49 protein-coding genes and 1 pseudogene (1 of these 50 cut by a window edge) are annotated in these 55,517 nt (G+C 67.8%); 23 read left to right on the top strand and 27 right to left on the bottom strand.

What is annotated here, in order from left to right; genetic code table 11:
- The first annotated feature begins 68 nt into the window (after positions 1–68).
- Positions 69–1,214, top strand: coding sequence for a cytochrome P450 (locus tag G6R31_RS12450; RefSeq protein WP_017871030.1), 1,146 nt, complete (start codon positions 69–71; stop codon positions 1,212–1,214).
- Here the strand turns inward: G6R31_RS12450 and G6R31_RS12445 are convergent.
- Complete coding sequence (locus tag G6R31_RS12445; RefSeq protein WP_017871029.1) at positions 1,211–2,332, bottom strand: hypothetical protein; 1,122 nt, start codon at positions 2,330–2,332, stop codon at positions 1,211–1,213. The genes G6R31_RS12450 and G6R31_RS12445 overlap by 4 nt on opposite strands.
- A 108-nt stretch (positions 2,333–2,440) precedes the next feature.
- On the opposite strand from G6R31_RS12445, the gene G6R31_RS12440 reads away from it, so the two are divergent.
- The 5 genes from G6R31_RS12440 (at position 2,441) to G6R31_RS12420 (ending at position 8,565) form a co-directional block, all read left to right on the top strand.
- Complete coding sequence (locus G6R31_RS12440) at positions 2,441–4,783, top strand: 3-hydroxyacyl-CoA dehydrogenase/enoyl-CoA hydratase family protein (protein ID WP_017871028.1); 2,343 nt, start codon at positions 2,441–2,443, stop codon at positions 4,781–4,783.
- A 40-nt stretch (positions 4,784–4,823) separates the two neighbouring features.
- Positions 4,824–5,198 carry a four helix bundle protein gene (locus tag G6R31_RS12435; protein WP_225983145.1) on the top strand — a complete coding sequence of 125 codons (375 nt, stop codon included), beginning with the start codon at positions 4,824–4,826 and terminating at the stop codon, positions 5,196–5,198.
- Entirely contained in the window at positions 5,195–6,379 is a 1,185-nt protein-coding gene (locus G6R31_RS12430; RefSeq protein WP_051056500.1) for an alpha/beta hydrolase family protein, read from the top strand. Before G6R31_RS12435 ends, G6R31_RS12430 begins: the two co-directional genes overlap by 4 nt.
- Positions 6,380–6,930: 551 nt before the next feature.
- The gene (locus G6R31_RS12425; RefSeq protein WP_025567255.1) at positions 6,931–8,130 is read left to right on the top strand and encodes a thiolase family protein; all 1,200 of its coding nucleotides are present in this window, start codon (positions 6,931–6,933) and stop codon (positions 8,128–8,130) included.
- A 90-nt stretch (positions 8,131–8,220) separates the two neighbouring features.
- A complete protein-coding gene (locus tag G6R31_RS12420) occupies positions 8,221–8,565 on the top strand; it encodes a hypothetical protein (RefSeq protein ID WP_017871024.1) in 345 nt (114 codons plus the stop codon).
- On the opposite strand, the gene G6R31_RS12415 is transcribed toward G6R31_RS12420, so the two are convergent.
- The gene (locus G6R31_RS12415; RefSeq protein ID WP_017871023.1) at positions 8,566–9,384 is read right to left on the bottom strand and encodes a WD40 repeat domain-containing protein; all 819 of its coding nucleotides are present in this window, start codon (positions 9,382–9,384) and stop codon (positions 8,566–8,568) included.
- Between the two features lie 122 nt (positions 9,385–9,506).
- Here G6R31_RS12415 and G6R31_RS12410 point away from each other — a divergent pair, with 122 nt between their 5' ends.
- From G6R31_RS12410 to G6R31_RS12390, 5 genes are all read left to right on the top strand, one after another.
- Complete coding sequence (locus G6R31_RS12410; RefSeq protein WP_025567257.1) at positions 9,507–10,268, top strand: hypothetical protein; 762 nt, start codon at positions 9,507–9,509, stop codon at positions 10,266–10,268.
- Positions 10,261–11,157, top strand: a complete 897-nt coding sequence (locus G6R31_RS12405) for a hypothetical protein (protein WP_017871021.1) — start codon at positions 10,261–10,263, stop codon at positions 11,155–11,157. Before G6R31_RS12410 ends, G6R31_RS12405 begins: the two co-directional genes overlap by 8 nt.
- Before the next feature lie 114 nt (positions 11,158–11,271).
- The gene (locus tag G6R31_RS12400; protein WP_025567259.1) at positions 11,272–11,943 is read left to right on the top strand and encodes a cytochrome c4; all 672 of its coding nucleotides are present in this window, start codon (positions 11,272–11,274) and stop codon (positions 11,941–11,943) included.
- A 67-nt stretch (positions 11,944–12,010) separates the two neighbouring features.
- A complete protein-coding gene (locus G6R31_RS12395; RefSeq protein ID WP_017871019.1) occupies positions 12,011–13,561 on the top strand; it encodes an ABC transporter permease in 1,551 nt (516 codons plus the stop codon).
- A gap of 71 nt (positions 13,562–13,632) precedes the next feature.
- Entirely contained in the window at positions 13,633–15,465 is a 1,833-nt protein-coding gene (locus G6R31_RS12390) for a hypothetical protein (RefSeq protein WP_017871018.1), read from the top strand.
- Positions 15,466–15,540: 75 nt separating this feature from the next.
- Here G6R31_RS12390 and G6R31_RS12385 read toward each other — a convergent pair whose 3' ends face one another.
- Entirely contained in the window at positions 15,541–16,263 is a 723-nt protein-coding gene (locus tag G6R31_RS12385; protein ID WP_017871017.1) for a M48 family metallopeptidase, read from the bottom strand.
- 123 nt (positions 16,264–16,386) lie between these two features.
- On the bottom strand, positions 16,387–16,716 hold the full coding sequence (locus G6R31_RS12380) for a hypothetical protein (protein ID WP_017871016.1): 330 nt from the start codon (positions 16,714–16,716) through the stop codon (positions 16,387–16,389).
- A gap of 93 nt (positions 16,717–16,809) precedes the next feature.
- Between G6R31_RS12380 and G6R31_RS12375 the strand changes: the two genes are divergently transcribed.
- The 3 genes from G6R31_RS12375 to G6R31_RS12365 all read left to right on the top strand — a co-directional run bounded on the left by G6R31_RS12375 (position 16,810) and on the right by G6R31_RS12365 (position 18,285).
- Positions 16,810–17,169, top strand: a complete 360-nt coding sequence (locus tag G6R31_RS12375; protein ID WP_017871015.1) for a hypothetical protein — start codon at positions 16,810–16,812, stop codon at positions 17,167–17,169.
- 167 nt (positions 17,170–17,336) lie between these two features.
- The gene (locus G6R31_RS12370; RefSeq protein ID WP_017871014.1) at positions 17,337–17,591 is read left to right on the top strand and encodes an EAL domain-containing protein; all 255 of its coding nucleotides are present in this window, start codon (positions 17,337–17,339) and stop codon (positions 17,589–17,591) included.
- 268 nt (positions 17,592–17,859) lie between these two features.
- On the top strand, positions 17,860–18,285 hold the full coding sequence (locus tag G6R31_RS12365) for an EAL domain-containing protein (RefSeq protein WP_017871013.1): 426 nt from the start codon (positions 17,860–17,862) through the stop codon (positions 18,283–18,285).
- A 24-nt stretch (positions 18,286–18,309) separates the two neighbouring features.
- Here G6R31_RS12365 and G6R31_RS12360 read toward each other — a convergent pair whose 3' ends face one another.
- The gene (locus tag G6R31_RS12360; protein ID WP_017871012.1) at positions 18,310–19,422 is read right to left on the bottom strand and encodes a M20 family metallopeptidase; all 1,113 of its coding nucleotides are present in this window, start codon (positions 19,420–19,422) and stop codon (positions 18,310–18,312) included.
- A 175-nt stretch (positions 19,423–19,597) separates the two neighbouring features.
- On the opposite strand from G6R31_RS12360, the gene rpoZ reads away from it, so the two are divergent.
- Positions 19,598–19,897: a DNA-directed RNA polymerase subunit omega gene (gene rpoZ, locus G6R31_RS12355; RefSeq protein WP_017871011.1), complete on the top strand. Its 300-nt coding sequence runs from the start codon at positions 19,598–19,600 to the stop codon at positions 19,895–19,897.
- Positions 19,898–19,964: 67 nt separating this feature from the next.
- On the opposite strand, the gene hisA is transcribed toward rpoZ, so the two are convergent.
- Complete coding sequence (gene hisA, locus G6R31_RS12350) at positions 19,965–20,681, bottom strand: 1-(5-phosphoribosyl)-5-[(5-phosphoribosylamino)methylideneamino]imidazole-4-carboxamide isomerase (RefSeq protein ID WP_026138761.1); 717 nt, start codon at positions 20,679–20,681, stop codon at positions 19,965–19,967.
- Positions 20,682–20,780: 99 nt separating this feature from the next.
- Here hisA and murD point away from each other — a divergent pair, with 99 nt between their 5' ends.
- On the top strand, positions 20,781–22,088 hold the full coding sequence (gene murD / locus G6R31_RS12345; RefSeq protein WP_017871009.1) for a UDP-N-acetylmuramoyl-L-alanine--D-glutamate ligase: 1,308 nt from the start codon (positions 20,781–20,783) through the stop codon (positions 22,086–22,088).
- Positions 22,085–23,200: an FtsW/RodA/SpoVE family cell cycle protein gene (locus G6R31_RS12340; protein ID WP_017871008.1), complete on the top strand. Its 1,116-nt coding sequence runs from the start codon at positions 22,085–22,087 to the stop codon at positions 23,198–23,200. The genes murD and G6R31_RS12340 overlap by 4 nt, the downstream gene beginning before the upstream one ends.
- Before the next feature lie 303 nt (positions 23,201–23,503).
- On the opposite strand, the gene G6R31_RS12335 is transcribed toward G6R31_RS12340, so the two are convergent.
- The gene (locus tag G6R31_RS12335) at positions 23,504–24,550 is read right to left on the bottom strand and encodes a GGDEF domain-containing protein (RefSeq protein ID WP_026138760.1); all 1,047 of its coding nucleotides are present in this window, start codon (positions 24,548–24,550) and stop codon (positions 23,504–23,506) included.
- Between the two features lie 110 nt (positions 24,551–24,660).
- A complete protein-coding gene (gene ndk, locus G6R31_RS12330; RefSeq protein WP_017871006.1) occupies positions 24,661–25,077 on the bottom strand; it encodes a nucleoside-diphosphate kinase in 417 nt (138 codons plus the stop codon).
- A gap of 120 nt (positions 25,078–25,197) precedes the next feature.
- On the opposite strand from ndk, the gene G6R31_RS12325 reads away from it, so the two are divergent.
- Entirely contained in the window at positions 25,198–25,776 is a 579-nt protein-coding gene (locus tag G6R31_RS12325; protein WP_017871005.1) for a hypothetical protein, read from the top strand.
- A gap of 21 nt (positions 25,777–25,797) precedes the next feature.
- Here G6R31_RS12325 and G6R31_RS12320 read toward each other — a convergent pair whose 3' ends face one another.
- Positions 25,798–26,925 carry a substrate-binding domain-containing protein gene (locus G6R31_RS12320; protein WP_017871004.1) on the bottom strand — a complete coding sequence of 376 codons (1,128 nt, stop codon included), beginning with the start codon at positions 26,923–26,925 and terminating at the stop codon, positions 25,798–25,800.
- 65 nt (positions 26,926–26,990) lie between these two features.
- On the opposite strand from G6R31_RS12320, the gene G6R31_RS12315 reads away from it, so the two are divergent.
- Entirely contained in the window at positions 26,991–28,181 is a 1,191-nt protein-coding gene (locus tag G6R31_RS12315) for an MFS transporter (protein WP_017871003.1), read from the top strand.
- Positions 28,182–28,500: 319 nt separating this feature from the next.
- Here G6R31_RS12315 and G6R31_RS12310 read toward each other — a convergent pair whose 3' ends face one another.
- Positions 28,501–29,697: a transposase gene (locus G6R31_RS12310; protein WP_164993984.1), complete on the bottom strand. Its 1,197-nt coding sequence runs from the start codon at positions 29,695–29,697 to the stop codon at positions 28,501–28,503.
- 128 nt (positions 29,698–29,825) lie between these two features.
- On the opposite strand from G6R31_RS12310, the gene G6R31_RS12305 reads away from it, so the two are divergent.
- The gene (locus G6R31_RS12305) at positions 29,826–31,916 is read left to right on the top strand and encodes a prolyl oligopeptidase family serine peptidase (protein WP_017870510.1); all 2,091 of its coding nucleotides are present in this window, start codon (positions 29,826–29,828) and stop codon (positions 31,914–31,916) included.
- On the opposite strand, the gene G6R31_RS12300 is transcribed toward G6R31_RS12305, so the two are convergent.
- From G6R31_RS12300 to ruvX, 6 genes and pseudogenes are all read right to left on the bottom strand, one after another.
- Complete coding sequence (locus G6R31_RS12300) at positions 31,891–32,703, bottom strand: hypothetical protein (protein ID WP_017870509.1); 813 nt, start codon at positions 32,701–32,703, stop codon at positions 31,891–31,893. The genes G6R31_RS12305 and G6R31_RS12300 overlap by 26 nt on opposite strands.
- A 38-nt stretch (positions 32,704–32,741) precedes the next feature.
- Positions 32,742–33,818 carry a peptidase C39 family protein gene (locus tag G6R31_RS12295; RefSeq protein ID WP_017870508.1) on the bottom strand — a complete coding sequence of 359 codons (1,077 nt, stop codon included), beginning with the start codon at positions 33,816–33,818 and terminating at the stop codon, positions 32,742–32,744.
- Between the two features lie 59 nt (positions 33,819–33,877).
- Positions 33,878–34,894 (bottom strand): alpha/beta hydrolase, encoded by a 1,017-nt coding sequence (locus G6R31_RS12290; RefSeq protein ID WP_017870507.1) that lies wholly within the window; start codon positions 34,892–34,894, stop codon positions 33,878–33,880.
- A gap of 102 nt (positions 34,895–34,996) precedes the next feature.
- Positions 34,997–36,676, bottom strand: coding sequence for a long-chain fatty acid--CoA ligase (locus G6R31_RS12285; protein WP_025567156.1), 1,680 nt, complete (start codon positions 36,674–36,676; stop codon positions 34,997–34,999).
- Between the two features lie 1,138 nt (positions 36,677–37,814).
- Positions 37,815–39,755, bottom strand: a pseudogene (locus tag G6R31_RS17105) (hypothetical protein); the annotation flags it as partial.
- A gap of 319 nt (positions 39,756–40,074) precedes the next feature.
- Complete coding sequence (gene ruvX, locus G6R31_RS12275; RefSeq protein WP_017870505.1) at positions 40,075–40,494, bottom strand: Holliday junction resolvase RuvX; 420 nt, start codon at positions 40,492–40,494, stop codon at positions 40,075–40,077.
- Between the two features lie 17 nt (positions 40,495–40,511).
- Here ruvX and G6R31_RS12270 point away from each other — a divergent pair, with 17 nt between their 5' ends.
- Positions 40,512–41,294: an enoyl-CoA hydratase-related protein gene (locus G6R31_RS12270; protein ID WP_017870504.1), complete on the top strand. Its 783-nt coding sequence runs from the start codon at positions 40,512–40,514 to the stop codon at positions 41,292–41,294.
- 133 nt (positions 41,295–41,427) lie between these two features.
- Here G6R31_RS12270 and G6R31_RS12265 read toward each other — a convergent pair whose 3' ends face one another.
- From G6R31_RS12265 to G6R31_RS12240, 6 genes are all read right to left on the bottom strand, one after another.
- Positions 41,428–42,231 (bottom strand): PSP1 domain-containing protein, encoded by an 804-nt coding sequence (locus tag G6R31_RS12265; protein WP_017870503.1) that lies wholly within the window; start codon positions 42,229–42,231, stop codon positions 41,428–41,430.
- A gap of 132 nt (positions 42,232–42,363) precedes the next feature.
- The gene (locus tag G6R31_RS12260; RefSeq protein ID WP_017870502.1) at positions 42,364–42,741 is read right to left on the bottom strand and encodes a RidA family protein; all 378 of its coding nucleotides are present in this window, start codon (positions 42,739–42,741) and stop codon (positions 42,364–42,366) included.
- Between the two features lie 42 nt (positions 42,742–42,783).
- Positions 42,784–43,851, bottom strand: a complete 1,068-nt coding sequence (locus G6R31_RS12255) for a PP2C family protein-serine/threonine phosphatase (protein ID WP_017870501.1) — start codon at positions 43,849–43,851, stop codon at positions 42,784–42,786.
- 299 nt (positions 43,852–44,150) lie between these two features.
- Positions 44,151–44,750 (bottom strand): lysophospholipid acyltransferase family protein, encoded by a 600-nt coding sequence (locus G6R31_RS12250; RefSeq protein WP_017870500.1) that lies wholly within the window; start codon positions 44,748–44,750, stop codon positions 44,151–44,153.
- A gap of 104 nt (positions 44,751–44,854) precedes the next feature.
- Complete coding sequence (locus tag G6R31_RS12245) at positions 44,855–46,081, bottom strand: M16 family metallopeptidase (protein WP_017870499.1); 1,227 nt, start codon at positions 46,079–46,081, stop codon at positions 44,855–44,857.
- Positions 46,078–47,355 carry a M16 family metallopeptidase gene (locus G6R31_RS12240; protein ID WP_017870498.1) on the bottom strand — a complete coding sequence of 426 codons (1,278 nt, stop codon included), beginning with the start codon at positions 47,353–47,355 and terminating at the stop codon, positions 46,078–46,080. Before G6R31_RS12240 ends, G6R31_RS12245 begins: the two co-directional genes overlap by 4 nt.
- Before the next feature lie 119 nt (positions 47,356–47,474).
- Between G6R31_RS12240 and rqkA the strand changes: the two genes are divergently transcribed.
- Positions 47,475–49,505, top strand: coding sequence for a DNA damage-responsive serine/threonine-protein kinase RqkA (gene rqkA, locus G6R31_RS12235; protein ID WP_017870497.1), 2,031 nt, complete (start codon positions 47,475–47,477; stop codon positions 49,503–49,505).
- Between the two features lie 313 nt (positions 49,506–49,818).
- On the opposite strand, the gene G6R31_RS12230 is transcribed toward rqkA, so the two are convergent.
- The 4 genes from G6R31_RS12230 to G6R31_RS12215 form a co-directional block, all read right to left on the bottom strand.
- Positions 49,819–51,381 (bottom strand): DUF512 domain-containing protein, encoded by a 1,563-nt coding sequence (locus tag G6R31_RS12230; protein WP_017870496.1) that lies wholly within the window; start codon positions 51,379–51,381, stop codon positions 49,819–49,821.
- Positions 51,382–51,504: 123 nt separating this feature from the next.
- Positions 51,505–52,413, bottom strand: a complete 909-nt coding sequence (locus tag G6R31_RS12225) for a metal ABC transporter solute-binding protein, Zn/Mn family (protein ID WP_017870495.1) — start codon at positions 52,411–52,413, stop codon at positions 51,505–51,507.
- Between the two features lie 81 nt (positions 52,414–52,494).
- Positions 52,495–52,740, bottom strand: a complete 246-nt coding sequence (rpmB, locus tag G6R31_RS12220) for a 50S ribosomal protein L28 (RefSeq protein ID WP_017870494.1) — start codon at positions 52,738–52,740, stop codon at positions 52,495–52,497.
- Between the two features lie 23 nt (positions 52,741–52,763).
- Complete coding sequence (locus tag G6R31_RS12215; protein WP_017870493.1) at positions 52,764–53,837, bottom strand: CobW family GTP-binding protein; 1,074 nt, start codon at positions 53,835–53,837, stop codon at positions 52,764–52,766.
- 31 nt (positions 53,838–53,868) lie between these two features.
- On the opposite strand from G6R31_RS12215, the gene G6R31_RS12210 reads away from it, so the two are divergent.
- A complete protein-coding gene (locus G6R31_RS12210) occupies positions 53,869–54,303 on the top strand; it encodes a hypothetical protein (RefSeq protein WP_025568122.1) in 435 nt (144 codons plus the stop codon).
- Positions 54,304–54,607: 304 nt separating this feature from the next.
- Here G6R31_RS12210 and G6R31_RS12205 read toward each other — a convergent pair whose 3' ends face one another.
- Positions 54,608–55,517, bottom strand: the 3' portion of a protein-coding gene (locus G6R31_RS12205; RefSeq protein WP_017870491.1) for a dicarboxylate/amino acid:cation symporter. The gene runs 443 nt beyond the window's last position; 910 of the gene's 1,353 nt are visible here — the last part of the coding sequence; the start codon falls outside the window, past its right edge — the gene reads right to left on this strand; its stop codon occupies positions 54,608–54,610.

The following is a 55,517-nucleotide window of genomic DNA, read 5'->3' as shown; positions in this document are numbered from 1 at the left end:
AGCACGACCACAACGGCTTTTTCCGGACTGCCCTCTACGCTGGGCAAAGTGCCTATGCTGGATAAACTTTGACTGCCTCTTTCAAAACCTTGCCGGAACCGCACACCAGACCGGGCAGCGGGCACCTTCAGGACTGGGCGCTGGGGCCTTTGCCGCTGATCGAGCAGGGGGCGCAGCGGGCGCGGCTGGGGGGCGGCGACCTGTTTCGCCTGCGTCTGGGGGGGCCTGCGGTGGTGGGGTTCAGCCCCGCATGGAACCGCCGGGTGCTGACGGACCTGACGACCTTTGTGAGTCGAGGGAGTTTCTCGGCGGTGGTGCCTTATCTGGCGGGCGGCGTGATTCTGACCGACGCGCCAGAACACGCGGCGAGGCGGCAGAGGCTCAATCCTGGATTTGGCCGGGTGAGTGTGGAGCGGCTGCGCGAGCGAATGCGCCAGGCCAGAACTCCGGTTCCGCGACAGCCCTTCGACGCGCTGCCCTGGGCCGACGAGACGGTCCGGCGACAACTGAACGCCGCGTACTTCAGCGGCGACTTCGACGACACGTTGCTGGCGGCTTTTCTGGCCCCGCTGCGGCGGCCCTTTCCGGTCCCGGCTTTGCCGCGTCCCCTGCTTTTTCGGCGGGTCGAGCAGGAAATCAGGCGGCTGGCCGAGCGGCGGCTGGTCGAAGGTGGGGACGACCTGCTCTCCAGCCTCGCCCCCTTACCGGGCGGGCTGACGGAGACGCGCATCAGCCTCGCGGCGGCCCACGACACCACCACGCACGCGCTGGCCTACGCGCTCTGGGCGCTGGCGAACAGGCCCGAGTTTCAGGCGGCTGACACCCACCCCGCCGTGCTCAAGGAAGTGCTGCGGCTTTATCCGCCGGGCTGGATGGGCAGCCGACGCCTGAGCCGAGCGGTGGAGTGGCGGGGCACCGAGTTGCCGCGCGGCACCCTGGCGCTGTATTCGCCCTACCTGACCGGACGTGACCCGGCGCTGTGGGCACGTCCCCTCGACTTTCGCCCGGAGCGCTGGGAGAAGCCGCCACCCGCCTGGGCCTACCTGCCCTTCGGGGGGGGCGAACGCACCTGCCTGGGCCTGCATCTGGCGCAGACCCTGATTCTGGACGTGCTGGCCGAGACGCCGCCGCTGCGTGCCCGCTGGGGAAACGACGAGCCGCATCCCGGCGTCACCCTGGGACCGCGCGGGCCGCTGGTGGTGGAGCGGCGTTAGGAGCGCGGGCGTGCGTGGAGGCGAACCTTGACGGCCAGAGTGCGGTAGAAGTCGTCGTGGGTGAGGTAGGCGAAGTGGTCGGAGCGCACGTCGCCCAGAAAAGGAAAAGCCGTGTCGTGGGCGCCCAGAATGACCCCTTCGCAGCGGAAGCTGAGCAGGTCGCTGTAGCTCCAGACGTTCCAGAAGTACCCAGCGTGGGGCGAGTCGCGCAGCGCGGGGGTGGGCAGCGGCCCCTGCTCGATGAACTGCCCCATTTCACGGAACAGCCCCACCTGCGAGCCGGTCGCGCACCACAGGTCCACCCGCAACCCTTCCGCTTCCGGGTCGGCGGGAAGATAAGAGGTCAGGGCGTCGTACAGCAGCTGACCGCCCATGCTGTGGGTCAGGACGACCAGCGGTTCTCCGGGCCGCGCCTGGGCCTGCGCCGCCTTGAGGCCCGCCAGCACCCGCGCCATGACCGGACCGGGACTTGCGGGGGTGCCCCGACCGCCGACATACGCCAGCACGTCACCGATAAACAGCGGCACGAAGTCTTCCAGCGGTCGGCGCACGGTGCTGAGGGTGCGGCTCAGTCCCCGGCGGCGCTGCACCACCAGCCGCCTGGGTGGGCGCGGCTCTTCCAGACGGGCCAGCAGCGGCACGGCGGGCAGTCTCGCCTCCACCGCCGCGAGCAAAAAGGGCCACTGCTGCCCGGCAGGAAGCATCAGGAGGATGCTGCGCAGGTTCTCGTCGCGGGCCACGCTCCAGACGGCTTCAAGAAGCGTCGGCCAGTCACGGGTCAGGCTGCGGCGCTCGAAGGCGTCTTCCAGCGCCTCGCCCAGTTCGTCCGGTGTGAGGTCGGCGGGCGCGGGGACAGTGGGACCAGGGCCAGCGGAAGTCGGCGACCACGACCCCAGTGAACGGCCTTCACCCGCGTAAAAGACCCCCAGGTCGCCCCAGTAGAGCTGGCGGATGTCCACCTCGTCCGGGGCGCCGGGCCGCACGGCAGGGGCCACGAACTCGCGCAGGCGCTGGCGGACTTTGGGCCACTGCACGCCACCTGTCACCTGATTGACCTGCTCCCAGCCGGGGTCGCCCTGCTGCCGGACCGCCACGCCGTGAATAAAGACGATGGGCATGGTCGCAGGGTAAAGCCTTCGCAGGCCGGGACAGCGCCCGCATGGACATCCATCCCCCCCCTGGGCTAAACTTGAACCGAGTACAAAACTATTTTCACCGGAGGTCACATGAAGATCAAGAAAGCCGCCGTCATCGGTGCGGGTGTGATGGGTGCCGCCATCGCCGCGCAACTCGCCAACGCGGGGATTCCCGTGCTGCTACTGGACATCGTTTTGCCCGATAAGCCCGACCGCAACTTCCTCGCCAAAGCAGGCGTAGAGCGTGCGCTCAAGGCCCGCCCCGCCGCCTTCATGGACGCCGAGCGCGCCAAGCTGATTGAAGTCGGCAACCTGGAAGACGACCTCAAGAAGCTGGGGGATTGCGACTGGATCCTGGAAGCCATCATCGAGAAGCTGGACGCCAAGCGCGACCTGTGGGCCAAAGTCGAGGGCGTCGCCAAGAAGACGGCCATCATCTCGTCGAACTCGTCGGGCATTCCCATGCACCTGCAAATCGAGGGCCGCTCCGAGGACTTCCAGCGCCGCTTCGTGGGCGCGCACTTCTTCAACCCGCCGCGTTACCTGCACCTGCTCGAAGTCATCCCGACCGACAAGACCGACCCCGAAGTGGTCAAGACCCTCAGCGAGTTCGCGGAAAACACCCTGGGTAAGGGCGTGGTCGTCGCCAACGACGTGCCCGGCTTCGTCGCCAACCGCATCGGCGTGTACGGGATTGTCCGCGCCATGCAGCACATGGAGAAGTTCGGTCTGACCCCCGCCGAGGTGGATCAACTGACCGGCCCGGCGCTGGGCCGCGCTTCCTCGGCCACCTTCCGCACCGCCGACCTGTCGGGCCTGGACATCATTTCCCACGTCGCCACCGATCTGGGGGCCGCCACCCCCGACGACGAGGACTTTACCCTCACCGAGAACTTCAAGAACATCGTGGCGAAGGGCATTCTGGGCGACAAGTCCGGCAGCGGCTTCTACAAGAAGACCAAGGACGAGAAGGGCAAGACCAAGATTCTCAACCTGAACCTGCAAACGGGCGAGTACGAAGACCAGGGCAAGGTCAAGGTCGCCGCCGTGGAAGCGGTCAAGGGCAAGCCCCTGGCCGAGCGCGTGAACGCCCTGTACACCGCCGAGGGTAAGGAAGGCGACTTCCTGCGCGCCTCCATGAACGACGGGTTCTGGTACGCCGCCAAGATGGCGGGCAACGTCTCCAACCGCCTGCAGGACATCGACAACGCGCTGAAATGGGGCTTCGGCTGGGAGCAAGGGCCGTTCGAAACGATGGACACCATCGGCGTGCAGCAGGTCATCAAGAACCTGGAAGCCGAAGGCCGCACCCTGCCCCCGCTGCTTGCCAAGATGAAGGAAACGGGCGCGGATAAGTTCTACAACGGCGACGAAACCTTCACCCCCGCAGGCGAAAAGACTAAGTACGAAGCGCCTTACTTCATCATTGCCGACCTGAAGAAAGACGCCAGCAAGGTTGTCAAGAAGCGCCCTGGCGCGAGCATCGTGGACCTGGGCGACGGCGTGCTGCTGGTCGAATGGCACGCCAAGATGAACGCGCTGGGCGAAGACCAACTGAAGGCCGTGCAAGACGCGCACAAGCTGGTGCAGGACATGGGCTACGCGGGTCTGGTCGTGGGCAACCAGGGCGAACACTTCAGCGCGGGGGCCAACCTGCCGCTGATTCTCTCGCAAGCCCAGGCCGAAGAATGGGACGAGCTGGACGACATGATCAAGCAGTTCCAGCAGGTCAGCACCTCCATGCGCTTTAGTCCCCACCCCACCGTCGCCGCACCGTTCGGTATGACGCTGGGCGGCGGCTGCGAGTTCAGCCTGCACGCCGACCGCATCGTGGCGAGCGCCGAAACCTACATGGGTCTGGTGGAAGTAGGCGTGGGCCTGATTCCTGGCGGCGGCGGCACCAAGGAAATGCTGCTGCGCTTTACCGACCAACTGCACCCCGGCCAGAAGCTCGGCGCGAGCCTGCTGCCCGCCGTGCAGCGTGCCTTTGAACTCATCGGTACCGCCAAGGTCAGCACCAGCGCCCTCGAAGCCCGCAAGCTGGGATTCCTGCAAGACCACGACACGGTCGTCATGAACAAGAACCACGTCATCCAGAAAGCCAAACGCGCCGTCCTGGCCCTGGCCCCCGATTACGTGCAACCCGTCATGCGCCAGGACATCCCCGTGATGGGCGACGCGGCCATCGGGGCCATCAAGTCGGCGCTCTACGGCATGCACGAGGGCGGCTACATCACCGATTACGACCTGGTGGTCAGCGGCGAACTCGCCCGCGTCCTCTCGGGCGGCACCGGCAACAACCGCACCGCCAAGGTCAGCGAGCAGCACCTTCTCGACCTCGAACGCGAGGCCTTCCTGACCCTGCTGGGCAAGAAAGGCACGCAGCAGCGCATCGAGCACATGCTGAAGACGGGCAAGCCGCTGCGGAACTGATGTTGATGGTCGATAGTTGATGGTTGATGGAGGTGAACGCATGACGCAGCAAAGGTTTTTCGGCTTTGAAAAGTTGGAGATTTATCACGAGTCAGTAGAACTGGCAGCGTTGGTTTATCGTCTGACGGCTGCGTTTCCTGCGGATGAGCGGTTTGGTTTGACCAATCAACTCAGACGCGCTGCAACCTCTGTCACGCTCAATATCGCCGAAGGAAGTGGACGCGGAACGAAAAGAGATTTCGCCCATTCTCTGATGCAAGCACGCGGTTCGGTGTATGAAGTCGTCGGTGCCGTGCAGCTGGCCGTGCGCCCCGAGTATCTGCGACCGGAACAGACCCACACCATCAACGAACAGGCGCAGTCCATCTCTGCCAAAATCACGGCTCTCGCCCGCAACCTGAAGGCTGAAGCATGAAGCGCCTTTTCCCATCAACCATCAACCATCGACCATTAACAAGGCTCCGCCGCAGGCACCTCGGGTACGCCGCTCTGGGCTACGTCTCGCTCGTCATCGCCGGAGCCTTCCTGGGTGCGGAAATCGTGCTGCGGTCCAAGACGCGCTGGGTCAAAGGCGACTTCGTTCCGGTGGGGCGGCGCGGGAACAAGCTGTACCTGCCCGCCTCGCCGGAAACACTCTCGAAGGGACCGCTGGGCATCGTGCCGCTGCTGCCCAACAAAGGCCATCTGGTGGTGGGACCGCACCGGATGGTGGGGACGGTGGTGGAGCGGCCCATCTTGCAGGAGCGCGGCGCCCTGCCGCACGGGGCGCTGGCGTGGGTGTCCACCTACCTCTACAACGGCACCCCCGCACAACTCGGCGCCGAGTACGAGGACGTGCTGGTGCCGACTGAGGTGGGCGAGATGCCCGCGTGGCATGTGCCGCCGCACCAGGCCGAACGTGACGCGCTCATCATCGTCGTGCACGGGCACGGGGGGCAGCGGGCGCAGGCGCTGCGGATGCTGCCCGCCATGATTCGGACCGGCTGCGGGTCGCTCTTCGTCACCTTCCGCAACGCGCACGGAGCGCCGAAGGTCGGCAAGGGCTACCTGACCCTGGGCGACACCGAGGCCGAGGACGTGAACGCCGCCGTACTCTGGGCGCGGGAGAACGGCTACCGGCGGGTCATCCTGTACGGCTTTTCCATGGGCGGGAACATCGTCCTGAGCGTGCTGCGGCCCCGCTTCGAGCCTTCGCCGCTGCCCATCGCGGGGGTGATGCTCGACTCGCCCGCGCTGGAGTGGCGGGACACGATTCGCTGGCAGGCGCAGCGCTTCGGGCTGCCGGGGTTCCTCGCCCGGCGGGTGGGGCGCTTCACGCAGCGCATCGTGACCCGGCGCAGCGGACAGGACTTCGACGAGGTCGACCAGCTTGCCGCCGCCCCGCGCTTCAAGGTGCCTCTGTTGCTGTGGCACGGCACCCGCGACCGTACCATTCCTCTTGCCCAGGCGCAGGCCCTCGCCGCCGCCCGCCCCGACCTGGTGGAGTTCCACCGCGTGGAGGGCGCCAAGCACATCCGCACCTGGAACATCAGCCCGAAAGAGTACGACGGGCAGTTGGAAGCGTTCGTGGCGCGGGTGCTGGGGAGGGAAGGGTAATGGACTTTCAAATCCTTGCTGACACCATTGCTGCGATAGACCTTCATAGAAAGTTCTGGGACGTTTACGAAGAGTACGGCTCAGAGAGATGGGGTGCAGAACTGGAAAACGCTGGTTATGACCATCGTCAGTCCCACGGCTCACATGATGGAAAGATTTATCTGAGCGAGACCATAGTCCAATTACTTGACGATTACGACGATTACACAAGGTCTATTGAATGGAATCTGAGCGTCGAGCTATCTGAGGACTTCTCTAAGGTCGTTTGTCAAAACCGCTACATGTACCCCGATACTCCATTCTGTCTAAGCTGGCCGAACTACTTTGAAAAGTCCACAGCAATTCCTTCTGAAATTCCACAACTCGCTCAGGAGGCCGCTACCTCTCTAATTTCGGAACTCATAACTTTGCGGCGTGAAAAAAGACTCCGTAAGGTTTGGCAAGAAGCATGGGATGAATCTAATAGGCGTCGGCGTGAGCATGAAGCTCAAATCGGATTCGTCCCACCTGTATTTCCCAACCGTCAAGACTCGCTTCAAGGAGAAAACCTCATGCGTGACGCTGTAATCGTATCTGCTGTTCGTACCCCCGTTGGCCGTGGCGTGAAAGGCACGCTCGCCAACACCCGCCCCGACGACCTCGCCGCGCTGGTCATGAACGAAGCCGTGAAACGCGCGGGCGTGAGCGCCGACCTCGTGGAAGATGTGTACCTCGGTTGCGCCATCCCCGAGGCCGAGCAGGGCCTGAACGTGGCCCGCCTCGCCGCGCTGCGTGCGGGAATGCCCGACAGCGTGGGCGGTGTGACCGTCAACCGCTTCTGCTCCAGCGGGTTGCAAACCATCGCTATGGCCGCCGCCGCCATTCAGACGGGTCAGGCCGACGTGATGCTGGCGGGCGGCGTGGAAAGCATGAGCTTCGTGCCCATGAGCGGCCACAACCCCAGCCCCAACCCCGAACTGGTGGACTCGCGCCCCGGCGCTTACATCGGCATGGGCATGACCGCCGAAAACGTCGCCGCCAAGTACGGCGTGAGCCGCGAAGACCAAGACAAGTTTGCCCTCGCCAGCCATCAGAAGGCCGCCGCCGCGCAGGATGCAGGCAAGTTCGACGCCGAAATTGTGCCCGTGCCCGTGCGCGTGGACAAGGTGAAAGGCACCAAGGTCAAGTCCGAAACCGTGCAGTTTGACAAGGACGAACTGATTCGCCGTGACGCCAACCTGGAAGACATGGCGAAGGTGCGCCCCGCGTTCAAACAGGGCGGCAGCGTCAGCGCGGCGAACTCCAGCCCCTTCTCGGACGGTGCAGCCGCCGTGGTCATCATGAGCGGCGAGAAGGCGCAGGAACTGGGTGTGAAGCCGCTGGCGAAGTTCCTCGGCTTCGCGGTGGCGGGTGTGGCCCCCGAAATGATGGGCATCGGCCCGGTGGCGGCGGTGCCCAAGGTGCTCAAGCAGACCGGCCTGACGCTCGACGACATCGACCTGGTGGAACTCAACGAGGCCTTCGCCGCGCAGAGCCTCGCCGTGGTACGCGAACTCGGCATCGACCAGAGCAAGCTGAACGTCAACGGCGGCGCGATTGCCCTGGGTCATCCCCTCGGCTGCTCGGGCGCCAAGCTGACCACCACCGCCATCTACGAACTCCAGCGGCGCGGCGGCGGCAAGGCCCTGATTACCATGTGCATCGGCGGCGGCATGGGCGCAGCGGGCATCATCGAGGTGTATCCGGCTGAAGGGCAGCAGGCCGCAGACTAAGGCCAAAGCTTAAATCCAGAGTTCAAATGGGGGACGCCTTCCGGAGTGGAGGCGTCCCTTTCCCTTTGCGCCATGCACTACGCTCCCTCTATGGCCCGCCGCAACCCCCATTCCACCTGGCCCGAAGCCCCCGCCACCGAGGCCCAACCGCTCACCTGTGCGCTGTGCGGGCGCGAGGTCCCCGAACTCGTGCAGCACCACCTCGTCCCCATCATCGCGGGCAAGCGCAAGGGCCTGAAGCCGCAGGAGTTGCCCACCGTGGGCCTGTGTCCCGCCTGTCAGCAGTACCTGCACAGCACCTTTTCCATCAATGAACTGGCGACCGAGTTGAACACGCTGGAAGCCCTGGAGCAGAACGAACAGGTGCAGAAGTTCGTGAAGTGGGTCCGTAAGCAGCCCGCCACCAAAGGGGTGAAGGCGAAAGGAAGAGACTGATTAGCGGCCTTCGCGGGCGAAGCGTTCCAGCTCTGCCCCAGCGTCGGCAGCGCTGAACTTGCCGCGCAGCTTCAACAGGTTGCCGGTGCCCGCGTCGTACTCGGCCAGGCGATCATCCACATAGCGCACCAGCACGCGGCGGCCATCGGGGGAAAGGCGGGCGTCCACGGTCCCGGCGCCGCCGGTTTGCGCCGCGCCTTTCGGGTAGGGCAAGCGGGAAATGGTGGCGAGATGCGTGCCGGTTTTGGCGTTCCAGACGGAAGCGGCGCCTGACCGGCCATATCCGCCGGAACTGGCAAAGACCATCCGGGTGCCGTCGGCGCTAAACGACACCGAGCGGTCATAGCCTCCCTGAAAGTAACGTGACTGCCCTGAACCACTGAAGATATTCAGGTTTGTCACGCGTTGGAGGGGGGCAAGGTTCCAAAACGATGCCTGGTTATAAGGATTCTCGGAGGGTTGATAGGGTACGCCGGGAAAGTTGAGCAGGACATGCTGACTGTCCGGCGTAAAATCCGCATTCACGATACGGGCAAAAGGCGCCAGAAACGTCTTCACCCGCTCTCCCTTCTTCACGTCCCAGAGCTGCACGTAGCCGCTCCCGTCTGCAATGTTCAGCAGCCAGCGCCCGTCCGGGCTGAACTTGCTGCCCGTCACCGCGTTCAGCCCCGGCGTCGTCGCCTGAAACAGCACTTTTTCGCCGTCGTAAACCTTCATGGTGGCCTGTCCGGGCGGGGTGTCCCTAGCGATATCGGCGCGGAGTTCGGCCGAGGCGGAGGCGCACAGCAGGAGCGTCAGCAGGGGCCAGATTTTTTGCATGGCTCAGGCTACCGCCGGGGCAATGGGGCGCCTCCGCCAAAAGGTGGAGGGCGGGAAGGCGCTCTCCAGAAAGGGGACGGTCGGCTGGCTCCTTGACAGGATGTCTACGCTAACATCGGCCTATGCGCCGTCCTCGCCCCGCCCCGCTGTATGGGGTGCCGTTCACCGCCCTGCTTGCCCTGCTGCAAGGTGTGCAGTGGTGGCTGAGTGTCCGTGCCGGGTCGCCCAGCACTTCTGTGCTGTGGCTCACGGCGCTGCTCTGGGGCACGACCATCGGCTCGCTGCTGCACGCTTTCTGGCCGTGGCCCCTGCCGGGCGACGAGCGTGGGCGGTGGGCCTGGGGAGGCGGCGGCACCGTCCGGGCGCTGTACGCGGTGCCCACGCTGCTGCTGTGCCTCTACCCGCTGGCCCTGACCCTGCACCCGCCGGCAGTCTCGGTCCAGACGGCGCAGCAACGCAGCCAGACGGCGCTGCAACATCTGGCCGACGAAGTCCGGGAGCTGCACGCCGGTTCCTGTGACGCTCTGCCGGGCTGGCCGGGAAACGAGCAGGCGGGCGCCGCGCGGTGCCTGTCGAGCCTCAGCGACGGCCCGGTGCTGGTGCAGAAGTTGCAGGCCGCCGTGAACCGCAGCGCAGCGCAGGTGGTAGGCGCCAATGACAGGAGCGCCACCGCGCTGCCCGCCACCCGGCAGGGCAATCTGGTCGTGGGCAAGGTGCATCTGCTGGCGTATGGCGAGCTGGGTGACCGCCGCCGGTCCCCGGTCACGCTGGAATATCGCGGTCTGGTGTACACGGGGCGCACGGGGCCACTGAGTGCCGCTGAGCGCGCCTTTTCGCAGAGTCGCTTCAAAAGCTACGTCATCCTGAGGCCCGGCCATGTTTAAGCTGCCGCCGCCCCGCTGGCGCCCGCGCGCCGCGCCTTTCCGGTTGATGACGGTGCTCCTGAGTGCCGTGCTGGGGGGATACCTCCTGCTGCTGCTCAGCACCTTTTTGAGCGACGACCTCGGTGCCGTGGACTGGATTGTCGTCCCGCTGCTGCTCCTGCCGTTGCTGCTGGGGGCCCGGGCCTACGCCTACTCCGGGGGACCGCAGGAACTCGGCGCGGTCGCCGCTCCCCTGCAACTGTGGCGCGACCCCAGGACGCGGACCCTCCCCGAGCTGCCGCCGCTGCCGCGCTGGAAAGTGGCGCTGTACTTCCTCGTGCCGCTGCTGGTGTCGGCCGGGCTGCTGATATGGATGCTGCCGGATTTCCAGCGCAGGGGCCAGTTCTCCGACGACCTCTTCTGGCGACGGGCGGCGGTGGAGGACATGGAGCGGACGGCGGCGAACGTGGGGTTTATCCGGGTGGGCTGTCAGGACTTTCCAGTGCCGACCCGCCCGGAGTCGCTGTGTTTCATCGCGCCGCCGGACCGGGCGCCGAGCCCCCGGCAACCGCTCGCGCAGGCTTTGCCGCAGTGGGTGGGAGAAAACCTCAGCTGGATAGAGATTGATTTCAAGCACCCCGACTCGGACCCGAACCCGGTTCGGCACGACGTGGCAGCGCCGCCCCTGGCTTTTCGGCGTGGGGGCGGCGTGGCGGGCGTGTCCACGCAGCTCGACCTGCCCGTCACCGCTGAGGCGGGAAAAGCGCCGGTGCTGGGGGCCTTTCAGCTCGACGGGCTGGAACGGACAGGGCCGCCGTCCGGCACGGTACCCGCCACCTTCGCCGCGCAGGAGCGCTGGCTGCGCGCACAGGTCTTCGGGGCGTATTTCGTGGTGACGCCGCTGAAGTAGGCCCGCCGCTCTCGACGGGTTTATGGGTTAGAATGGGAGGCACCTTTCAATCAGTTTCCCCCCTTCGGCGGCTTTTCGTTTCCACCCCTCAGTCTCTGACTCCAGGAGGAACCCATGTCCCGTTTGTCGTCCCGATTGCTCTGGCTGGCCGCGCCCGTTGTTCTGGGAACGTCCGTGCTGGCCGCTACGTCCCAGAAGGCGGCTCCCAAAAACCCGCTCGCCCTGAGCTTCAAGACGCCGAGTGCCGTGCGTGGGGCTTCTCTTGCGGGCAGCTGCGCAGGCTGTCACGGCAAGACCGGGGTCAGCACGAAGGCCGACATTCCCAGTCTGGCGGGGCAGATTCCCAACTACACCCAGTTTCAGCTCGCGGCGTTTCGCGCCAAATTGCGCCCCAGCAACGTCATGCATCAGGTGGCCGCCAAGCTCTCGGACCAGGACATCGCGGACCTCAGCGCCTATTACGCGGCGCAGGCCGTCGGTCCCGCGTGGAAGGCCGAGCCTGCCGCCCGCGCACGCGGCCAGAAGCTCTTCGTCGCCGGGGACCCCGCCCGCAACGTCATCGCCTGCGCGGTGTGTCACGGCGCAAACGGGCGCGGCCTCAACGCCAACCACATCGCCAGCGTCACCAACCTGCCGCCGCAGTACGCGCTGGCTGTGCTCAAAGAATTTCACGAAGCGCCGAGCTTTGGCGGCATCGTGCCCCCCGAGACCATGCGGATCGCCCTCAAACCCCTGACCGACAGGGATCTCAGGGACGTGGCCACGTACATCAGCAGCATGAAATAAACAGGCCGTTTTCCGACTTTTCCCCAGTCGGTGAGCAAGTTTTTCTTCGCCCCGTAGACTGGGCGGGATGCGAACCACCCCTGCCCTGACCGGCTGGCTGCTGGCGTTGCCTGCGCTTCTCTTCACGGCGCTGTTGCTCGCGCTGCCGCTGGGGCGCACGCTGCTTGAAGGCGGCGTGAACCTGAGCGTCTGGCAAGACCCCTATTTCCTGGGGCGGCTGGGCTGGACGCTGGCGCAGGCGGCGGGCACGGCGGGGCTGGCACTTCTGGTCGGGGCGCCGCTGGCCTACCTGCTTTCGCGCCACGAAGTGCCGGGCAAGCGCCTCTTTTTGCGCCTGCTGCTGCTGCCTTTCGTGACGCCCACGCTGGTGGCGGTGCTGGGCCTCACGGCACTGGCGGGGCCGCAGGGGTGGCTGACGCGCTGGACCGGGCTGGACCTGAGCGACACGCCCGCGCTGCTGATCTGGGGCAACCTCTTTTTCAACCTGCCGGTGATGGTTCGCCTCGCCTACGGGGGCTTTTCACGGGTGTCGCCGGGACTGCTCGGCGCGGCCCGCTCGCTGGGGGCGTCGGGCCTGCGGGCGGCGTGGGACATCGCCCTGCCGCTGGCGCTGCCGGGGCTGGCGGCGGGGGCCGTGCTGGTGTTTTTGTACTCGGCGCTGAGTTTCGGGCTGCCGCTGGCGCTGGGGGGCGAAAAGTACGCGACGCTGGAAGTCGAAATTTATGCCCTGACCGCGCTGCAACTGCGCCTGTCCGAAGCGAGTGCCCTCATCGTGGGCCAACTGGTGCTGACCCTGGCGGCGACGTGGCTCTACACCCGGCTCACGAGGGGCGGTGCGGGTGTGGCGGTGGGTGGCCTGCCGCGTGCGCGGGGCGGCGCCCTGGCCGGGGTGCTGGTGCTCGGCGGGCTGACGCTGCTGGTCTGTTTCGGGCCGCTGCTGGCGGTGGTGGTGCGGGGACTGGTGGGGACAGCGGGACCGACCGGGCTGTACTGGCGCGGCGTGCTGGGGGATGAACAGACGCCGCTGCTGCTGGGCAACACGCTGCGGTTTGGCGCCCTGGCGCTGCTGGGGGCCACGCTGCTCGGCGGGCTGTACGCGCTGGGGGCGTGGCTGGCGCGGTCACGGGTGCTGGACCTCGTGTCGCTGCTGCCGCTGATGGTCTCGCCCGTGTCGCTGGCGGTGGGCTACCTGCTCGCCTACCCGGTGCTGGCCGCCACGCTGCCCATGCTGATTGCGGCCTACACGCTGCTCGCGCTGCCGCTGCTGGTGCGGTCGCTGCTTCCGGCGCTGCGGGCGATTCCCCCCCGGCTGCTCGAAGCGGCGCGGACCCTGGGCGCTTCGCCGCTCGCCGCGCACCGCACGGTCACGCTGCCGCTCACTTTGCCCGCCCTGCGCGGGGGCGCGGCGCTGGCGCTGGCGACGGTGCTGGGCGAGTTCGGGGCCACGCTGGTGCTGACCCGCCCAGAGTGGGCCACCCTCTCCACTGGCCTCTACGAGCGTCTGGGCCGCCCCGGAGAGCGCAATCTGGGCGAAGCGTGTGCGCTGGCGACCATGCTGCTGCTGCTCTCGGCCACCGCGTTCACGGTGCTGGACGGGGGCGAAGGCGAAGTCACCTGACCACCCCGCAGTCCTCACGCCGGGACACCTGAAACAAGACAGAAATCAGCCTGAGCAGGCATACTCGCCGAATGTGCTTTTTTGCCGCCCCCTCCCCCACCTCGCCGCGCCGCCGCGTGCGGCCGCTGCTGACGGCGCTGCTGCTCGCCCTGCCCGCCGCCTGGAGTGCGCTTCCGGGCGTGTCCGCGCAGGCCGCGCAGTACGTCGGCTCGGTGCAGCTCACGCTGACTGTGGACCAGACGCTCGGGTACGCCAACGGACAGCCGCTCACCTTGCCGCTGCCGCCGCGCAACGTGGGCGGGCGGCTGATGGTGCCGCTGCGTGAAACTGCCGACGCCTTGGCCCAGCCGCTGACGGTCGTGGGCACGCAACTCCAGATCGGGCGGCTGCTCGTCAGCCCGCAGACCGGGCAGGGGTGGCTGGCCGGGGCGCCGCAGGAGGCAGGCAACGTGGCGCTGGTCGGCGGCGTGCCCTACGTCAGCGCCCGCCTGCTGGCCGACGGTCTGGGGGCCAACTTCACGGCGGACGGTGCCGGAAAACTGGTCACCATCACCGCGCTGCGGGCGGGGGGCAACCCGCTGGCGCCCCAGGCCCGCTTTTCCACCGACAAGGCGGTGTACGCCCCCGGCGAGCGCGTGGTCTACACCGAGTACCCCTTCGACCCCGACGGCGCCAACATCACGGCGCGGCGCTGGACCGGCAGGCAGGACGCCTTTTTCAAACCGGGCAACTACACGGTCAGCCTGCAGGTGACCAACGCGCGGGGCGTGCAGAGTGCGCCGTTCTCACGCACCATCCGGGTCGAAGGCCCCGCCGTGGACACGCCGCTGGGCTACGCGCTCAAGTACTCCGAACTCGGCGACGCCATCAGCGACCCGCAGGTGCTGAGTTACCCGGCGGTCTACGCCCAGCCCGTGCCGCGTGAGAGTTTTCCCCTGCTGTTCAGCGACAGCCCCGAGGCCCCGACCCAGAGCGGCGTGCTGTACCAGGACACGGTGGCGGGCCGCGCCCGGCTGCTCGCCTACCACCTCAACGCCCTGAACCGGCCAGCGCGGCTGTACGTGATGGCCCGCAACCTGGAGGCCCGCCCGGTGGAAGTCCGCACCGAGCGGCAGGGCGAAACGGCGCCCACCCGCGTGGAAGGGCAACTCGGGCAGGTCACGCTGCTGGACTACTTCGCCAGCTCCGCCGACCACACGCTGACCCTGGCCCCCGGCGAACTCGCCGCCGTGTACGCCAGCCCGACGCTGGGCATCGGCAGCGGGGTCAACGTGATGCAGGACCTGACGACCAGCGGACGGGTGGAACTCACCTTCCTGATGCTCGAAGACGGCCTGCCGCCCACCCTGCAGGTTCTGCAGCAGCTGCCCTACCTGCCGCTGGACGGCAAGCACCAGCGCGGCACCTTTCCCGGCGCGGTGCGGGCGCTGCGGGTGGACCTGACGCGCCTGCCCGCCCGACTGGTCATCGGGGACGGGCACCTCGACCCGGCCATCATGGGGGTAGACCGCCTGACGGGGCAGCCGATGCGACTGGTGGGCAACTACGGCGTGCTGTACGACCTGGAAGTCAACGGCACCGCCGGAACCGTCGTGGCCCTCAGCCCGCGCGGGGGCCTGTACCGGGGCGCCATGAACATCCTCGACGGCGCGGTCAACCAGACCATCAAACTGCCGCGCACCGGCAACGCCCTCATCCCCGACCAGCCGGTGCTGCTGTGGCGCCCGGCGACCAACCGACTGAACATCGACTTCGTGCCGTCGAGCGGCAGCAACCTGCCCATCAGCCTGGTCTTCTACCCCGCCCGGCTGCCGGGCCTGGGGGTGCCGAGCCTGCCGGGACTCAGTGGTGCGGGACTGGGCGGCACGGGACTGGGCGGCACCGTCAAGACCTATCAGCCCTGAAGTCCGCAACCAGTCCAGAGGGCAGAGGCCGGGAAAGCGACTTGCTCCTAGCCTCTGCCCTGTTGTGCAGACACGCTACCCATCGCCGCGCACGCCCAGTTCCTCGCCGTGGTCGCGCAGCCACTGGTGCCAGCGGCGGTACTCCGGCATCACGCGGGCCACGTGCGCCCAGTAGCGCGGCGAGTGGTTGAGTTCGAGCAGGTGCGCGGCCTCGTGCAGCGCCACGTAGTGCAGCACCTCCAGCGGAGCGCGGCTGAGCAGCCAGTGCAGCCGCACGTCGCCCGCCGCCGTGCAACTGCCCCAGCGCGAGCGGGCCGTACCCACCTTGACCCCCCGCAGCCGCTCGCGAGCGCCGAGGCGGGCCGCGTAGTCCTCCACCAGCGCGGCGTAGGTCGGGAGCACGGCGCGGCGGGTCCAGGTTTCCACGTGGGCGCCCACGTCCCCGGCGGGCACCAACAGGAGGTCACCCTCGCGCCGGGCCTGCGTGACGGGCGCGACGCGCAAGGTCAGCGTCTCGCCCAGAAAGGCCAGGGGGGAACCGTCACCCAGCGCGGGCGGGGCGGGGCGGGAGCGCTGCTCGCCCAGGTGTTGCCGCAGCCAGGTCTGCTTGGCCTCCACGAAGGCGCGGATGGTCGCGTCGGGCAGTCCGGCGGGCGCGTAGGCGGTCACCACGCCGCCGCGCACCTGCAGCGCCAGCGTGCGGCGGCGGGCGCTGCGGCGCACCTGCACGTCCAGCCCGGCCACCCGCCAGCACGCCGGGCCGGGGGCCTGGGAACGCCCGGAGGCGGGCCGGGTCATGCTGGCGCTGCAGGAGGCCCACCGCACAGGAGGAAGGGAGCGCCGCGTCATTTCTCTATTGTGCCGCTTTCAGGCGCGAACATGAACGCGAACAGCGAACACGAAAAGGAAACCGGCAGCGCGTCACGGCGCCTGCGTCTCGGTCCACTCGGCCACCGGCACGAACTCCACGCCCTCGCCGCTGACAGCGGTCACACGGTAAGCGCGGTCGAACTGCACCAGCAGCTCGCCCCGGTCGAGGTGGCGCGGCGACACGACCGGCTTGCGAAAAAAGAGGTTGCCGTCGTCGTCCACGGCGATGTGGGCACTTTTGGTAAAGCGGAACTCTACCACCTCGCCGTGCCGGGCAGTGCGCACCCGCACGCGAAAGGTCTGGTCGTCGTCCTGCTGCACCGCCGGATGGAGTGGGTGAGGGGCGCCGGGACGCAGGAAAGGCTTGAGGAACTTGAACATGACCCAGGGTAGAGCAGCGGACCAACCTGCCGGGACGCAGGTAGACCAGCGCAGGTCGCGTCCCCATGTGAAAGTTCTCCCTACACTGACATCATGCCGAGCCTGCCGCCGCCCTCCATACCGTCTGGACCGGCCGACGCGGCCACGGTGTTCGGGGTCAGGGGCCAGCAACTGCACTGGCACCCCTTTCTGACGCTGGGCATGGGGATTGCGGGGCTGACTGCCATCCTCACCATGTCGCTGGGCACCGGCGACACCTGGGACCGGGTCTATGACCGCCCGCTGTACCTCGCCGTGCTGCTGGGCAGCGTGGTGATGGCGGTGCGGCTGTGGCTGCCCGGGCAATCGCTGGTGCGCTACAGCTGGCAGCTTCTTCAGGCGGTGAGCACCTGGCTGCTGGTGAAGTTTGCCTTGCTGCTGCTGGTGTCCACGCCTGATACGGATTCCGATTGAATCTGGTCGTTTCAGATTCAATCCGACTTGCAAAGCTGCGCAGCAGAGCGGATGCGAGTAGGAAAAAATACGGATTCTGCGATATGGATGCACAGGCGGCGCTTTCCCGACTGTGCAGGAATTAAGCGGAATCCGTATCAGCGGTCAAGAGCTGCGGGCGCGGGCAGGTGCGGCGCTACCACCCCGAGTACGACGCGCACTCCGAGCGTTTTCAGTTGCTGGCCCGTGAGCTGACACAGGCGTTTCACAAGGGCCGGGGCTTTTCCCTGGCCTACCAGCCGATCTACGACCTGGCGAGCGGCACGCCGGTCAAGGTCGAGGCGTTGCTGCGCTGGCGGCACCCGTTGCTGGGGCAGATTTCGCCGGGCGAGTTCATTCCGGTGGCCGAGCGCACCGGACAGATCGCGCAGATCGGCCTATGAGTGCTGTCCGAAGCCTGCCGCGCGGCGCAGGCCTGGCCGCAGGTGTGCCTGAGCGTCAATGTCAGCGCGGTGCAGCTCGGGCGGGCCGACTTCGCCGCGCAGGTGCTCGCAGTGCTGGAGCGCAGTGGCCTGCCCCCGGGACGGCTGGAACTCGAACTTATACGGATTCCGATTGAATCCAGCAGATTTCTGGATTCAATCCGACTGAAAGGAGTAGGAAAAGATACGGATTTCGCGATATGGATGCACAGGCGGTGTAGTTCCGACTGTGCAGGAATTTAGCGGAATCCGTATTACCGAAACGGCCCTGCTGCACGAAAGCGAACAGGTGCGGGCCAACCTCGGAGAGCTGCACCGCCACAACATCGGCGTCACCATCGACGATTTCGGCGCCGGGTACTCCAACCTCGCGCGGCTGCGTTCGCCCTGGGTGCGCGGGGTCAAGCTCGACCGCTCGCTGACCAGCGACCTGGCCGCACCCTCCGGCGATTTCTCGCGCCAGCTCATGCGCAGCGCTGCTCAACTCGCGCAGTCGCAAAACGCCACCACCACCGCCGAGGGCCTGGAATCCGCCGCCCATGTCGAGGCCGCCCGGCGCCTGGGCTGCCAGCTGGGGCAGGGCTACGCACTGTCCTATCCGCTGACCGCCGAGCAGTTCACCCAGCTCCTTCAGATGACGCACACGACGGTCTGAACATGGCTCCCTCCCCGGCTCCGATCAGACCCGGCGCAGCAGCCCGGCGAGCAGCCGCACATGGTCGGGCCAGCGGTCGAGGCGAATGTGCTCATGGGTCGCGTGGGCACCGTCGCCGGGAGCGCCCAGCCCGTCGAGGGTCGGCACCGTCGCGGCGGTGAAATTGCCGTCGCTGCCGCCGCCGACGCTTTCGTGCCCGAGCGTGAAGCCCAGTTCGCGGGCCACCTCCTGCGCCTGGGCGAACAGCCGCAGCGTGGCCTCGCCCTGCTCGAAGGGAGGCCGGTTGAGACCGCCGCCCACTTCGCACTTCACCCGCTCGTCGCTGGGGCGCCACGCCCGCACGCCGCGCTCCACGCGCTCCGCTTCCTCCAGGGTCGAAACGCGCACGTCCACGCCCAGTCGGCAGTGGTCGGGAATCACGTTCACGGCGCTGCCGCCCGAAATCAGACCGACGCTGACGGTGGTGCCCACCTCCGGGCGGGCCAGGGCCTGAAGCGCCAGCACCGCTTCGGCGGCGGCGGTCACGGCACTCGCGCCCAGTTCGGGGCGGTTGCCCGCATGACTCGCCACCCCGCGCAGGGTCAGCACGTAGTCCCCCGTTCCCTTGCGCCCCGTCTTGAGGTTGTGGCTGTCCGACACCGGCGGCTCGGGCACCAGCACCGCCCGCGCCCCCTGCGCCGCCGCCTCGATCTGGGCGCGGCTGCCGGGGCTGCCGATTTCCTCGTCGGGCGAGAGCAGCACGCGCACGCCGCCCCGGGGCCACGCGCCCTGCAGCGAGCGCAGCGCGTGAAACAGGCCCACGATGCCGCCCTTCATGTCGTAGGTGCCGGGGCCGTAGAGCCGCTCGCCGTCCTCGCGCCAGGGCATCCGCTCCAGGGTGCCGTGCGGCCACACCGTGTCGGCGTGGGTGAGCACCAGCAGGTACGGGCCGTCCGCCGGGCCGAAGTGAAAGGAGCGGGTGCCGCCGGGCAGCGCGTGCGTCTCGGCACCGAGGTCACGCGCCCAGCCTTCCACCACGTCCATCACGCGGGCGACGGCGACAGGGTCGCTCGACGGCGATTCGATGTCCACCAGGGTTCGCAGGTCGCGCAGCATGGCAGGCAGGTCGGGAAAGTCGGCAGTGGGGGCAGCGGTCATGACCCTATGCTATGCCGGGACCGCCCACCGCCCCGCCGCATTCCGGCCAGACCTTGCCCCTTGCGGCGCTCGCGGGCTAGACTGCCCTGTTCGCCCTCCGCCCGCCTGGGGTGGGAGGCCCGCGCCCGTCCCGGCGCTCGCAGCCTGAATTCTCTTTTCCCTCCGAGGGGTGGTTATGGCAGAAAAAGATATCGACAAGCTCCTTTCCCTGACCGACAGCAAGTACCGTCTGTCGGTCGTGGTCGCCAAACGTGCCCTGCAACTGCGCAGCGGCGCCCCCAGCGTGCTCCCCGTCGAGCAGCGGGTCCGCACCCACAATCTCGTCACCCAGGCCATGCGCGAACTCGCCACCGGCCAGCTGACGGTGGGCACCAACATGATCGACGAGCAGCGGTTCCACCAGGACTACGTGCGCCAGCGTCAGGCGCAGCTTCAGGCCCAGCTCAACGCCGAACGCGAGCGCGAGCGCGACTGAACTTCGATTCGGTGGGCAAGCGGCGTGTGGGGAAGCCCGCCCGCCGCTTTTTCGTTTTCTCCGGCGGTCAAAGCCGCACCGGATACGGCAACGTGCCCTCGTAGATGGCCCGGCCCACGATGGCGCCCTCGATGCCTTCCTCGGCGAGCAGCCGCACGTCATCGGTGTCGGCCACGCCGCCGCCCACGATCAGCTCGCCGCGCCACAGCCCACGCACCTGCCGCATCAGGTCGCGGTCCAGGCCGCGCAGGGTGCCGTCGCGCGTCACGTCGGTAAAAATCAGGGTGTGCAGCCCGGCACCTGCCAGCCGGGGCGTCAACTCGCCCACCAGCACGCCGCTGCCCTCGGCCCAGCCGTGCGTGGCGACTTCCAGCCCCCGCGCGTCGAGGCTGACGACCACCCGCCCCGGTCCGTAGTCGGCGATGAGTTCGGCCACCAGTTCGGGACTGCGGACCGCCGCCGTGCCGATGACAACCCGCTGCACGCCAGCGTCCAGGAGGGTCTGCGCCGCCGCCCGGTCACGCACGCCGCCGCCCACCTCGACCGGCACGCCCAGTTCGCGCACGATTTCGGCAATCACGGCGCGGTTCTCGCCGCGTCCGGTGGCGGCGTCGAGGTCCACCAGATGCAGAAATCCGGCGCCCAGGTCCGCCCAGTGCCGGGCGGCGGCGAGCGGCGAGTCGAAATACACGGTTTCGCGGTCGGGGTCACCCTCGTACAGCCGCACGGCGCGGCCCGACTGGATGTCCACGCAGGGAATGACCTGCGGCACAGGAGACGTCATGGCGAGCAGCATAGGTCAGGACGCTCGTCTGCCCGGTGCATTCGCCTGGATAGGCCGGCAAAAGCAGCGGCAGACGCCTATTTGCCCTATGGTAAGGCCGTGAATCTGGGGGGCAGGGTACTGATCTATGGACTGGGGCGCAGCGGGCGCGGCGTGGCCCGTTTTCTGAGCAAGGAAGGCGTGCGGGCCTTCTGGCACGACCTGCGCCCGACACCCGAGGACGAGGCGCTGATGGAGCAGCTCGGGCACCAGCGGGCCGACCTGGGCGGCAGTTACGACGTGGTGGTGGCGGCGCCGGGCGTGCCCATCGACCACCGTGACCTGAGCGTGCTGGCCGGGCGCGGCGCCGAGATCATCGGTGAGGTGGCGCTGGCGGCCCGGTTGCGGCCGGGGCTGCCGCTGGTCGGCATTACCGGCACGGCGGGCAAAGGCAGCACGACGGTCCTTATCGCGCAGCTTCTGCGGGCCTGTGGTCTGCGGGCGCGCGAGGGCGGCAACATCGACCCCCCGCTGCTCGACGTGGTGGACGACGCCGAGGTCGCCGTGGTCGAACTCAGTTCCTTTCAACTGGAACGGGTGCCGGGGCTGCGGCTGCCGGTGGCGGTCATCACCAACCTGGGCGTGGACCACCTTGACCGCCACGGCAGCGTGGAGAACTACCACGCCGCCAAGCTGAACATCACGGCGGGGCAGCGCGGCGGCGACGTGCTGGTGCGCCCCGCCGACCTGCCTGTCCGGACGCAGGCGCAGACCGTGGCCTTTACCCCCGAGCGGCTGGCCCTGCGCGGAGGCCAGGAAGTGCTGACGGTGGCCGAACTGCCGCCCGGTGTTCACCCCGCCAACGCCGCCGCCGCGCTGCTCGCCGCCGAAGCGACGCTGCACTTCCTGGGACGCGAGGTGGACCCGGAGGTGCTCGCGGGCGCCCTGCGCTCGGCGCAGCCGGTCAGGGGCCGCTTCGAGACGGTGGGGCAACTGGGCGCGGTCAGCTTTATCGAGGACTCTATCGCCACCCGGACCATCGCGGTGGAGTCGGCCCTGCGCCAGGCTCCGCCGCCTATCGCGTGGCTGGTGGGCGGACGCGACAAGGGCGCCGACCTCGCCCCACTGCGGGCCGCCGCCGAGGGCCGGGTCGTGCGGGTCATTGCCTTCGGTGAGGACGGCGAGGCGCTCGCCCGTGGCCTGGGCCTGCCCTTCGAGATCGTCCGGGCCGAAACCGGCGACGAGAGCATGACCGGCGCGGTGCGGGCCGGATGGGAAGCGCTCGGCGGGGCAGGCGGCGCGGGCACGGTGTTGCTGGCCCCGGTGGGCACCAGTTTCGATCAGTTCCGAGACTACCAGCAGCGCGGCGAGAGCTTTCGCCGGGCGGTGCAGGCGCTGCTCGCCGGGGCGCCGGGAGACGGCGCGTGAGCCTGCAACTCCTGATCGCGCAGGTGCTGCTGCTGCTGCTCGGCACCCTGGGCATCGCCGCCGCCGAACCCGACCTCATCAACGACCATGGCCTCAAGGCCGTGCTGGCGCTGATGGCGACCTTCGTGGTGGCCCGCGTTCGCCCGCGCCTGTTTCTGAAATGGGGCACCAACGTCTGGATTGCGGCCCTGACCCTGCTGGTGCTGGTGCTGTTTATCGGGCAGGGCACCCAGGACAGCCCCGGTGTGCGGCGCTGGCTGAGCATCGGCGGGCAGACCTTCCAGCCGTCCGAGTTCGCCAAGCTCGCGCTGGTGCTGCAACTGGCTTCCTTTTTCTCACGCCGGGGCGTACAGAACAAGCTGCTCAGCGCCACCGGCATGATGGTCATCACGACCGCCCTGATCATTTTCGAGCCGGACCTGGGCACCAGCGTCCTGACGTTCGGGCTGGGCATCATCGTGATGTACGCCGCCGGGGTGCGGCTGTTCAACATCGGCGGACTGGTGCTGGCGCTGGGGCTGCTCTCGCTTCCCTTCGTCAGCGGCTACCTGGAACGCCACCCCTACATCGTCCAGCGCTGGACCGGGCACCAGACCCGCGACGACCAGATCGTGACCGGCCTCGACCAGATCGGCAAGGCCCACCGCGACCTGAACTACGGCGGCTGGTGGGGGCAAGGTCCCGACGGCCCGCGCTGGGAATACTTCGCGGCGCACACCGACATGGTGGTGGCGGCGGTGGGCTTTTCCAGCGGGCTGCTGGGCGTCCTCACGCTGCTGTTCGCCTACTGGCTGATCGTGTCCACCGCGCTGCAGGTCGCGCAGCTCGCCACCCGCATCCGCCCCATGAGCGCCGAGATTCACGGGGCGAGCATCCTCGCCATCGGTTGCATGTTCATGGTGGTGGGCCAGGCCTTCGTGAACCTCGCGGTGGCCGCCGGGCTGTTTCCGGTCACCGGCGTGCCGCTGCCGCTGGTCAGCTACGGCTTTTCCTCCATGCTCACCATGAGCGTGGCGCTGGGCATCATCCACTCCGCCATGCGTGAGGTGCGCCGACAACTGCCGAACGAAGTCAAGATGGACGATTTCGTGGGCGCGGCGGCAGACGACTGATACGGATTCCGATTGAATCTGGTAGTTTCAGATTCAATCCGACTTGCAAAGCTGCGCAGCAGAGCGGATGCGAGTAGGAAAAAATACGGATTCTGCGATATGGATGCACAGGCGGCGCTTTCCCGACTGTGCAGGAATTAAGCGGAATCCGTATGATACGGCTCTGAAAAACAGATCAGGCATGTTGCCCAGAGCGAAAAGACATGGACCCCGGCCCTTTGTACCCGCCGGGGTCCATGTCTTTTACCGATACGGACCTGAAATCTTTTGGAGTGGTGTGCTCCTCGGCCAGGTCCCCCACGCTCAGCGCACGGTGTTGCGCCCGCCGTTTTTGGCGTCGTACAGGCGCTCATCGGCACGGGAAAACAGCTGGTTGAGATCGTCGTCCGGCCTCAGGGCCGCGACCCCGAAACTGGCGGTGATTTGAAGGCCAGCAATGGCGGATTCGCTGACCGATTGCCGCAGCCGCTCGGCCAGCGCCAGGGCGTCGTCACGGGAGACGCTGGGCAGCACCGCCATGAACTCCTCGCCGCCCCAGCGCCCCACCGTGCCCGCGCTGCCCACGTTGCGCCGCAGCCGCTTGGCAAAGGCCCGCAGCACGTCGTCGCCCACGCCGTGCCCGTGAACGTCGTTCACCTGCTTGAAATGATCGATATCGGACAGAATCACGCTCAGGGGCGAGTTGGTGCGCCGCGCCGCGTCCAGGGCGCGTTGCAGTTCTCCTTCGAGCGCCGCACGGCCCGCTACGCCGGTCAGGGCGTCGAGTCTGGCGGCCTGCAACTCACCGCTGGTGCGCTCGTGAATCGTGAGGTAGCGCTCGATGAATTCGGCAATCAGGTAGTGGGTCAACAGCAGCGACAGCACCACGAACAGGCCGGTGACCCAGTATAGTTGCTGCTCGGGCGAGAGCGTGGCGGTGCGCGTCACCATCACGCCGATGGCGCCGATGAGCAGCAGCCCGATCACCAGCCCCAGCCGTGAACCCATCAGGACCACGTAGGAAGGAAACGCCACCATCGCCCACAGCAGGTACACCACCTGCTCCCCCAGCGAGCCGCTCTGCAGCGTGAGCTGCGCCCCGTACAGCGTCAGAAACGCCAGCAGCACCTGAAACGCCAGACGCGGCCAGAAGGCCCGCAGTCTGCCGGTGAGCGCCAGCACCAGCATCCCGGCGCTGACCACAACGCCCATCAACCGGGGGCCTTCCAGCGGCACCCGTTGGTCGAGCAGCAGCGGGGAGCACGCCGCGTACAGCAGGTACCCCACACACACCACGGACAGCAGCCAGGCCCGGGCACGCGCAAACAGCGCGGACACCGCAGGGGAAGGTGGGGAGACGGATTCAGGCATGGTCACAGGGCGCCGGGAAAAAATGGTGAAAAACCGTGGTCAAGGGCGTTTCCGACATGGAAACTTCCGGCCACGGCATGAAGTGCAGGGACACGGGTCCCCCGCACCCGTCAGGCGAGCAGCTCGCCGTCCTTGAAGAACAGGGCCAGTTCGCGCTGGGCGCTCTCGGGGCTGTCGCTGCCGTGGGTCACGTTCTCGCCGGTGGTGGTGGCGAAGTCGGCGCGGATGGTGCCGGGAGCGGCGTTGGCCGGGTTGGTGGCGCCCATCATGGCCCGCCAGCCCGCGATGGCCTCATTGCCTTCCAGGGCGATGGCGACGACCGGCCCACCGGTGATAAAGTCCACCAGCTCACCGAAAAAGGGGCGCTCACGGTGCTCGCCGTAGTGCTGCTCGGCGGTTTCGCGGGTGATGTTCATCTGCTTGAGGCCGACCACGCGGTAGCCCTTCTTGTGGATGCGGGCCAGAATTTCAGGGGTCAGACCACGGCGGACTCCGTCGGGCTTGATCATGGCAAAAGTACGTTCCATAGCATCTGGCAAGATAGCAGTTGCCTGTCTTACAGACGGCTGACAGCCAGTCCAGCAAACCCGCCCTCAGGAAATGGGGGCAAGACCCCACCCCGGGGCGCGGGACGCTAGCCTGGGGCCATGCTCAGCCTCAGCGAAGCGGCCCGGCGTCCCGAGTCGGACGTGGGCGCCGAAACCCACTGGCTCGCCGCGCAGGGGGTCAGCGGAATGCTGGTGCCTGCCGCCTTCGAGGAGGCGTATTACCTGGGCGTGAACCTGCCCGAGCAGCTCGCCCGGCTGTTCGCGCCGGTCCTGCCCACGCGGATAGACGAGGACCTGCTGGACACCCTGTGTGAACAGGCCCAGGCGCTGGTGCGCGGGCACGCGCTGTCCGACGACGCGGTGCAACTGTTTTACCGGGCGCTGAAAAACGCGGGCCTGGACAGCGGCCTCCTGGACGTGCGGCGCCCCGACGAACCCCAGTCCGAGCAGGCGCAGGTGCGGCCCCCCGGCCTGGCCGCGCTGCACGCCCTCAAGCGGCTGTGGGCGCAGGACTGGACCCTGGGGGCGGTCCTGGCCCGGCTGGACGACACCGGGGGCGTCGGCGTGGACGCCCGGCCCACCCTGCTGCTGCCCGCCGGAAGCCCACGCCCAGACAGTGAGACCCAGACAGTGAGACCCAGACAGTCAGGCCCTGACCGTGACGCCTTGAAGGGGTAAAGGGCAAGCGCGGGGCCCCCCTCAGCGCCCGGACCCCTCCCCCGTTTTCCTGCCCGCCGTGCTGCCCCGCACCACCAGCCGCGTCGGCAAGAGGTCCGATTCCCGCTGCTCCGGATTCGGTGTTCCCGAAAGCTGCGCCAGCAGCGCTTCTCCCACCCGGCGCCCCTTTTCGGCGGTGGGCTGCCAGACGGTGGTGAGGCCGAGCGCGGCGCTGAGCGGCACGTCGTCGTATCCGACCAGGCTGAGGTCCTCCGGAATGCGGCGCCCGAGCACCTGGGCCGCCTGCGCCGCGCCCTGGGCCAGCACGTCGCTCATGCACAGCAGCGCCGTGACCTCGGGGTGAGCGCCGAGCAGCGCCAGGGCCTGCGCTTCGCCGTCGGCAGCGGTGTTCTGGGCACACTCGTAGGGCCAGAGGGTCAGTCCGGCGGCCCCGGCCCGGTAGCCGCGCAGCCGCTCGGCGGTGGTGTGATAGGTGACCTGGGCTTCACGCGCGGGCGAAACCGGGCCACTGGGGGTCGCCTCTTCTTTCCGAACCGCACTCGCCTCTGACCCGCCCGGCTTCTGGGGGCCAAGTTCCAGGCACAGCACGCCGATGTCCCGGTGCCCGAGGGCGGCGAGGTGTTCGGCGGCGGCCCGCGCTCCGCCCGCGTCGTCGATGCCCACGCGCACCGCGCCCGGCTGCGCCCGCTGGTCCACCAGCACCGTCGGCAGCCCGCGCTCCAGCACGGCCCCCAGCAGGTCGCTGCCTTCCGAGGCACAGTACAGAATCAGGCCGTCCACGCTGGCCGAGCGCACCGGGGCCGGGTCGCCGGGGGCCGAGAGCAGCAGCAGGTTCAGGCCCTCGGCACGCAGCGAGCGCGAGAGGCTGCCCAGAAACAGCGCGGCGGCGGGGTCGGCAAAGGCGTATTCCAGCGGCGCGTCGTACACCAGCCCGATCACGCCGGTCTTGCCCCGGCGCAGGCTGCGGGCCAGCGGGTCAGGCCCCGGGTAGCCGAGGTCACGGGCCGCCGCCAGCACCTTGCCGCGCAGCTCCGCCGAAAGCTGGTCGGGGCGGTTGTAGGCGTTGCTCACCGTCGCCACCGACACCCCCACGGCGCGGGCCACGTCGCGCAGCGTGGCGCGGGGGCGGGCAGCTTTGGCGGGCGGCATGGCCGGATGCTACCCTATGCGCGCGACTGAAACGATTCAGACCGCTCCATTCCTCAGGAGTCTGTATGCCCACGCCCACCGCACCTGTCCTGCCACCCGCCGCCGAACGTGCCCGTCTGGCGGTGAGCGCCGTGTTTCTCATCAACGGGGCGCTGTTCGCCACCTGGGCGGTCAACATTCCGGGGGTCAGGACGGCGTTGCACCTGTCCGAGGCGCAGGTGGGCGCAGCGCTGCTGGCTGTGGGCATCGGCAGCCTGCTGTCCATGCCGCTGACCGGGGGCTGGATTGCCCGCGTGGGCAGCCACCGGGTGACGGCGCTGCTCGCGCCGCTGACCATGCTGGCGCTGGTGCCGCCGTTTCTGGCGCCCTCGCTGTGGCCCCTGAGTGCCGCGCTGGGCGTGCTGGGGGTCCTGAACGGGGCGCTGGACGTGGCGATGAACGCGCAGGGCGTGACGGTGGAAAAGGCGCTGGGCCGCCCGGTGATGAGCCGCCTGCACGCCTGTTTCAGCCTCGGCGGGGTGGTGGGGGCGGTGCTGGGCACGCTGCTGGTCGGGCGGGTGCCGATGCTGGCCCATGTGGGCGGCGCGGCGCTGCTCTCCGTCCTCACGGCCCTGGTCGCCGGGCGCCACCTTCTGCCCGACGACCCGGCAGTGCCGGAGCAGGCAGCAGACGGGACGCAGGAGAGCGTGCCCGCGCCCCGCTCCGGCCTCTCCCCCGCCGCGCTACTGCTGGGCGGGCTGTGCTTTCTAGGCATGTTTTCCGAAGGCGCGCACTACGACTGGGCGACGCTGTATTTCCGTGACGTGCTGGGGCTGCCGGGCGGACAGGCGGGCCTGGGTTACGCGGCGTTCGTGGGCACCATGACGCTGGGCCGCTGGTTCGGGGACCGCGCCCGCACCCGCTTCGGCGACGAGGCGATGGTGCGGGCCGGGGCGCTGCTCTCGGCGCTGGGGCTGGGGCTGGCGTTGCTGGCGCGTGACCCGCTGCCCGCCACGCTGGGCTTCGCCCTTTCGGGCCTGGGCCTGAGCAACGTGGTGCCGGTGATGTACGGCGCAGCCGGCCACGCCCTGCACGGACGGGGCATCGCGCAGGTCGCCACCATCGGCTACGGCGGCTTTTTGCTGGGGCCACCGCTGATCGGGTTTCTGGCGCAGCGCTTCGGGCTGCCCGCCTCGCTGGGGCTGGCGGCAGCGGGGTCGGCACTCGTGGCGGCGCTGGGGGGCCTGGCCTTCACACTGATTCGGCGCTCGGACTGATTCGGCGGGCGGACTGATTCGGGCGGGCGGGCTGATTCGGGCGGGCAGGTCACTCCCCAGTCTGAAAGCCCCACTCCGCTTTTTGACTTGCGGGGACCGGTTGACCTGCGGGGACCGGGGCCGCGACCTGATACGGATTCCGCTTCATTCCTGCACAGTCGGGCCTATACAGTTGGGAAGGCGCCGCCTGTGCATCCATATCGCGTAACCCGTATTTTTTCCTACTCGCACCCGCTCTGCTGCGCAGCTTTGCAAGTCGGATTGAATCTGAAACTACCAGATTCAATCGGAATCCGTATGACCAATGGTGCGGACAGTTTTAGGCGGCTTTGACGCCAAGGTCGAGCGGCCTGGACGGATGTTTCTCTAACTCGTGGAATCGTGCCTCAAGACCGAGATTGCGAAGAATTCGGCGGGCAAAGAGCCGGTTGTAGGCCCGTCGTTTGATGTCTTCGTAGGAGAACATCATCTGGGAGACAGGACGCTGGAGGCGTCCTGCCTCTTCGAGTAAGACTTCTGCTCGTCCTAAACTCAGTGCAAAGAAGGCGGCATTCCAGTGGTTTTCTAGCGCGACGGTGCGACGAAGCTGGCACGTGTTCAATCCCGCAAACTGCTTGGCGTCCCGGAACACAAATTCCAGCCTGAACCGGGCACTGTACAGTGCCCGAATCTGCTCCGCTGGCAGCGTCGGATCGGTGCTGCACAGCACCACGTGCCCCTTTACCTTGCCGCGTCGGTCTACGTTCTGGATGACCACGACCCGGAGAAGCCGCGCGTAACGGGGTGCCCACACGACGCGCGTCCACACCCGTTCCCGGTCCTCACCCGGCACACGGGCCCACCCATCAAAGTTGATGAAATCGACTTTCCCGGCCCACTTCTGCCGGCCTCCCCGCCGCTTGGGGTGTGCGCCAGTAAAGGGGTAAAGCAGGTTGGCGTTGCACTGCATTTTGGTCACGAAGGCGTAGCCTTCGCGACTTACAGCGTCCATAAACATCGTCTTGGCGTACTGACCATCCGCGACCACCACGCGGAGATGCCGGGCTAACCAGGTCCGGCGCTGCTCCAGGAAAGAGACCAGCTGATCCAGGTACTGTTCGAGGCGGTCGGCCTTTTGTCCACGTGGCTGAGTTTGTTGTACATGGACAGGAAACGCATGATGGCCCGACCAGCTCAGCAGCGCCAGACACGACAGCTCCAACCCAGTTTCGGAACGGTGCAATGCACCGTTCCAGAAGGCCCCCAACCCCGGAGTGTGCTTGCCCGACTTGGGAACGAAGCTGGCATCCAGGGCCAAGATGAAGCGCCCCTCCAACACGCCCAGTCGGACCAAGAGTTGTAGCAGACCCCAGTGCAACTCCGCCCACGGCAAGGTCTTCTGAAACCAGCGACGGAGCGTCCGTTCGTTCCAGCCGCTGTAGCGGCTGAAATTCCTGGCGTTGATCCGACCGGGAATGGCTTGCCAAAGCGGAATGAGTGCAGCAAAAAAACGATGTTGATGGGCGGGCAGAGCCAAGAGGGTCAGCAGAATCGGTAATATCAAAGCAGGTCTCCTGTGCGTGAAGTCATTTCAACCTCACCGTACCGGAGATCTCTCCTTTACCCCCTCGAAACTGTCCGCACCATTGATGACATGATGTGCTTATGTCAACACCCTACCCGGAGTCGCCGCGTGGCGACCATGCCGACGTATACCGCGACGCCGAGGGCCGTGAGGTCCGGGTGCCCGACCCGTACCGCTGGCTGGAAGACCCGGACAGCCCGGAAACGCGGCGCTGGGTGCAGGCCCAGAACGAGCGGACGGAAGACTTTCTGTCGGCCCTGCCTGCCCGCGCCGCTTACCGTGAGCGCCTGACCGCGCTCTGGGACTACCCGCGCGACGGCTTGCCCTGGGAGCGCGGCGGGCGGTACTTCCGCAGCTTCAATCCGGGACTGCTGGCCCAGCCGGTGCTGCAAACCGCCGACTCGCCGAGTGGCCCCTGGCGCGACCTGCTCGACCCCAACGGCCTGAGCGGCGACGGCACGGTGGCCCTGATGGGCGCGTCGGTCAGCCGGGACGGAGCGCGGCTCGCCTACGCCACCCAGAGCGGCGGCAGCGACTGGCTGACCTGGCAGGTGCGCGACGTGGCGAGCGGGCAGGACGTGGGCGGGCCGCTGCGCTGGAGCAAGTTCAGCGGTGCGGCGTGGCTCCCGGACGGCAGCGGCTTCTTTTATTCCGCCTACGACGCCCCGGGCGAGGGCGAGGCGCTGACCGGCGCGAACAGGAATCAGCGGCTGATGTTTCACCGCCTGGGCAGCGCGCAAGGCGCCGACGAACTGGTGTTGCAGCGTCCCGACCAGCCCGACTGGGGCTTTTCTGCCGACGTGACCGACGACGGCGCGTGGCTGGTGGTGCAGGTGTGGCTGGGCACCAGTCCCAAGAACCTGCTGTGGGTGCGGCCCCTGGGTGAACATGGCCCCGGCAGCGGCGACTTTCAGCCCCTCGTGGACGACTTCCGGGCCATGTTCCAGGTGGTCGGCAACGACGGCGATACTCTCTACCTCCACACCGACGAGGACGCGCCCCTGGGCAAGCTGACGGCCTGGAACATCCGCACGGGCGAGCGCCGCGACCTCATCGCGCAGGGCGTAGACAAGCTCGAACAGGTGTTGACGGTGCCCGGCGGGTTCCTGACCGTCACGCTGCACGACGCCAGCCACCGCCTGACCCTGCACGACCGCGCGGGCCAGCGCCAGCGTGAAATCGAGTTGCCCACCCTCGGCACGGTGATGGTCAGCGCCCGGCAGAGCAGCCCCGAGGTGTTCGTCGCCTTCACGTCGTTTCTCCAGCCCACCCGCCCCTACCGGCTGGAACTGCCCGGCGGCGCTCTGGAACCGCTGGCCGACCCCGCCCTGAACTTCGACGCCGGCGCCTACGAGGTCACGCAGGAGTTCGCGGTCAGCCCCGACGGCACCCGCGTGCCGATGTTCATCGTGGCCCGCAAGGGCGCCCCCAGGGACGGCAGCAACCGAACGCTGCTCTACGGCTACGGCGGCTTCGGCATCAGCCTGACGCCGGCTTTCAGCGCTTCGCGGCTGGCGTGGCTGGAACGCGGCGGCGTGTTCGTGCAGGCCAACCTGCGCGGCGGCGGCGAGTACGGCGAAAGCTGGCACGAGGCGGGAACGCTGAGGCAAAAGCAGAACGTGTTCGACGACTTCGCTGCCTGCGCCGAGCACCTGACCCGGCAGGGCTGGACCCGCCCGGAGCGCCTCGCCATTCAGGGGGGGAGCAACGGCGGGCTGCTCGTCGGCGCGTCCATCACGCAGCGCCCGGAGCTGTTCGGGGCGGCGGTGGCGCAGGTCGGCGTCCTCGATATGCTGCGCTACCACCTCTTTACCATCGGCTGGGCGTGGGCGAGCGACTACGGGCGCAGCGACGACCCGGACATGTTCGCCACGCTGCTGGCCTACTCGCCGCTGCACAACCTCACAGAAGGAACGCGCTACCCCGCCACCCTCATCACCACCGGCGACCACGACGACCGGGTGGTGCCCGCCCACTCCTACAAATTCGCCGCCGAGTTGCAGCGCGTGCAATCGGGCGAGGCCCCGACCCTCATCCGCATTCAGACGCGGGGCGGGCATGGGGCCGGCAAACCCACCGCCCTGCTGATCGAGGAAGCCGCCGACATATGGGCCTTTCTGGAAGGAGCACTGGCGGGCGAAGCGGCTACGGAAGCGTCTTTTCTCCCTTGAAGGCCCGCAGCAATTGCCCGCGCTCGCGCAGCGCCTGCTGAAACTTCTGGCCGTCGTTGAGGCTGGGTGCTGGCCCCAGCGCCTTTTTCTCGCCGGGGGTGCGGGGCGCACTGACCGGACCCTCCCCCCCGAAGCGCCGCGCCCGGAACATGCCGGGGTGCTCCTCGAACACGGCGGTCACGTCGTCGGGCAGCGTTTCCAGGTGGGCGGCGAAGGTAAGTTCCTGAAGCAGCTCGGCGTGCGCGGCGCTGGGGCCGAGTTCGGTCAGCAGGCGGTCAATCAGGGAAAAGACGCGGGCGGCGTAGGCCTCCACCTCGGCGTGGGTCGGCAGGTAGCCGCGGTGAATCACCCGGTTGCGAAAGTCGCTGCCCAGGCTTTTGCCGTCCATAAAGTCCGGCTCGCGCCCTTCGCGCAGAAAGTAGGCCAGGGTCATCATGCCCAGTTGCCGCTCGGACTGGCTGGCGACGTGCCGCCAGGTGCGGTCCAGGGTCGCCTGCGCCGCGCCGAAGTCGCCGCCCCGCACCGCTGCCCCCTCCAGCGCGTGTGCCTTGACATAGAATTCGAAAAAACGTTCCAGCGCCGCCGCGAAGCTCGCCACCGCCTCCCGCGCGTAGCCGTCCATCAGCGCCCGCGTGCCGAGGTCGAACAGCAGCTCGAATTTCTGCTTGCGCACGAACACACACGACCTGCCGCCGCAGTGGGGGCAGGTCAGGTCATGGATATGGCTGTCGGTGAACTCGGCCTGAATTTCCCGCGTGCAGTGGGGACAGGCGGTGGGAAAGCGCATGGGGCAGCTTAACGCGCAGGCCAGTCAGGGGGTGCGGCTCAGGGCAGCGTGGCGGTGGGCGGCGCGATCACGTAGCCCAGCCCGCCGCTGTGCGCCAGCCACAGCTTCTCGAAAGCGGCGCGGGGGTAGACGATGCGCACGCCCGCGTCGGTGGGCGCCGCCGGGTCGTTGAGCACCGGGTTGCCCTGCGGGTCGAAGCCGATCAGGACCATCAGGTGCCCCGTACTGCTCGGCAGATGGGCGCCGGGCAACTCGCCCTTTTTCCAGCCCAGACTGACCGCCAGCGGAAACCCGGCGGCGGTGTACTTCTCGGCGGCGCTCAGGCTCGGCAGCCGGGTCACGAAGGCCCGCATCCCCTGTTCGCCCGCGTACGCCACGTTGAACGACCAGTTGCCGGTGCCGTCGTAGGCCCGGTCATAGGTGCCGGAAGCGGCCTGCGGCACCGCCACGTCCTTGCCCTGCGCCGCCAGAATCATGCTCACACTCGTGGGGCTGCACCACGCTTCGCCGCCGCCGGGGTACAGCATCTGCGAGCGCTGCGGCACCACCCCGATGCGGCCCCAGGCCTGGCGGTCACTCGGCTCGCCCAGCCGCTCGGAGCGCCGCGCCCAGTCGGTGGTCGTCAGGCCCAGCAGCCGCAGCGCCGTGCCCGGGCCGCGCAGGGTGACGCGGTACTGCAGGGTGGTCGCCCGGGCGCTGAGCCGCAGCGTGTCGGTCAGCACCTGTCCGGCACTGTCCTTTTGCCCGTCGAGGCTGGTGCGGCCCTCGGCGGCGCTCCACGTCCCGAAGGAATACCAGGTGCTCCACCCGCCTTTCGCCAGCCCCACCCGCACTTCCAGGGTCAGGCTGCCTCCCCCTCCGGTGGAGCCGTTCCACGACGGCACCAGTTGGTCGAAGGCCGCCACCGTCAGCGGGGCCGAGGTCAGGGTGCCGCTGCCGATGCCCCCCGGCACCGTAACGGCGTCGCCCTGGCGTACCAGGCCGCTGAGTTCGGCGCTCTGCCAGTCGGCGGCGCGTTCGTGAAGGGTGACGGTGGTGGCGGGGTAGGTCAAGGTGGACGCTCCGGCGCTCCCGAGCAGCGCGAAAGTCAGGGCCAGGCTGCGAAAAGTAGACATGATGCACTCCCGACTATGCCGCCCCCCCCTGATGCCGGGATGAGGGCAGGCCGCATGTCTCAGCGGGCCGCGCCCTGCATGTAGAGCAGCGCCTCGGGCAACGCCTCGCGCCAGGTGACCCAGTTGTGTCCGCTGGGGTACTCGCGGTACTGATGGTCCATCCCTTCGTCGGCCAGCAGCGCGGCCATGCGGCGGTTGGGGCCGGTCAGCCATTCCAGGGTGCCGGTGTCGAGGCTCACGCGCACGTGCCGGGGCAGGTCAGCAGTGAGCTGCTCGCGCAACCACTCGCCCGCCGTGGTGGTGTCGATGACGCCGTTTTCATACGCCGCGCCGGGCCGGGCGATGAAGGCGCCGGAATGACTCACCACCCGCCCGAACAGCTCGGGGTGACGGCTGCCGAGGTAGAGCGAAATCAGCCCGCCCAGGCTGGCCCCCCACAGCCCACGCACGCTGGGGGTCGCCAGTGGCCCTTCCACCTGCGGAAACACCTCCTGACGCAGAAAATCGAGGTAGCGGTCGTTGAGGTAGTACTCCTCGTTGCGGTCGCCGGGTTCCACGAAGACCAGCGCGGCGCCCTCCACCTCGCCCGCTTCCACCGCCCGGTCGAGCAGTTCCCCGAGTTGTCCCACGCGGTAAAACGCCACGCCGTCCTGAACGTAGTAAATCGGCAGCGCCGCTCCGGGCGCGGAGCCGTGCGGCAGATGCACGATGGCGCGGCGCTTGCCGGGAAAGACGCGGCCCTCCCAGTTCAGGCGGTGGGTGGTGCCCTTGCGGGTCGCGTCGGGCCGCTGCCACAGCGGATGCCGGGCGTACTCCCCCACCACGGCGGCGCGGGGGTAGGTCCACCAGGGATTGAGCGACTTGCGGTCGTTGTCGGGGTCGGCAAACGGCTCGCCCTCTGCGTCCACCCAGGCGTATTCCACCCAGGCGCCACGCGGCAGGGTCAGCGTCAGGGGCTGCCCGGCCACCACCGGCAGCGGCGGGGCCTTGCGCCAGTCGGTCATGTCTCCGATCAGCCCGGTCGCGCCCGCCGGGGGAGTGAACGTCACCTGTTGCCCACGCACCGAAACAGCCATGCGGGGCATTCTACGGCGGGGCCGCACGGAAACCGCCGCCCGGTTGTCTGGGCGGCGGACGAAGCGGGCGGCCCAGGAACCGGGCCGCACCAGAACCGGGGGTCAGCCCTGGCGTTGCGGAAAGTCCTTCTGGCCGTAGCCCCGGTACTCCTCGCGCAACTCACGCTTGAGGAACTTGCCGGTGGCCCCGATGGGCAGGGCGTCGGTGAACACGGTGGCGTCGGGCAGCCACCACTTGGCGAATCTGGGGGCAATGAATTCCACCAGCTGCTCGTGGGTCGTCACTTCGCCGGGCCGCAGGACGACGATGGCGAGCGGGCGCTCGTCCCACTTGGGGTCGTCCATGGCGATCACGGCGCACTGCGCGACCGCCGGGTGCGCCATGATCGCGTTTTCCAGCTCCACCGACCCGATCCACTCGCCCCCCGACTTGATCAGGTCCTTGGAACGGTCCTGAATGTGCATGTAGCCGCGCCCATCCAGCGTGGCGATGTCGCCGGTGTCGAACCACAGCTGACCGTTCAGGGTCAGGAAGTTGCTGGCCCCCTCGCCGCCGAAGTAGCTGTCGGTCACCCAGGGACCACGGCACAGCAGGCGGCCCATAGACACGCCGTCATGCGGCAACACGTTGTTGTCGTCGTCCACGATTTCCAGTTCGATCAGCGGCACCGGGCGACCCTGCTTGGCCCGCAGCACGTAGCCCTCGTCGCTGCGGAGGTCCACCTCCGGCGGCAGGGAGGCGGCGGTGCCGAGGGGATGCGTTTCGGTCATGCCCCAGGCCTGGAGAACCGACAGGTCGTGCCGTTCCTGGAAGGCCCGAATCATGGCTTCCGGCGCGGCGCTTCCGCCCGAGATGATGCGGCTCAGCTTCGACAGGTCGTAGGGCTGCCCGTCGGCCTTCGCCCGGTCAAGTTCGTTGAGCAGCCCCATCCAGATGGTCGGCACACCCGCCGTGATGGTGACGCCCTCGTCCTGCATGAGGCGGGCGAGCGTCTTGCCGTCGGTGAAAATCCCGCTGAACAGCTGCTTGGCCCCGTACATGGCGCAGGTGTAGGGCAGCCCCCAGGCATTGACGTGAAACATAGGCACGATGGGCAGCACGGCGTCGGCCTCGCCCACGTTCAGCGCGTCCTTGGGCGCACTGACCAGCGAGTGCAGCACGGTGGAGCGGTGCGAGTACAGCACGCCCTTGGGGTTGCCGGTGGTGCCGCTGGTGTAACACATGGCGGCGGCGGCATTCTCGTCGAGTTCCGGGTACTGCGCGAGCGGCTCCTGGCCCATCACCCACGTGTCGTAGTCGCCCATGCCGGGCAGCGCCTGCGGCAGGGCGCCCAGCACGAAAATGTGTTCCAGCTTGGGGCAGGCTGCTTTGATGGCCGGAATCATCGCCGCAAACACGTTTTCGATCAGCAGCACCCGGTCCCCGGCGTGGTTCAGAATCCAGGCCACCTGCTCGGGGTGCAGGCGAATGTTGACGGTGTGCAGCACGAAGCCCGCGCTCGGCACGCCCAGGTACGCCTCCAGGTGCCGGAACGAGTTGACCGCCAGCGTCGCCACCCGGTCACCGGGTTGCAGGCCGAGGGCTTGCAGGGCCGCGCCCAGCCGCAGCGCCCGGTCCGCCACCTCGCCGTAGGTCGTGCGGTGGGTCTGCGCCACCGGCTGGCCCTGCGCGTCCTTGCCTGCGGGCAGCAGGCTGACGACCTCGCGCCCGGCGTAGATGGTGCGGGCGCGTTCGAGAATGAACGGAACGGTGAGGGGGACAGACATCATGTTGCTTCTCATGGGAAACCTCCAGAACTGGAAACGCGAGGACAGCGGGAGCAGAAGCTCTCGCTAAGGGCTGCGGCGGTGAGAGGCCCAGGATAACGAAAAAAGCCCCCCTGGGGAGGGAGGCTCTTTTGGGGGGAGAAGCTTACTGACGGCGAACCGTCGTGTCTTCCTGCGAGGTGCCGGTCTTGGCCGCATTGCTGACCTGACCGTTGCTCGTCCATTCCAGCAGCGTGTTGTACGAGCCGGGAGTCGCAGTGGCCGGAGCCTGACCGTTGAACGTCACGAAGACCGCGCCGCCAGGCTGGATGCCGAAGCTGGCAGGCAGCGTAACCGTAAACTGGCCGGTGGCCGGGTTAGGCTCGATACGCGCCTGACCAGTGATGTTCTGGGTATCACCACCGAGGTTGAAGACAACCTGACCGCTGTTCTGGTCAAGCGCAGTGGGATCGTAGTAGACATTCACGTTCGACGTCGTGAAGACGCCATTACCAGTCCTCCCTTCAGGCACACCCACATTGAAACGGAAGATGTTATTCACGAGGCTTTCGGTGCTCTGATCTTCGTTGAAGCCAATTGCGGTGTAGAGAGTGGCTTCGCCAGGGGCGATCAGGTCAACCGAGTCGAACAGTTCGGTCTGGATGGCGACACGCGGGGTCACGGTCACGCAGGCTTCGGCGCGGTTGTTGGTGAAGACCACGTTGGGAGCCGCAGTGACCGTCGCCACGTTGCAGTACTGGCCGGGGGCCGTCCCAGCGGGGATGGTCGAGACCACGTTGAGTACGATGGACTCGCCGGGGTTGAGGGTGATGCCGGTGTCAGGCGTGGCGCGGCCCAGGGTGCGCACAGTGGCGTTGGGCGCAGCGCCATCGACCACGACACCGCCGGGGGTCGTTTCTTCGCGCAGTTCGCCGGTGGCGGGGTCGCGGACGACCAGCACGTAACGGCCGGAAGCGAAGTTGACCTGAACGTTCTGGTTGGTGCTCAGGCGGCCCAGCAGGTCGCGCACGACGATGTTCTGAGCGGCCAGGGTGCCGGTGTTGCGCACGATGATGGTGCTGGTGTAGCTGTCGCCACCAGTGAGGTCAACGCGGGGGTCGTTGGTCTTGCTGATTTCCAGCTGAGCAGTCGCCACGTTGAAGCAGGCGCTGTCGGTGGTGTTGATGGGGGTGACGTTGGTGCTCGCCAGGGTGACGGTGTCGCAGTAGCGGCCGTCGGCGCTGCCACGAGCGGCGAAGGTGTACTCGGCCACGCCACCGGCAGGCAGGCTGCCGACGTTCCAGTTGAAGCCGTCGTCGCCCACGGGCGTGACGTTGGCGTTGGGGGGCAGGGTGATGCTGTGGCTGGCGGCGGTGCCCGTGGTGAGTCGGTCCTGAACGGTGATGCCGTTGGCCACACCCGAGCCGCCGTTGCGGACGGTCACGCGGATGTTGACCGCTTCGTTACGGGCAACCTGGGTACCGTCGGGGATCACGCGGCCCTGAGCATCGACCAGTTCCTTGACGATGGACAGAGCGGGCACGCCCTTAACGGTGAAGCAGGTGGCGTCCACGTTGGCAGCCAGGCCAGCGGCGGGGTTGCCGGTGGTGTTGAGGTTGCCAGCAGCGCTGTCGACGTAGGCGGGGCTGAGCTGACCGATGCCGTTGACGTAGCTGTTGATGGTCGCGGTGTCGCAGTAGGTGCCGTCACGAGCACCGGTTGCCACGAAGACGATGTCGCGGGTTTCACCGGCAGCCAGGGTAGGCAGGGTGGCTGTGAAGTTATCGTCGGTGCTGACGATGTTCGTGAAGCCCTGGTTTGCGGCGTACGTCTGAAGAGCGGGCGAGAAGCCGATGGCGTAGTTCTGGGTGTCGCCACTCTGAAGAGCTTCCGTCAGGCTAATGTTGGTAGCGGCGGCTTGACCACGGTTGACGATGCGGATGCGGATGCCCACTTCCTGACCGGGTTCGTAGGTGGGGTTGGCGTCACCCAGGCTGCTCACCACGATGTCCCGCTGGCGCTGGTCGAGGACAACAACTTCCTTGATGACTTCGATTTGGGCGCTCGCGACGTAGTTCTTGTTCAGGAACTGCTTGTCGATTTCGATGCCGTTGACGAAGCCGATGGCGCGGATGCGAGCGGAAGCGGCGATGCCGTCAGCGCCAGGGGTGGCGAACTTGGGGTCGTGGTTCAGAGCGGCCCAGGTGTAGCCGGTGGTGTTGGGGGCCGCCACGCCGGTGCGGTTGTAGGCCGGGTAGGTCGCGCTGTTGGGGTAGGGGATGTAGTTGGGGTCGGTGGAAAGGTTGGTCCAGCTGCGGGAGGACAGAGCGTTGCTGGTGATGTCCAGGGGCGCCATGGTGCTGCGGTCCTGGTCGTCGGCAGCCGCAAAGCGGACGTTGCCACGCTGCTCCAGAATTTCCATCTGTACTTCCGAGTTCACGACAGGGCGCCACACGCCGTTGTCGTTGTACTCGGTGTAAGCACCGACGATGTTCTGGGTATTGATGGGCGCGTATTCGGTACGCTCGGCATCGGTGGGGACACCAGTCACAGTGTTGTTACCGACGGTGATGCCGCCATCACGGTTTTCCAGCCACGAGGAGAAACGGAACTTGCCAGCAGCGATATCTGCACGGAGCTTGGCGGGGTCGGCGTTGAAGTACACGCGCTGGCCCTCACCGTTCACGTAGAAGGCACCCGTGCGCGCTTCGTTGGTGGCGTAGTTCAGGGTCACGGTCGCGTTGCCGTTACGCAGGTCGGCAGCCTTGGCGTCAACAGGCGCCACGGCGGTCAGGGTGTTGCCACCCAGAACGGTGTACTGACCACGGGCCAGCGTTATGGTTTCGCCGTCGCGCACGTAGGCGTTGTTGTAGCCGGACACCACAGCGCCAGTCGCGTCCTTGATGGTCACAGGAGCAGTGGCTGCGCCCACCAGGTCAATGGTCAGGACAGCAGTTTGAGTGCCCTGATCAGGCTTGGGAGCATCGGGCGTCACGCAGGCGCCGTTCTGCTCCACCTGGGGAGGGGTGCAGTTGACGGGAGTGGTCCCGTTCTGGCCGCAGGACGCGAGGGTGAGAATGCCCGTCAAGGCCATCAGAGAGATGCTTTTCTTCATATACTTCCTCCGAGGATGGAACTTTCAGTTCGAGTTCCTGAGTTCTTCTGCCGGTACAGCGGGTCTTACGGGATCCAGTTTCCGAGTTTCCTGTCCTTCCAACTCGCCCCGGGCCGATTAACCCAGGTTAACTCAAAGTGAAATCCTGGTGGCAAGTATAAGGAGCGGCTTGAGCGAGTGTCAAGAAAATTGCCGTCTAAAACGGGAAGTTTGCTTTATCTAACATCAGATTCTGGTCAGCCCTGCAAGTGTCAGGGCAGGTTCGGCTCAGGCCACATCCATTCCAGTGTGTTCTCATCCGTCCTGGCAACTTTTGTCGTCAGGGCTTTTCGTTCAGCAGCCACAGCTCCAGAATCTGCACCGCCGCCGCCTCGTCCTCGTCCGCCGCGCCCAGCGCCCGTGCCCGCTGGGTGGTGAAGCGCTCGTCCTGGTACGCGACCACGTAGCCTTTTTCTTCCAGCACCCGGCCAAAGGCCCGCACCCGGTCCGCCGCCGGGCTGGGTTTGCCGTCGGTACGCAGGGGCAGCCCCAGCAGCAGCCGCTCGGCGCCGGTTTCCTCGACCTTCAGGCGCACGGCCTTGAGGTCCAGAGGCAGGCGTTTGCGGTCCACACTGCCCCGGCCAAAGGCGAGTCGGCCCGCGTTGGTCGCAAAGCCGATGCGCGACTTGCTCACGTCGAGGGCCAGCACGGTAGGAACAGCGGCGGGCGCGGGGTCAGGGTCAAGCATCGGGGCGAGCATAGCGGTAGCCTGGGTTCATGGAACAACCTGTGATTCTGGTTTCGGACCGCTCAGCCGTCCGTACCCTGACCCTCAACCGCGAAAGCAAGCTCAATGCGGCCAACGACGACCTGCTGCTGACCCTGACCGACGAGCTGAAACGGGCCGACGCCGACCCCTCGGTGCGCGTGGTGGTCATCACCGGGGCCGGACGGGGCTTTTGCGCCGGACAGGACCTGGGCGACGTGTCGGGGCGCGGCATGACCTTCACCGAGCACCTGAACCACACCTACAACCCGCTGGTCCGCACCATCCGGGGCCTGAGCAAGCCCGTCATCAGCGCGGTCAACGGCGTGGCGGCGGGCGCGGGCGCGAGTCTGGCACTGGCGGGCGACGTGCGGCTCTGGGCGCAGGGGGCCAGCCTCATCGAAGTCTTTTCCAACATTGCCCTGGTCCCCGACAGCGGCAGCACCTGGTTTTTGCCCCGGCTGGTGGGCTACCACCGCGCCTTCGAACTGATGGCGCTGGCCGAGAAGGTGCGCGCCGAGGACGCGCTGCGCCTGGGCCTGTGCGAACAGGTGTTTCCCGACGAAACGTTCCGCGACGACGTGCAGGCCTACGCCGAGCGGCTGGCGACCCGGCCCGCCCACGCCCTGAAGCTGACCAAGCAGGCGCTGAATGCGGCCCTGACCAGCACGCTCGACCAGGCGCTCGACCTGGAAGCCGAGTTGCAGCAGCTCGCGGGCGACCACTGGGAACACGAGGAGGGCGTGACCGCCTTCAAGCAGAAGCGCCCGGCCCAGTTCGTGCGCTCCATCTGAACAGGAGGCGGAAGGGGAGGCTTTCCAGTGGTTGCCGGAAAGCTTCCCCTTCTCTGACTGTCCAGACGTTCCGTTTGTCGCTTTTCCAGTCGAGTTTCGCAGTTCTCGCAACACTGCTCAACCGGAATACTTCTCAGTCTGTCGGTGCGGGCGCCTCGCGCGGTTCGCGGCGTGGTCCTCGCCCGGCTCCCGCGTCCGGGGCGCGGCGCAGTTCGCTGGCGGGGACGCCTTGCAGGGTGCCCTGGTCGGTCTGAAGGTCCACCGTGCCGGCCAGCGGATGCAGCTTGGTCACCTTGCCGCAGGCGCCGCTGCCCTCATGGCACATTTTGGCGTTCTTGCGCGGCAGGTCGCGCAGCAGGTCGAGGTACTGCTCGTGCTCGTATTGCAAGCAGCACAGCAGGCGGCCACACGGCCCGCTGAGTTTCTCGGGGTTGAGGGGAAGCTGCTGGTCGCGCGCCATGCGGATGCTGACCGGCGCGAAGTCCTGAAGGTGGGTGCTGGAACAGTTCTCGCGCCCGCAGGCCCCCAGCGTGCCGAGCATCTGCGCCTGCTCACGCGGGCCGATGGCGGCGAAGTTGACACGGGCGCGGGTGTGGCCGCGCAGCTCCCCGATCAGGCTGCTGAGTTCGATGCGTTCCTCGGCGCTGTAACTGATGGTGACGAGGGACTCGTCGAGCGTGAACTCCACCGCCACCAGCTTGACCGGCAGCTCCCGCTCACGGGCGCGGGCACGCAGCAGCCACTTCAGGTCTTCGGCGCGGCGGTGCAGTTCTTCCCAGGTGTCGAGGTCGCCCGGAGTCGCGGCCCGGAGCACCGCGCCGTAGCGGGCCTGCGCCTCGGGCCTGCCCGCTTCGCCGCGCACGGCAGCGATTTCGGGGCCGCGCTTGCCCTGCACGACCACCCGCGTGCCCACAGGGTACGGGGACTCGCTGAGCATGGGATGCAATCGGGGACTCCGCTCGAAGCGGACGGGCAAAACGAACACCCCCAGACCATTTCACGGATCGGGGGGCGCTGCCAAGTCATAGGGAACAGTTGGGGCGCAGGGAAGGGGCGCGGTCAGGGGCGCTCAGTGCCGCTCGGCCAGCACCTCGATTTCGACCCGCACGTCGCGCGGCAACCTGGCCACCTGCACGGTGCTGCGGGCCGGATAGGGCGCGGCGAAGTGCTGCTCGTACACGGCGTTCATGGCAGCGAACTCGTTCATGTCGGCCAGAAACACGGTGGTCTTGACCACGCGGTCCAGATCGGTCCCGGCAGCGGCCAGCACCGCTCTCAGGTTCTGGATGACCTGCTCGGTCTGCTCGGCGATGCCGCCCGCGACGAGTTCGCCCTGGGCCGTCAGCGGAATCTGCCCGCTGGTGACCACCAGATTGCCGAAGGTCACGGCCTGGCTGTAGGGGCCGATGGCGGCGGGCGCACGGTCCGTCTGCACGATGTCTTTCATGCTCCGTACTGTACGTCAGCCCGGCGCGGGCCAGAGCGAGGTTCAGGGCAGTTGCCTGTTCAGGGCGGGCCGGTCCTCGCCACTCTGGGCCGGGGTCAGGCGCCGCCCCGCTTCCGTCAGGCGCTGCGCCCGGCGGCGGCGCGAGACCGTGTTGCGCCCGACCAGAATCATCAGGCTCAGCCCCAGCCCGCTCAGGGCGACGGCGCCGCTGGAGTCAGGCATCAGCATCACGCCCAGCAGGGTGAAATAAGCCAGGGTCAGCAGCAGGTAGGTCAGCAGGCCACCGCTGCGGCGGGCGCTGAGCAGGACCTCGGCGTACTCGGGACCCTGGCCGGGCGACTCGGGCAGGGGATACCGGGGCAAGCGGCGCGAGAGCATCACGTCCACGACCACCGCCGTGATGTTGTCGGGACCACCCGCATCATTGGCCGCTTCGATCAGGTGCGTGACGGTTTCCTGCGGTGGCAGGCCGCGCGAGAGCACGCACAGCAACTCCGTTTCGGGCACCACACCGCTCAGGCCGTCGCTGCACAGCAGCAGGCGGTCACCCCGGTGCAGCTCCAGCCCGAACAGTTCCAGCCGCACCCGTTCCTCGCCGCCGAGCGCGTTGCTCACCACGCTGCGCCACTGGTGGTGCTGGGCCTCGGCTTCGGTCAGCACCCCCATCCGGACCTGCTCGGCCACCCAGGAGTGGTCGTCGGTCAGGCGCAGCAGTTCGCCGCCGCGCAGCAGGTAGGCCCGCGAGTCGCCCACATGTGCGATCAGCGCCGCGCCCCGGTCGATCGCCACCGCCAGCAGCGTGGTGCCCATGCCCACCGACTCGCCCACCGCCCGCTGCACCACCGCCCGGTTGGCCGCCTGCACCGCCTCGAGCAGCCGCACCGGAGGCTGGGCGCGGCCCTGGACATACACCCGCGCGAGCGTGTCGAGTGCCAGGGCCGACGCGAGTTCCCCGGCGGCGTGTCCGCCCATCCCGTCGGCCACCGCGTACAGGCCGCCCTGCGGCAACGGCAAGGCGAGCGCGGCGTCCTGATTCGCTCCCCCCGCCCGCTGGCGGCCCACGTCGGTCAGCAGGCCCGTGACCAGAAAAGGGGAAGAGGCGGACCGCATACCTGCGTACTATAAAACAGCCGGTCAGCTCATACGGATTCCGATTGAATCTGGTAGTTTCAGATTCAATCCGACTTGCAAAGCTGCGAAGCAGAGCGGATGCGAGTAGGAAAAAATACGGATTCCGCGATATGGATGCACAGGCGGCGCTTTCCCGACTGTGCAGGAATTAAGCGGAATCCGTATCAGCCGTCAGACCTGTGTTTGCACCAGCGCGGCGCGGCAGGCTGCACGATTGAGCGTGCAGAACACGGTTTTCAGGCAAACCGGGCCAGGGCGCGGAGCACTCACCTCTGTCCTCAGGCCGGGGGCCGGGACCCGGCGGGACGGGGAAAGGCGGGGGTCTCGAACTGGGGATGCTTGCCGCGCACCCCTTCGAGCAGGCGGCGAATCTCGGCGAAATCGGCGTCGATGTCGCCGCTCGGGGTCACGTAGCCGACCACGCCCACCTGCTTGCGGCTCCAGTCGAGCGCCACCACGCCCAGCGGCACTCCGGCTTCCAGCGCCATGTAGTAAAAGCCCGTTTTCCAGTAGTCGGCGCGGGCGCGGGTGCCCTCGGGGGCGACGACGAGGACGATTTCGGGTTCGCGCCGAATCACCTCCACCACCGCGTCCACGAAGTTGCCCCCCTGCCGGTCCCGGTTGATGGGGATGCCGCCCACCGCCCGCATGAACACCCCCAGCGGAAAGCGGAACAGTGTGTGTTTGCCTACAAAGTGAACCGGCGTGCGGGTGGCCCACTTCCAGAACAGCCCCACCCAGAAGTCCGCATTGGCGGTATGTGGGGCCGCCGGAGCGACGAAACGGGGGCCGGGGGCCGGCGCGAGCAGAGGCGTCCAGCCGCCCAGACGCAGACAGGCCAGCGCGACGCGCGAACCCAGGGTGTGGGGGCGATTCATCCAGGTGGGGGACACAGCCCGGAGTATGCCGCGCCCCGCCGTGCAGACTTCTGACAGGGAACGGCGTTCAACACAGGTGGGTTCAACACAGGTGCCCGTCCGTATCAGGGCGCCTGCGGCCCCAGCACGACCACCACCGGGTCACGCAGCGGGCACAGCCGCAACACCTCGCGCACCTGCTCCGGGGTGACGGCGGCGTAACGCCCGGCCAGTTCGTCAGGCGTGCGGACTTCACCGGTCGCCAGCTGCTCCATGCCGAGGGCAAAGAGGCGGCCCTGGGGTGACTCCGAGCGCAGCAGCACCGACACGGCGGCTTTGCGGGCCGCGCGGCGCACCGCCACGTCGGTGATGAGCGTGTCTGCCGCAGCGAGGACCGTCCGGTAGCGGGCCAGTACTTCGCCTGCCCGGTCGGGGTCACAGGAAAAGCCGCCCTCGAACACGCCCGCGTCACGGTATTCCAGGTGCCCCAGGTCGGCACTGTCGGCCAGCCCGGTGTCGAGCAGCGCCCAGTACAGCGCCCCGTTTTCGCCGCCCAGCAGCTCGGCCAGCAGTCCGGCGGCCTCGCGCAGCGGGTGCCCGGCGGGAAGGCCCGGCAGCGCGAGGGCCACCTGGGTGCGCGTCAGGTCGGGGTCCGCGACGAACCGGACCTGTCCTGCGCGGCGCAGCGCGGGCGCCGCCTGGGGAACAGCGGGCAGGCCGGGCCGCCAGTTCGCCAGCTCGCGCCCGGCCCAGGCCCGCACCGCCGCCGGGTCGAAGGCGCCGCTGACCACCAGCGTGACCCGCTCGGCGCCGTAACGGGCCGCGAAGTGCCGCTCCAGCGCGGCGCGGTCCAGCCGCCGCAGCGTGTCGGGCGTGCCCAGAATCTGGTGTGAAAGGGGATGCTCGCCCCAGCACTCGCGCCGCAGCGCCTCGGCCACCCGCACGCCGGGCTGCTCGGCGTACATGGCGATTTCTTCCAGAATCACGCCGCGCTCGGGTTCGATGTCCGCAGGCCGCAGCGCCGGGCGCATCAACTCGGTGAGGGTGTCCAGCAAATCTGCGGCGCACTCGGGCAGGGCGGCGGCGTGGTAGACGGTGGCTTCCTCGGCAGTAAAAGCGTTGGCCTGCCCGCCGAGGTCGTCGAGGCGCTCGTTGAGCGCGGCGGCACTCAGCCGCTCGGACCCCTTGAACATCAGGTGTTCGAGAAAGTGGCTCGCACCCATCTCATCGGCAGGTTCGTCCCGCGCTCCGGTCGCCACGAAGTACCCCGCCGCCACGCTCAGGGCCTGCGGGTCGGGGTCGAGCAGCAGGGTGAGGCCGCTCGGCAGCCGCTCGCAGGTGGGCAGACTCACGCGCTCACCGCCAGGGTGGGGGTCACGGCCCCCGGCCCCAGCGACACCACCGTCGTCTGGGGCGCCGGGTGGTAGTTCGCCAGGAAGCCGTTGACCTGTTCCAGCGTCAGGGCGCCCAGCTCGGCGCGGACCTCGCCCGGTGTGCGGACCCGCCCGAACAGCGCGAGGTCGCGGGTCAGGGCGTAGGCGCGGCCCCGCAGACTCTCGGCGCCGAACACCACGCCGGTGGTCAGCCCCGTGCGGGCGCGGCGGAACTCGGCCTCGGTCAGGCCCTGCGGCAAGCGCCCGAGTTCGTTCAGCAGCACCGCCAGCGTTTCCGCCGCGCTCGGGGGGGTGCTGCCCGCGTACAGGCTGACGAAACCTTCGCCGCCGAGGACGAGCGGCGAGGCGCTTACCTCGTAGGCCAGGCCGCGCTCCTCGCGCACGCGGGTAAACAGGCGGCTGGCACTGCCCCCCGACAGCGCCGTGAGCGCCACTTGCCAGGGCAGCCAGCCGGGGTCACGCGGGCCGGGACCGGGGGCCACCAGGCTCAGGTGCGTCTGCTCGCCCACCGCGGACGGCAGGTGCAGCCGCAGCCCAGGCTGAAAATGCGCGGGCATGGGCCGGTCCTCGCCGGGCTGCCAGTCGGCGAAAAGGTTCGCCACGAGGTCGTAGACTTCCTGGGCGTCGGCGTCGGCCACCACGCCGAGCACGCTGCCACGTTGCCCGAACCGCGCCCAGTGTGCCCGCAGCGACGCCGCGCTCAGGCGCTCCAGTCCGGCGCGGGTGCCGCTGACCGGGTGCCCGAATCCCGCGCCGGGGTCGCCCGGCAACCGGGGAAAGGTGGCCGCCCGCGCCTGCACCGCCAGCCGGTCGGTGGGGCTGTCGTCCAGCGCCTCCAGGTCCTGCCGGGCGAGGTCGAGCAGCACCGGCACCTCCGCTGCGGGAAGCTCGGGGCGCGTGACCACGTCGGCCACCAGCGAGAGCGCCGCGCTCAGGTCGGCCCGCAAGCCGCTGACATGCACCCGGGTGGCTTCCAGGCCGACCCCGCCGCCCCGGCGCACGCCCAGGTCGTCGAAAGCGTCCTGAAGCTGCCGGGCGTCGCGTCCGCCCGCTCCTTTGTAGAGCCACTCCTCCAGCACCGCCAGGCTGCCTTCCTCGCCCAGCGGGTCGTGGGCACTGCCGAGCGGCACCCGCAGGTCGAAGGCGAACCCTGGCCCGGCCCGGCGCTCGAAGGCCAGCGTCAGGCCGCCGGGCAGGGTCCAGACCAGGGGAACGGAAGGGGGCGAATGCACCGGCGGAGTGTAGCGCCGGGAAAGAAACGAAAAGTCGTGTCCGGTGCCTTTGGGTCGGTGGCCCTGCCCTCCCCTGCTCCGCAGCGCTTTTCATGTGCAGCGGCTAGACTCCGCGGGTTATGCCCCTGACCCCTGGAACCCTGCTGGCCGGGCGCTACGAACTGCTCGCCCTGCTAGGTGAAGGCGGCAGCGCCCAGGTGTACCGCGCCCAGGACGTGCTGATGGGACGCGAGGTGGCGCTCAAGATGATGCACGACCACCTGCCCGAGTCCGACCGCAGCCGCTTTCTGCGCGAGGTGCGGACCCTGGCGCGGCTCACGCACCCCGGCGTGGTGCCGGTGCTCGACCTGGGACAGGAACCGGGCGCCGGGCGGCCCTTTTTCACCATGCCGCTGCTCACCGGCGGGCCGATTACCCGGCTGGGGCCGCTGGAAGACGCGCCGGGGCCGCTCGCCCGCTTTCTGACTGCCGCCGCCTTCGCGTCGCGGGCGCTGCATCACGTGCACAGCCACGGCATCGTGCACCGTGACCTGACGCCGGGCAACGTGCTGCTCGACGCTGGCGGGCTGCCGCGCATCATGGATTTCGGGCTGGTGGCGCTGTCCGAACAGACCCGGCACCTCACCCGCAGCGGGGTGACGCTGGGCACGCCCGCCTACATGGCGCCCGAGCAGGCCAAGGGGGGCGGCGTGGACGCCCGCAGCGACCTCTACGCGCTGGGCGCGGTGCTGTACCGGGTGGCGTGCGGCAGCCCGCCGTTCGTGGGTGACAGCGACCAGAGCGTGCTCTACCAGCACGTCTACGAGCCGGTGCCCGACCCGCGTGACCTCAACCCGGCGGTGCCCGACGCGGTGGCGCGCGTGCTGCTGTGGCTGCTGGCGAAACGGGCAGACCGAAGGCCCCAGAGCGGCGCGGCGCTGGCCCACCTGTGGGCGCTGGCCCGGCGCGACCTGTGGACCACCCACGCCCGGGGACAGTACCGGGGGGGCCGGACCCGCAGCGGCGAGCACCCCGACGGCCCGGCCCGCGTTTCCGACATGCAGGAGGTCTGGAGCGTGGCGCTGCCCGGAGAAGTGACCTGGCCCGCCGCCGTGGTGGGCGAGGGCGACCTGGTGGCGGTGGGCACCCGGGGCGGGCAACTGGTGCTGACCCACACCTCCGGGCGGCCCTTTGCCACCTACGCGGCCCGCGACGAGGTGACGGCCCCCGCCACCCTGATCGGCGGGCACGTGCTCTACGGCGCCTGGGACGGCACGCTGCGCCGGGTGGAGCTTCAGAGCGGCAGCGAGGTCTGGCGCCATCAGGCCCGCGCCGAGTTCACCGGGGCGCCCACGGTGTGGGGCGGGCGGCTGCTCGCGCCCAGCCGCGACGGTCACCTGCACGCCCTGAGCCTGCGCACCGGCGAACTCGCCTGGGCCTACCGCGCCGGGGGGTCGCTGGCCGCCAGCCCGCTCGTGTGGGCGGGGGCCGCGCTGCAATGCGACGAAACCGGCTGGCTGCACGCCCTCGACGCCCGGTCCGGCACGCCGCTGTGGAAGGTGGAGGTGGGCACCGTTCACGCCACACCCGCACTGCTGCCCGGTCCCCCCGGCAAGGCCACGCTGGTCATCGCCACCTGGGAAGGCGAGGTTCACGCCCTGGCCCTGGAAATCCAGAATGGCCGGGCGGCGCTGGCCGGTGAAGACGCCATTCGCTGGACCTACGACGTGGAAGACGAGGTGTGGGCCTCGCCCGCGCTCACGGCGCTGGAGCTGCCGACCGAGGCCGGAACCGATCTGCGCCCGTTCTCCCCCGCCGAGGGTTCGGGTGAGGACGCTTCGGGCGGCGTGGTCGTGGTGGCGGGCTGGGGCGGCAAGGTGCGCGGCCTGCGGCTGACGGACGGTGAGGACCTGTGGGAACGCACCCTGGAGGGCCGCGTCACCGCCAGCCCGGTCATCAGCGCGGGGCTGGTGTTTCTGGCGACCGAGCAGGGCGAACTGCTGGCGCTCGACGTGCTCAGCGGCGAGGTGCGCTGGAGCTGCCGCGAACGCAGCGGCGTGCAGGCGACCCCGCTGGCGGCGAGCGGCACCCTCTACGTGGCGTTCATGGACGGTACCCTGCGGGCCTACCGCAACGCCCACCCCGAGTGGCGCAGCGAGCAGGAACCGTAGGCGGGGCCGGAGAAGGAAATATCTGGAACGGCGGGGCGTTTCTCCGCGCTTCAATCCGGCAGCTACGTCGCCTTCAATGTCTTCGGAACATCAGGACACGGCCTGCTCTGACGCCATGAGCTATGGGCCATGAGCCATCAGCTTTTTCCCATAGCTCACGGCTCATGGCCCATAGCCCTTGTACGGATTCCGATTGAATCTGGTAGTTTCAGATTCAATCCGAGCGGATGCGAGTAGGAAAAAATACGGATTCCGCGATATGGATGCACAGGCGGCGCTTTCCCGACTGTGCAGGAATTAAGCGGAATCCGTATTACGCCTGCCCCCGTCCCTTCACGCCCTCGCCGTGCATCCCTGACTCGGCCACGTCGGTTTCCAGCGCCTCGCCGGGAGCCGCGCCGCCGCGCCCCGAATCCTTGACCGCGTGCGCCGACATGCCCCACTGGTGGCCGCTGCTCTGCGCGCCGTCCAGAATCACGCGGGCCAGTTCGCCCAGCGTCGAGCCGCCCGCCCGCACGTCCATCCTGAATTCGTTTCTCAGTTCACTCAGGCTCACGTCGTCCAGCATCAGTTCGGTGCCGTAGCGCAGGGTGGTCGGCGGCACGATGAGCAGGTCCGCCTCGCCCGGCTGTACGGCGTGGCGAAAGCAGCGCCCGGTGAGCAGGCCCGCCACCGTCGTGATTCGCCCGAAGGTCTTGTTCTCCACGGCCCGCACCTCGATGTCCAGTCCTGCAATCTGGCGCAGCGGCTCCACGGCGCGGTCCAGAGATTCCGCGAACAGCAGGCCCGTGCCCAGAATCACCTTGCGCGGCTCCGGCAGCGCGGCGGGCAGTGCGGGCAGCCCCTCGGTCAGGAAATCCCGAATCATGCCCACGCCGTTTTCCAGCATCGGGAAGCCTTCATATTCTTCCTCGCTGGGCAGCGGCTCACCCGCCAGCAGATAAATCTCGTCGGACGGAAACACGAAACGGGTGCCGCGCTCCTGCAAGAACTTCTTGCGCCACACGTTCAGCCGCTTCAGGGTGTCCTGCGCTTCCTCGCGCGTGAAGGTGCGCACGTCGGGCAGGTTCTTGCGGTGCCCGGTCAGGCCGATGGGCACCACCGCCGCCGAAAGCACGTTGGGGCGGCTCGACAGGTACTCCACCGTCTCGTCGAGGTTTTCGCGGTCGTTGCGCTCGGGCACCAGCACGATCTGGGTGTAGAGGTCGATGGACTCCAGCCGCTCGATCATGGAACGAATCTGCACGGCCTGGGGGTCTTTGACCTTCAGTTTCCACCACTTCATCATGTCCTGGCGCAGGTCCTGGTTCGCCGTGTGGACCGAGACGTACAGCGGCGAGAGGTTCTCGTTCAGGATGCGCTGGATGTCGCCTTCGGTGAGGTTGGTCAGCGTGACGAAGGAGCCGTAGAGGAACGACAGGCGGTAGTCGTCGTCCATGATGTACAGGCTCTTGCGAAAGCCGCGCGGCATCTGGTGGACGTAGCAGAAATCGCACTTGTTGGCACACTTCTTGATGCCGTCGAACAGCACTTCCTCGAAGTCGAGGCCGGGGTCTTCCCATTCCACCGTGAACGTGAAGGTGTCGTCCAGAGAGGGCGGGGCCTTCAACATCAGGCGGTGGTGGTCCTGCGCGGTGGTCGGCACGCCCGTCATCACCTGCAGAGCCTCGCGCGGGCGGGCAATTTCGAGGGTCACCACCCCGCGTTCGAGCTGGTGGCGGTAGGCCAGCACGTCGGTCACGCTCTGGCCGTTGACGCGCAGCAGCACGTCGCCGGGGCGCACGCCCGCGCGCTCGGCGGGGCTGCCCGCCTCCACCGTCTTGATGGGCGCAGGGAAAATCTGCTCGTCCAGAATCTGTCTCTCGGCTGCCGTCATGTCTTCACCCCTTTTCGGGACTGCTGGCGGCCCCGAGGAAACAGGGAAGTTTAGCAGATGTTTTCCCATGCAGGGGGGCAGCCGGTTAGCTTTTCCTGGCGGGGCGACGCAGACCTGCTGCCTTCAGCTTCCCCTGAGCGCCTGCGTCACCACCCGCACGTTGTGTTTCAGGGCCTTGAGGAACGTGTCGCCGGAGCTGCCCGCAGGCCCCAGCGCGTCGGTGTAGAGCGGTGGGGCGATGCGGGCACCCGTCTCGCGGGCCAGCGTCTGCGCGAGGCGGGCGTTGACCGTGTTCTCGGTCAGGATGACCTTCGCCCCGCTTTTCTTGACGGCGCTCGCCAGGGTCGCCAGCTCACGCGCACTCGGCTCCCGCTCGGTGCTCAGGCCGGGAATCACGGCCCCGACCACTTTCAGGCCGTAGCGCCGGGCGAAGTAGTTCAGCGAATCGTGATGGGTCACGACCTGACGCTTGCTGGCGGGCAGGGCCGCGAACTGCTTTTTGGCCCAGGCGTCGGCAGCGCGAATCTGCTTGACATAGGCAGCGGCATTTTTGGCATAGGTGGCCTTGCCCGCCGGGTCGGCACTGCTCAGCGCGGCCTGCACGTTCTTCACGTACCCGGCGGCGAGGTCGGCGTCCCACCACGCATGGGGGTCGAGGGGGCCGTGCCCGGCGTGGGCGTCATGGCCCGCGTCCGCACTGTGGTCGTGTTCTGCTCCGCGCAGTTTCAGGCCCGCCGTCAGTTCCTTGACCGGCACTCTGGGCGCGGCGGCCTTGAGCCGGGGCAGCCAGGGTTCCAGGCCCGCACCGTTGGCGAACAGCAGCTTGCTTCCTGCCAAAGCACGAATCACCCCGGTGGTCGGCGAAAAGGTGTGGGCGTCGCCCCCCGCTGGAACGATGACGTTGACCTTCACGCGGTTGCCCCCCACCTGCCGCACGAAGTCGGCCATCAGGGTGGTCGTCGCGCTCACCTGAAGGGAAGCGGCCTGCGCGGTGCCGCTGAGCAGGACCAGAGTCAGAAGACGCTTAAGCATATTGATTTCTCCTTATCAAAATAAAGGCCGAAAAAGGGAGGCCCGAAGGCACTCCCAAGAAAAAAAGCCCAGGAAAAAGGCTCAGACGAGTTCGATGCCCTTGTGGGGGCCTTTGGCGAGGGTGCGCAGGGCGTTGGCGCTCAGCCACACGGTCTTGACCTGGCCGTTTTCACGGATGGCCTTCTTGTGCAGGTTGGCGCGCTGCACGCGCTTGGTGATTCCGGTGGTCTTGCGACCCACGCCGCCGTCGGCACGGGCCTTACCACGGCGAATCACGGAGTTGACGACGAGGTTCTTCTTTCCGGTCAGGTAGCATTCACGGCTCATGTTTGTACTCTCCTTGCTTGATTTCAGACTGGAACGGGACAGAGGGGTGCCTTGCCTCCGGACCTGAGCGCCGCGTCAAACAGCCTGGTCAGTGCGGGTTCATCCAGATCCTGCCCGATGAACACCAGCTCGCTGTACGCCTGCGCCGGGTCCAGCCACGCTCCGGCCTGTTCCAGTGCCAGTTGCCTCCCCGTGTGGTTCCACAGGGTGGCGACACCATCCCCCATATTAACCCAGCCTTTGCTGCGAATGATAGACCTCGGCAGCCCCCTTTCCAGCAGCGCGTGCAGGCCGTCGGGGTCGAACGGTACGTCACGGCGATAGATGAAGGTGCCCAGCCCGTACTCTTCGGATTCGGGCGTGTGCTCTTTTTGCAGTTCTTCTATCCAGCCGTCCATCTGCATGGCGGTCTCGGCGTCGAACAGCCGCACGTCCAGCACCTCGGCGGCGTTCACCTCGCCGCGCACCGTTTCCAGCACGCGGGCGCGGGGGTTGGTGATGTTCACCAGTTCACGCAGCCGCTGCAAGTCGTCCGCGTCGGCCAGTTCGACCTTGTTCAGCACCACGATGTCGGCAAACTCGATCTGCTCTGCCAGCAGTTCGCCAAAGCCGCGCCCGAAGTCGTCGCCGGGAATGCTGTCCTCGCGGTTCCACAGCGGGAAAAACTGGGCGCTGTCCACCACCGTCACCATCGCGTCCACGTACACGCGGCCCACCAGATTGGGGATACCGGGGCCAAGTTCCAGTTCTTCCGGCGTCAGGCAAAAACTCTGGGCAATCGGCAGCGGCTCGCCTATGCCGGTGCTCTCAATCAGGATGGCGTCGAGGTCGCGCTCGCGCAGCAGTTTGTCCACCGCCTCCAGCAGGTCGCCGCGCAAGGTGCAGCAGATGCAGCCGTTGGACAGCTCGATGGTTTCCTCGTCGGTCCCCACGACCAGCGAAGCGTCCACGTTGACGGCCCCGAACTCGTTGACGATGACGGCCACCCGGCGCCCGTCCGTCTGACGCAGCAGGTGGTTGAGCAGCGTGGTTTTGCCCGCGCCCAGAAAGCCGCACAGCACGGTGATGGGCACCGGAGAAGAAATGGAAGCGGTCATATCTGCAAATGATATATCTTTATCAATAGCTATGGCAAGATTTCATGTCCTCCCCAAGTCGCCCTACTCGGTGCAGTTCTGGCTGCTGGGCCTGGATGCCCGCCAGGGGCTGCTGTCCCGGCGGGGCTTCAGCAAATCGCCCGCGCCCCTCGGCAGCAGCTTCTACCATCGCGGCCCGCTGCGGCTGCACAGTTCCGGTTTTACCCTGCACCTGCCCGAAGGCGAACTGGAATTTTGCCGCCGCTGCGTGCTGTTCTGGCTGAACGGCGAAGTGATTGCCCGGCAGCGTGGCTTCGCGCTCTCGCTGCCCGCCTTTGCCGAGTACGAGGCGTGGGTGGCCCAGGAATACGGCCCCGGCTACCGCGCCGCCCAGTTCGCCGCCCACAAACTTCCGCCCCCGGTGCGCCGCAATCTGGCGCTGTGGCTGGCGCAGTTGGGACAGCAAGAAAGGCTGCGGGCGGCCTGAAAAAGCCCTCCCCGGCGCAGGGGGAGGGAGGTCAAGGGCAAGAAGGTCATACGACTTCGAAAAATAGATTTCCCATAAAATCTATTTTTCCGAGCAGACTTGCAAAGCTGCGAAGCAGAGCGCATTCAGGCGCTGTCCCTGGAGGCGCGGAGTAGAGTTCAAACCCGTATCATACGGATTCCGCTTAATTCCTGCACAGTCGGGAAAGCGCCGCCTGTGCATCCATATCGCAGAATCCGTATTTTTTCCTACTCGCATCCGCTCGGATTGAATCTGAAACGACCAGATTCAATCGGAATCCGTATCAGAGGTGGATGGTCGCTCCGCCTGTGGGCGGCTCGCCGTTTTCAATCTGCCGTCCCTCGCCGCGTTCCTCGCTGGCCACGTCGGGTTCGATGGTGGGGAGGTCTTCGCCATTCAGGGCACGGGTCAGGCGGTCCATGTCCACGGCGTTTTCGCTGCGGGCCACCACCAGCGTCGCCACCGCGTTGCCGATGAAGTTGGTCAGGGCTCGGGCCTCGGACATGAAGCGGTCGATGCCCAGAATCAGCGCCATGCCCGCCACCGGCACGTGACCCACCGCGCCCAGCGTCGCCGCCAGCGTGATGAAGCCGCTGCCCGTCACGCCCGCCGCGCCCTTGCTCGTCAGCAGCAGCACCGCCAGCAGGGTCAGTTGCTCGCCCAGGCCCATCGGCGTGTTGGTCGCCTGCGCGATAAAGAGTGCGGCCATCGTCAGGTAGATGCTGGTGCCGTCGAGGTTAAAGGAGTACCCGGTCGGCACGACCAGCCCCACCACGCTCTTTTCGGCTCCGGCGTGTTCCATCTTCATCATCAGTCGGGGCAGGGCCGACTCGCTGGAACTGGTGCCCAGCACGATGAGCAGTTCTTCCTTGATGTAGCGAATCAATTTGACGATGCTGAAGCCCGCGGCCCGCGCAATCAGGCCCAGCACCACGAAGATGAACAGCAGGCAGGTGAGGTAGAAGCTGCCCATCAGGTAGCCGAGGCTGGTCAGCGACTTCAGGCCGTATTTGCCCACCGTAAAGGCCATCGCCCCGAACGCCCCGATGGGTGCCACGCGCATGATGAAGCCCAGCACCACGAAGATGACCTGGTTCACCGCGTCGATGCCGTGCAGAATCTGGTCGCCCAGTTTGCCCAGCCGCAGCAGCGCGAACCCGAACAGCAGCGCCACCAGCAGCACCTGAAGCAGG

Origin of the sequence: Deinococcus wulumuqiensis R12 (genome assembly GCF_011067105.1) — a bacterium.
Classification (GTDB): Bacteria; Deinococcota; Deinococci; order Deinococcales; family Deinococcaceae; genus Deinococcus; species Deinococcus wulumuqiensis.
This window is presented reverse-complemented; position numbering and strand designations above follow the sequence as displayed.

What these genes read in the sequence shown, in the direction of transcription:
- G6R31_RS12445 (WP_017871029.1), bottom strand. Translation starts at nt 2,332, where the DNA reads ATGCCCATCGTCTTTATTCACGGCGTGGCGGTCCGGCAGCAGGGCGAC.
- G6R31_RS12440 (WP_017871028.1), top strand. Translation starts at nt 2,441, where the DNA reads ATGAAGATCAAGAAAGCCGCCGTCATCGGTGCGGGTGTGATGGGTGCC.
- G6R31_RS12435 (WP_225983145.1), top strand. Translation starts at nt 4,824, where the DNA reads ATGACGCAGCAAAGGTTTTTCGGCTTTGAAAAGTTGGAGATTTATCAC.
- G6R31_RS12430 (WP_051056500.1), top strand. Translation starts at nt 5,195, where the DNA reads ATGAAGCGCCTTTTCCCATCAACCATCAACCATCGACCATTAACAAGG.
- G6R31_RS12425 (WP_025567255.1), top strand. Translation starts at nt 6,931, where the DNA reads ATGCGTGACGCTGTAATCGTATCTGCTGTTCGTACCCCCGTTGGCCGT.
- G6R31_RS12420 (WP_017871024.1), top strand. Translation starts at nt 8,221, where the DNA reads ATGGCCCGCCGCAACCCCCATTCCACCTGGCCCGAAGCCCCCGCCACC.
- G6R31_RS12415 (WP_017871023.1), bottom strand. Translation starts at nt 9,384, where the DNA reads ATGCAAAAAATCTGGCCCCTGCTGACGCTCCTGCTGTGCGCCTCCGCC.
- G6R31_RS12410 (WP_025567257.1), top strand. Translation starts at nt 9,507, where the DNA reads ATGCGCCGTCCTCGCCCCGCCCCGCTGTATGGGGTGCCGTTCACCGCC.
- G6R31_RS12405 (WP_017871021.1), top strand. Translation starts at nt 10,261, where the DNA reads ATGTTTAAGCTGCCGCCGCCCCGCTGGCGCCCGCGCGCCGCGCCTTTC.
- G6R31_RS12400 (WP_025567259.1), top strand. Translation starts at nt 11,272, where the DNA reads ATGTCCCGTTTGTCGTCCCGATTGCTCTGGCTGGCCGCGCCCGTTGTT.
- G6R31_RS12395 (WP_017871019.1), top strand. Translation starts at nt 12,011, where the DNA reads ATGCGAACCACCCCTGCCCTGACCGGCTGGCTGCTGGCGTTGCCTGCG.
- G6R31_RS12390 (WP_017871018.1), top strand. Translation starts at nt 13,633, where the DNA reads ATGTGCTTTTTTGCCGCCCCCTCCCCCACCTCGCCGCGCCGCCGCGTG.
- G6R31_RS12385 (WP_017871017.1), bottom strand. Translation starts at nt 16,263, where the DNA reads ATGACCCGGCCCGCCTCCGGGCGTTCCCAGGCCCCCGGCCCGGCGTGC.
- G6R31_RS12380 (WP_017871016.1), bottom strand. Translation starts at nt 16,716, where the DNA reads ATGTTCAAGTTCCTCAAGCCTTTCCTGCGTCCCGGCGCCCCTCACCCA.
- G6R31_RS12375 (WP_017871015.1), top strand. Translation starts at nt 16,810, where the DNA reads ATGCCGAGCCTGCCGCCGCCCTCCATACCGTCTGGACCGGCCGACGCG.
- G6R31_RS12360 (WP_017871012.1), bottom strand. Translation starts at nt 19,422, where the DNA reads ATGACCGCTGCCCCCACTGCCGACTTTCCCGACCTGCCTGCCATGCTG.
- rpoZ (WP_017871011.1), top strand. Translation starts at nt 19,598, where the DNA reads ATGGCAGAAAAAGATATCGACAAGCTCCTTTCCCTGACCGACAGCAAG.
- hisA (WP_026138761.1), bottom strand. Translation starts at nt 20,681, where the DNA reads ATGACGTCTCCTGTGCCGCAGGTCATTCCCTGCGTGGACATCCAGTCG.
- G6R31_RS12335 (WP_026138760.1), bottom strand. Translation starts at nt 24,550, where the DNA reads ATGCCTGAATCCGTCTCCCCACCTTCCCCTGCGGTGTCCGCGCTGTTT.
- ndk (WP_017871006.1), bottom strand. Translation starts at nt 25,077, where the DNA reads ATGGAACGTACTTTTGCCATGATCAAGCCCGACGGAGTCCGCCGTGGT.
- G6R31_RS12325 (WP_017871005.1), top strand. Translation starts at nt 25,198, where the DNA reads ATGCTCAGCCTCAGCGAAGCGGCCCGGCGTCCCGAGTCGGACGTGGGC.
- G6R31_RS12320 (WP_017871004.1), bottom strand. Translation starts at nt 26,925, where the DNA reads ATGCCGCCCGCCAAAGCTGCCCGCCCCCGCGCCACGCTGCGCGACGTG.
- G6R31_RS12315 (WP_017871003.1), top strand. Translation starts at nt 26,991, where the DNA reads ATGCCCACGCCCACCGCACCTGTCCTGCCACCCGCCGCCGAACGTGCC.
- G6R31_RS12305 (WP_017870510.1), top strand. Translation starts at nt 29,826, where the DNA reads ATGTCAACACCCTACCCGGAGTCGCCGCGTGGCGACCATGCCGACGTA.
- G6R31_RS12300 (WP_017870509.1), bottom strand. Translation starts at nt 32,703, where the DNA reads ATGCGCTTTCCCACCGCCTGTCCCCACTGCACGCGGGAAATTCAGGCC.
- G6R31_RS12295 (WP_017870508.1), bottom strand. Translation starts at nt 33,818, where the DNA reads ATGTCTACTTTTCGCAGCCTGGCCCTGACTTTCGCGCTGCTCGGGAGC.
- G6R31_RS12290 (WP_017870507.1), bottom strand. Translation starts at nt 34,894, where the DNA reads ATGGCTGTTTCGGTGCGTGGGCAACAGGTGACGTTCACTCCCCCGGCG.
- G6R31_RS12285 (WP_025567156.1), bottom strand. Translation starts at nt 36,676, where the DNA reads ATGAGAAGCAACATGATGTCTGTCCCCCTCACCGTTCCGTTCATTCTC.
- ruvX (WP_017870505.1), bottom strand. Translation starts at nt 40,494, where the DNA reads ATGCTCGCCCCGATGCTTGACCCTGACCCCGCGCCCGCCGCTGTTCCT.
- G6R31_RS12270 (WP_017870504.1), top strand. Translation starts at nt 40,512, where the DNA reads ATGGAACAACCTGTGATTCTGGTTTCGGACCGCTCAGCCGTCCGTACC.
- G6R31_RS12265 (WP_017870503.1), bottom strand. Translation starts at nt 42,231, where the DNA reads ATGCTCAGCGAGTCCCCGTACCCTGTGGGCACGCGGGTGGTCGTGCAG.
- G6R31_RS12260 (WP_017870502.1), bottom strand. Translation starts at nt 42,741, where the DNA reads ATGAAAGACATCGTGCAGACGGACCGTGCGCCCGCCGCCATCGGCCCC.
- G6R31_RS12255 (WP_017870501.1), bottom strand. Translation starts at nt 43,851, where the DNA reads ATGCGGTCCGCCTCTTCCCCTTTTCTGGTCACGGGCCTGCTGACCGAC.
- G6R31_RS12250 (WP_017870500.1), bottom strand. Translation starts at nt 44,750, where the DNA reads ATGAATCGCCCCCACACCCTGGGTTCGCGCGTCGCGCTGGCCTGTCTG.
- rqkA (WP_017870497.1), top strand. Translation starts at nt 47,475, where the DNA reads ATGCCCCTGACCCCTGGAACCCTGCTGGCCGGGCGCTACGAACTGCTC.
- G6R31_RS12230 (WP_017870496.1), bottom strand. Translation starts at nt 51,381, where the DNA reads ATGACGGCAGCCGAGAGACAGATTCTGGACGAGCAGATTTTCCCTGCG.
- G6R31_RS12225 (WP_017870495.1), bottom strand. Translation starts at nt 52,413, where the DNA reads ATGCTTAAGCGTCTTCTGACTCTGGTCCTGCTCAGCGGCACCGCGCAG.
- rpmB (WP_017870494.1), bottom strand. Translation starts at nt 52,740, where the DNA reads ATGAGCCGTGAATGCTACCTGACCGGAAAGAAGAACCTCGTCGTCAAC.
- G6R31_RS12215 (WP_017870493.1), bottom strand. Translation starts at nt 53,837, where the DNA reads ATGACCGCTTCCATTTCTTCTCCGGTGCCCATCACCGTGCTGTGCGGC.
- G6R31_RS12210 (WP_025568122.1), top strand. Translation starts at nt 53,869, where the DNA reads ATGGCAAGATTTCATGTCCTCCCCAAGTCGCCCTACTCGGTGCAGTTC.